Source organism: Kitasatospora sp. NPDC056184 (assembly GCF_042268405.1).
Classification (GTDB): Bacteria; Actinomycetota; Actinomycetes; order Streptomycetales; family Streptomycetaceae; genus Kitasatospora.
The window spans coordinates 1-56,656 of sequence record NZ_JBHJUI010000022.1; the positions used below are offsets into that span (position 1 = coordinate 1).

The window sequence follows — 56,656 nt, forward strand, 5'->3', positions numbered from 1 at the left end:
CCGCGGAGACCACCACCGTGTGCGACACCCCGGGGGTGTTGTCCACGAAATTGGTGATCAGCCAGTTCAGGTTCTGTGCGGCCTGGCTCATCTGATTCAAGTCAACGCTCCTGATGATCTGCGGCGTTGCCGTCGGTCCGGCCCCCGAAACTATCGAACCCGGGCTGCTGGGCACCATGGTGGAAACCGGCCTGGTTGCCCTGTCCCTGGGTGCTCTGGCCCTGGTCGGCCTGTCCCTGGCCGCCCGGCGCCTGGCCGGCCGCCTGCTCGGCACCGGCCCGGCGGCCCTGCTGGATGCCGCGGCGCAGGTTGGTGAGGCGGCCGCGGACCTCCTCGGGCGCGCGGGAGACCTGCGGGCCGGTCAGCGGGGACGCCTCGGCGGTCCCGGAGACCAGGTTGGCCTGCGGGGTGCGCCGGGGGAGGCCCGACATGGTGACACCGCTGGTCGACGGCTCGCGGACCTGCTCGGCGCGGCGCCAGCGCTCGTCGTTGGCGGACGGGCGCCACGGGGCGTCGCCGGGCTGCGGCTGCGCGGCCTGCTGCTGCGGCTGGGACTGAGGCTGCTGGGCCTGCGGCGCCTGCTGCTGGGCCGACTGCTGCGGGGCCCGGGCGGCCTGCGGACGGTCGGCCTGCGGGGCGGGCCCCTCCGGCTCGTGACCCGGGGCGGTGGTGCCGGGGCGGCGCGGCTGGTACGGGCGCGGCCGGCTCTGCTGCTGGGCCGGGCGGCCCTCCTCGCGCTGCCGGCCCTGCCCGGCCGGCGCCCCGCCGTCGGACGGCCCGGTGGGCAGCGCCATCGGCTCCTGCCGGACGGGAGGCTGCTGCTGGACCGGCTGCTGCGGGGCCTGCGGCTGCTGCGGACGGGCGGCCTGCTCCGGACGGACCGGGTTGGGCATGGCCGGCAGCACCGGCTCCACCAGGCCGAGGCCCAGCGGGTCGCGCGGGTCGATGTCGCTGGCCTCGAACCGGGGGCGTGCGAACTGCTGGGTGCTCTCCACCGGGGCGGGCTCGGCCGCGGGCAGCGGCTGGGCCGGCTGGACCTTCGGCAGCGGCTGGGTCTGCTGGAGCGACTGCTGCCGGTCACCCGGCGCGGGGCGCTGCGGACGGCCGCCCTGGCCCTGCTGCGGGCCTTGGGGACCCTGCGGGCCCTGTGCGGCCTGCGGCGGACGGCCCTGGCCGGGCCGCTGACGCTGCGGCAGGCCCTCCTGCGGGCGCTCGCCGGGGCGGGCGCCCTGCGGCGCGCCCGGACGGCCCGACTGGTCGGCCCAGCCGTGCTGGGGCTGCTCGCCGCCGCGGGCGGCGGGGACGCCGTCGCCCTGCGGACGCTCCTGGCCGGGGCGGCGTCCGCCCGGGCCGCCCTGCTGCGGGGCGCTCTGCTGCGGGCTGCCCTGCTGCTGGCCGCGGCGGGGCAGACCGCCGGGGCCGCCCTGCTGCGGGCCCTGCCGACCCGGGGTGCGCTGCGGCAGACCGCCCTGCTGGTTCTGGCCCTGCTGGCCGGGCGCCGGCTGGGTGGGACCCTGCTGGCCGGGCCCACCCGGACGGCCGCCCTGCGGCGAGGGGTTCTCGCGCAGCGACTGGCCGGCCTGGCGGGTCGGCAGGCCGCCGCCCGCACCGGGACCGCCCTGGCCGCCGGACGGACCGGGGCCGCCCTTGCCGAGCTGCGGCCGGCCCTGCGGGGCACCGCCCGCCGGAGCCTGGCCGAGCGCCGCCGGGCCGCCGGTGCGGCCGCCCTGGCCACCCTGGCCGGCCGGGACCTGGCGCTGCTGGCGCGGCGTCGGGGCGACCCCGCGCTGCTGCTTGGGCTGGCCGCCGCTGGGGCTGCCGGGACGGCCGGGGCCGCGGCGGTCGGCGGAGTTGGTGACGTCCACCGGGAGCATGACCAGCGCGGTGGTGCCGCCGGAGTCGCTGGGACGCAGCTGGATGCGGATGCCGTGGCGCAGCGACAGGCGGCCGACCACGAAGAGGCCCATGCGGCGGGAGACGGAGACGTCCACCGTCGGCGGGTTGGCGAGGCGTTCGTTGATCTCGGCGAGGTCGTCGGGGCTCAGGCCGATGCCGGTGTCGTGGATCTCGACGAGCACCCGGCCGTCCGGCAGCGCGTGGCCGGTGACCCGGACGCGGGTCTGCGGGCTGGAGAACGAGGTGGCGTTCTCCAGCAGCTCGGCGAGCAGGTGGACGAGGTCGTTGACGACGCGGCCGGCGACCTCGGCCGAGGGCACGGCGGCGAGCTCGATGCGCTCGTACTGCTCCACCTCGGAGGCGGCGGCGCGGAGCACGTCGACCAGCGGGACGGGGCGGGTCCAGCGGCGGCCGGGGTCCTCGCCGGCGAGGACGAGGAGGTTCTCGCCGTTGCGGCGCATGCGGGTCGCGAGGTGGTCCAGCTTGAAGAGGTTGGCCAGCTGGTCCGGGTCGGCCTCGCGGCTCTCCAGCTCGGAGATGAGCGACAGCTGGCGCTGGATGAGGCCCTGGCTGCGGCGCGAGAGGTTGGTGAACATCGCGTTGATGTTGCCGCGCAGCAGGGCCTGCTCGGCGGCGAGGCGGACGGCCTCGCTGTGCACCATGTCGAAGGCGTGCGCCACGTGGCCGATCTCGTCCGCGGAGTCGACGCCGACCGGCTCGACGGCGACGTCCACGTCGTGCGGGTCGGTCTCGGAGAGCGTCTTGACCAGTTCCGGCAGCCGCCGCTCGGCGACGTCCTCGGCCGCGGACTGCAGACGGGTCAGCGAGCGCACCATCGAGCGGGCGATCAGACCGGCGCCACCGAGGGCGACGAGCAGCACGAGCGCGACGGCGGCACCGATGATCAGGGCCTCGGTGTCGGCCTGGGACTGCAGCTCCTGGGCCTTGCCGTCGAGGTCCTCGATGAGCTTGGACTCGATGCGGCGCTCGGCGGCGATCTTGGCGGTGGACTGCTCGTACCAGTCCTTGTAGCTGACGACCTCGCTCTGGTGGATGCCGCTCTGCTGGAGGATCGAGCGCGCGTAGCGGTCGGCCGCGGCGACCACCGAGTTGTAGCTCAGCTGGCCGCGCAGGTTGTCGAGGTCGCGCGAGGTGTAGATGTTGTTGAAGCCCTGGAGCGCGTTGTCGTAGGACGCGCGCAGGCGGATGCCGAAGGACTCGTCGCTCAGGCTGAGGTCGGGGCCGCCCGGGTTGGCGAGCGCGGCGCTGATCAGCGCGCGCTGCTGGGAGGTGGCGTTCTTGGCGAGCGAGAACTGCTGCAGGGCGCGGGTCGCGCGGACCAGCTCGCGGTTGTTGGACGCGAGCGCGATGTCCTGGGTGATCGACAGCAGGTCGCGGATGATCACGTCGTACGCGGTGATCGTCGCCTGGATGTTCTGGTTGTTCTGGTACGGGTTGCCGCGCGCGTCGGAAACCGAGTTCAGGTCCTTGCGGATCTGGAAGAGCAGCGCCTTGCCGCCGGAGAGCTCCAGGTTCTCGAACTTGTCCGAGGACGCGGTGAAGGTGCGGCTGAGGTCGTCGGTGACCTTGCGGGCGGCGACGATGTCGTCGTCCAGCGGCGCGTTCGGCACGTTGATCTTGGCGGTGATCGGGCCCGCGCTGATGTCCCGCTCGTTCTGCAGGGCGTTGGCGAGGTCGGTCGCCTTCTTGGCGAGGTCCGAGAGGTTGGCCATCTGGGCCAGCTGCTGCGAGGTTTCGAGCGAGGTCTGGATGCGCAGGCCGCCGAGGACCAGCGCGACCAGGACCGGGAGCGCGAGCAGGGCGATCAGCTTGCTGCGGATCCGCCAGTTGCGCATGGCGAGGCGGCTCATGCCCTTGGCGCGCCGGCGGGTCAGGGAGCTGCGGAGCTTGCCGCGGGTCGACTTCCGCTCGCCGCCGTCCTCCTCCGGCCCGCCGATCACATCGGGTGCCGGTTCGGCCGGGCTGCCGGGGGCCGCCGCCGGCTGGGGGGCTGCCGCGGGTTCACGCGACTCCGGGTCACCCGCGGCGCCGCTACCCCTTTTGAAACGTCCCTGCACTGGCGTCGCAACCTCTGGACCGGGCGTCCCACCGCGTTGCCGCGGCCTGGACGGTGTCGAGTTTCCATCCGCACCCCGGCCGGTCCGGGAGAGCGGGTCACCGGGGTGGACAGCTCCCTACCCACGGTCCGTGGCATTCCAGCACAGCCGGGGAATCCCAACAAGGGCGGACGGGGCACATCGGACGGCACTACTCACCGCGCGCAGGAACTCACCGACTGTGCGGCAAACGGACCCGAATACCACCTTTTTCGGACACTCGCCGGATACATGCCAAGCGGGGTCGAGATCAACGGGATGGGCGGAGCTTCGGGTATGACCGATATTTCCGATATGCCAGTAAAGGTCGATGCGGCGATATGTCGGATATCTGAGATATGTTCCGTTATTTGTGACGAAAATCACAGATGAATGTGTAGCTTTGGTCACGGTGACTGTGGAAAGAGATCCGTAACCTTGCTGTTTCCGGAGCACGGCCTCGATCAGCCTGCCCAGAATCTCCCCGAATCACTCAGGCCGGGAGCCGATCGCGGTCGGTCGCCCGGCCGCGACCTTGAGGTGCTGACGAGATGTCCCAGGCGAACACGGCCACCAGCTCCACGCCGACCAGCCGCTCCACCGCGAACCCGCGCCGGACGACGCTGGCCTCGGTCGAGGACTTCGGCCGGATCCCCGGCGCCCGCACGTCCGAGGACGTGGCGACCTACGCGACCGAGCTGCCGGCCGCCACCGCGAACCCGCGCCGCACCCAGCTGACGGTCGCCCCGGCGGTGAACGTCCCGCGGGACTGAGGCGTTCCGCATACGCCCCGACGGGCGCCGCCACTGCGGTGGCGGCGCCCGTTCGTCGTGGTGGGGGCTGTTGCGGAGCGGGCCGGGCCGGGACCCGCGCGATAGCCTGGCAGCGATCGAGCGGGGCCGGGTCCGCAGTGGACCCGGCACCCACCAGCGCCCGGGCGCGCCCCGGGCGGCCGTCGAAGCGAGGGGTAGCCCAGCCGTGCGCATTGCCAGGTTTTCCGTCCGGGAAGGGAGCCCTGCCGCGGGCAGCGTCTCCTTCGGTGTGGTCGAGGGGGACCCGGCCCGGCCGGAGTCGCTGGTGGTCCACGCCCTGGCCGGTCACCCGTTCGGCCAGCCCCAGCCGACCGGCGAGAGCTACCGCTTCCAGGACGTCCGGCTGCTCAGCCCGATGCTGCCCAACAAGATCGTCGCGGTCGGCCGCAACTACGCCGCGCACGCCGCCGAGCTGGGCAACGCCGTCCCGGACGTCCCGCTCACCTTCTTCAAGCCCTCCACCTCGGTGATCGGCCCGACCGAGAGCATCGCGTACCCGCCGTTCTCCTCGGACGTCCAGCACGAGGCCGAACTGGCCGTGGTGATCGGCCGGATGTGCCGCGAGGTGCCGCTGGAGCGGGTCCCCGAGGTGATCCTCGGCTACACCTGCGCCAACGACGTCACCGCGCGCGACGTCCAGCAGCGCGAGGGCCAGTGGGCCCGCGCCAAGGGCTTCGACACCGCCTGCCCGCTCGGCCCGTGGATCGAGACCGACCTCGACCCGTCCGACCTCGCCGTCACCTGCACGGTCAACGGCGAGCTCCGGCAGGCCGGCCGCACCTCGCAGATGGTCCGCTCGGTGGCCGAGCTGATCGTGCACATCTCCGAGGCCATGACGCTGCTGCCGGGCGACGTCGTGCTCACCGGCACGCCCGCCGGGGTGGGCCCGATCGACGTCGGCGACGAGGTCGCCGTCACCGTCGAGGGCATCGGCACCCTGGCCAACAAGGTGGTCAAGCGTGGCTGACGCGCCGGCCGTGCGGGTGCGCTTCTGCCCGTCCCCGACCGGCAACCCGCACGTGGGCCTGGTCCGCACCGCCCTGTTCAACTGGGCCTTCGCCCGCCACCACGGCGGCGCGCTGGTCTTCCGGATCGAGGACACCGACGCGGCCCGGGACTCCGAGGAGTCCTACGAGCAGCTGCTCGACGCGATGAAGTGGCTCGGCTTCGACTGGGACGAGGGCCCGGAGGTCGGCGGCCCGCACGCGCCGTACCGCCAGTCGCAGCGGATGGACGTCTACGCCGACGTCGCCCGCCGGCTGCACGAGGCCGGCCACGCCTACCACTGCTACTGCTCCACCGAGGAGCTGGACGCCCGCCGCGAGGCGGCCCGCGCCGCCGGGAAGCCGTCCGGGTACGACGGCCACTGCCGCGACCTGACGGACGACCAGCTCGCCGTCCATCGGCTGGAACGGCGCCAGCCGATCCTGCGCTTCCGGATGCCGGACACCACCATCGCCTTCGACGACCTGGTGCGCGGCAGGCTCTCCTTCGAGCCCGAGAACGTCCCCGACTACGGCATCGTCCGGGCCAACGGCGCGCCGCTCTACACCCTGGTCAACCCGGTGGACGACGCCCTGATGGGCATCACCCACGTGCTGCGCGGCGAGGACCTGCTCTCCTCGACCCCGCGCCAGATCGCGCTCTACGCCGCGCTCGCCGACATCGGCGTCGGGGACGGCGGAACCCCGCGCTTCGGCCACCTGCCCTACGTCATGGGCGAGGGCAACAAGAAGCTCTCCAAGCGCGACCCGCAGGCCTCGCTCAACCTGTACCGGGAGCGCGGCTTCATCCCCGAGGGACTGCTCAACTACCTGTCGCTGCTCGGCTGGTCGCTCGCCGAGGACCGCGACGTCTTCACCGTGGACGAGCTGGTCGCGGCCTTCGACATCGCCAAGGTCAACGCCAACCCGGCCCGCTTCGACCTGAAGAAGTGCGAGGCGATCAACGCCGAGCACCTGCGCCGGCTGGCCCCGGAGGACTTCGTCCGCCGCCTGGTGCCGTACCTGCAGGCCCCCGGCCTGCTGCCGGCCGAGCCGACCGCCGCGCAGCTGGAGCTGCTGGCGAAGGTGGCGCCGCTCACGCAGGAGCGGATGGTGGTGCTCGGCGAGATCGTCGGCATGGCCGGGTTCCTGTTCGTCGCGCCCGAGGACTTCGCCGTCGACCCGGACGACGCCGCCAAGGTGCTCACCGCGGACGCCCGGCCGGTGCTGGAGGCGAGCATCCGGGCGCTGGAGGCGCTCGGCGACTTCGGCCCGGAGCCGATCCAGGCCGCGCTGCGCGAGGCCCTGGTGGACGGCCTGGGCATCAAGCCCAAGTTCGCCTTCACCCCGCTGCGGGTCGCGGTGACCGGCCGGCGGGTCTCCCCGCCGCTGTTCGAGTCGATGGAGCTGCTCGGACGCGCCGAGACGCTGCGCCGACTGACCGCCGCTCTGGCGGCCCTCCCGGCGGCCTGACCTCGCCCGCGGGCCCGGTCGCGCGCCGGGCCCGCGGCCTTCCCGGACGTCACCGGACGGCCCCCTGCCCGCTGCCTGGGGTTATCGATTTTGGAGCCGGGGCGGACGTCGGGTAATGTTCTTTCTGCGCCGCCCGGGAGGGCAACGACGAGGGAGTGAAACCCTCGTCGGAGCCGGAGCGGGAGGCGCAAGCCCGAGCGGGGCCCCGACAGGGGTTCAACTCTGGTGGGGTATGGTGTAATTGGCAGCACGAGTGATTCTGGTTCATTTAGTCTAGGTTCGAGTCCTGGTACCCCAGCGCAGCACCGCGGTCCATCCGGACCGTACAATTCAAGAACAAGCCCCCGTTGTGTAGCGGCCTAGCACGCTGCCCTCTCACGGCAGTAGCGCCGGTTCGAATCCGGTCGGGGGTACTGGTTCCGCGAGGAACCGCCTGGAAAGCCCCCGTTGTGTAGCGGCCTAGCACGCTGCCCTCTCACGGCAGTAGCGCCGGTTCGAATCCGGTCGGGGGTACTGATCCCGCAAGGGATCGCCAGGAAGCCCCCGTTGTGTAGCGGCCTAGCACGCTGCCCTCTCACGGCAGTAGCGCCGGTTCGAATCCGGTCGGGGGTACCGAAGCACGAAGCCGATGGGTCTGCTCATCGGCTGATTGCTTTGTTGGGGTATGGTGTAATTGGCAGCACGAGTGATTCTGGTTCATTTAGTCTAGGTTCGAGTCCTGGTACCCCAGCCAGAAGAAGAGGAAGGCCCCGGTGTCCGGGGTCTTTTTTGTTTTCCCGGACCAGGGAATTCCCGCACCGACCCGAAGGGCCCCGCTCGGTATCGAGCGGGGCCCTTTCCGGTCGTCCGCGGGGGAGTGGGGGAACGGGTGGGCGGGGGTGGGGGGTCAGCTGCGGCGCAGGGCCTCGGTGAGGCGGTTGGCCGCCTCGATGATGGCCTGGGCGTGCAGCCGGCCCGGGTGACGGGTCAGGCGCTCGATCGGGCCGGAGACCGAGACGGCGGCCACGACGCGGTTGGAGGGGCCGCGGACCGGCGCCGAGACGGACGCCACGCCCGGCTCGCGCTCGCCGATCGACTGCGCCCAGCCGCGCCGCCGGACGCCGCTGAGCGCGGTGGCGGTGAAACGGGCGCCCTGGAGGCCGCGGTGGAGCCGCTCGGGCTCCTCCCAGGCCAGCAGGACCTGCGCGGCCGAGCCGGCCTTCATCGGCAGGGTGCTGCCGACCGGGACGGTGTCCCGCAGACCGGAGAGCCGCTCGGCGGCCGCGACGCAGATCCGCATCTCGCCCTGCCGGCGGTAGAGCTGTGCGCTCTCGCCGGTGACGTCGCGCAGGTGGGTCAGGACCGGGCCCGCGGTGGCGAGCAGCCGGTCCTCGCCCGCCGCGGCGGAGAGTTCGGACAGGCGGGGGCCGAGGATGAAACGTCCCTGCATGTCCCTGGTGACCAGGCGGTGGTGTTCGAGTGCGACGGCGAGTCTGTGGGCCGTGGGGCGCGCCAGACCGGTGGCGGCGACCAGCCCCGCCAACGTGGCGGGGCCCGACTCCAGTGCGCTCAGCACCAGAGCGGCCTTGTCGAGCACGCCGACGCCGCTAGAGTTGTCCATGCGCTAAGACTGCAGTCTCATTCCGCGAGACGCAAGTTCAATCTTCGGCGAAAAGCGCCACTCTGGATGCAGCAGCCCGGGAGACATCCAGGATGCGGCCCCGTCGAGGCGTCCGCATCGTGGACACCGATCCGGCGTGCAGGTCGCGTGAAGCGTGCCGCACAGGGCGGCGACAGCTTTGACCTCGACGACACGAGAAGGCCGGCAACGCGGCCGGCTGGAGGGAACCCGATGGGACGGACACTCGCAGAGAAGGTCTGGGACGACCACGTCGTGCGGCGCGCGGAGGGCGAGCCCGACCTGCTCTTCATCGACCTGCACCTGCTCCACGAGGTGACCAGCCCGCAGGCCTTCGACGGCCTCCGGCTGGCCGGGCGCACGGTCCGCCGCACCGATCTCACGATCGCCACCGAGGACCACAACACCCCGACCCTGGACATCGACAAGCCGATCGCCGACCCGGTCTCCAGGGTCCAGCTGGAGACCCTGCGCAGGAACGCGGCCGAGTTCGGCGTCCGGATCCACTCGCTGGGCGACGTCGAGCAGGGCGTCGTGCACGTGGTCGGCCCGCAGCTGGGCCTCACCCAGCCCGGCACCACCGTGGTCTGCGGCGACTCCCACACCTCCACCCACGGCGCCTTCGGCGCGCTGGCGTTCGGCATCGGCACCAGCCAGGTCGAGCACGTGCTGGCCACCCAGACCCTGCCGCTGGCCCCGTTCCGCACCATGGCGATCACCGTCGAGGGCGAGCTGCCCGAGGGCGTCACCGCCAAGGACCTCATCCTGGCGATCATCGCCCGGATCGGCACCGGCGGCGGCCAGGGCTACGTCCTGGAGTACCGCGGCTCGGCGATCCGCGGCCTCTCCATGGAGGCCCGGATGACCGTCTGCAACATGTCCATCGAGGCGGGCGCCCGGGCCGGCATGATCGCCCCCGACGAGACCACCTTCGCGTACCTCGAGGACCGCCCGCACGCCCCGCAGGGCGAGGACTGGGACGCCGCCGTCGCGTACTGGAAGACCCTGGCCACCGACGAGGACGCGGTCTTCGACCACGAGATCTTCATCGACGCCACCGAGCTGACCCCGTTCGTGACCTGGGGCACCAACCCCGGCCAGGGCGCCCCGCTCGGCTCCGCCGTCCCGGACCCGGCCTCCTTCGCCGACCCGCAGGAGCGGATCGCCGCCGAGAACGCCCTGGCCTACATGGGCCTGGAGGCCGGCACCCCGCTGCGCGAGGTGGCGGTCGACGCGGTCTTCGTCGGCTCCTGCACCAACGGCCGGATCGAGGACCTGCGCGCCGCCGCCGACCTGCTGCGCGGCCGCCGGATCGCCGACGGCGTGCGGATGCTGGTCGTCCCCGGCTCCGTCCGGGTCGCCCTGCAGGCCGTCGAGGAGGGCCTGGACAAGGTGTTCACCGCGGCCGGCGCCGAGTGGCGGCACGCGGGCTGCTCGATGTGCCTGGGCATGAACCCGGACCAGCTCGCCCCCGGCGAGCGCTGCGCCTCGACCTCGAACCGCAACTTCGAGGGCCGCCAGGGCAAGGGCGGACGCACCCACCTGGTCTCCCCGCAGGTCGCCGCCGCGACCGCCGTCCTGGGCCGCCTGGCGGCGCCCGCCGATCTGGTGGCCGACGCCGCCGTGGAGGTCTGAGCAGCATGGAGAAGTTCACCACCCACACCGGCCGGGCCGTGCCGCTGCGCCGCAGCAACGTCGACACCGACCAGATCATCCCCGCCCACTGGCTCAAGAAGGTCACCCGTTCCGGTTTCGAGGGCGGGCTGTTCGAGGCCTGGCGCAAGGACGAGTCGTTCGTCCTCAACCGGCCCGAGCGCCGGGGCGCCACCGTCCTGGTCGCCGGCCCCGAGTTCGGCACCGGCTCTTCCCGCGAGCACGCCGTCTGGGCCCTGCAGAACTATGGCTTCCACGCGGTCATCTCCTCGCGCTTCGCCGACATCTTCCGCGGAAACTCGCTGAAGAACGGCCTGCTGACCGTGGTCCTCCCGCAGGAGACCGTCGAGCGGCTCTGGGAGCTCACCGAGGCCGACCCGGCCGTCGAGATCACCGTCGACCTGGAGGCCCGCGAGGTGCGCGCCGAGGGCGTCACCGCGTCCTTCGAACTGGACGACAACGTGCGGTGGCGGCTGCTCAACGGCCTGGACGACATCAGCATCACCCTGTCGAACGAGGCCGACATCGCCGCGTTCGAAGCGCGTCGCCCCTCGTTCAAGCCGCGTACCCTGCCGGTGGCCTGAGATCCCGTTCTGAACAAGCATTCTGACGAACCGCCGGATGGCCCGCTCCCCCTCGGGGGGGCGGGCCATCCGGCGTTCCGGGGCGGGAGTTGTGCCCGCCCGCCGCCCCCGGATTGGGGATTCGGTTTTGCGACAGAGGGCCCCGCAGCATGCACAACTGCGCGTAGATGGCACAATCAGTGCATGCACCGGCACCATGAACCTCCGTACGCGGGCGGCCAACCCGCGTCACCGGAGTCCACGGGCCGGGGATCCGAACGCCGAATTGACGATCGGCCGTACGCGGCAACCTCACCTGCTGAGGGGCCGGACGACCCGGAAGTCGCAGCGCTCTTCGCGCTTGTGGCCGAGCGGTTGAAGCAAGCTCACGACCGCGTGCATGCGCTGAACGTGTCTGCCGATGCAAAGACCGCTCTCACCCGTCAACTGCTCATCGTCACCGAGACCGCCAAGCGCGATCTTCCGGAGGCGGCGCGGCGGTTGAGTCGCTTTGTGCAGGACCTCGACGAGGGGCGCCCGCCCGTCGACTGAGGTCGCCGACGCGCAAATCCATTGCGACACTAGGGTGATTCGCGCGTTTGGTAATTGAAAGTCCGCAGATACATACCTAACGTGCGAAATGAACGGATGGAATCATCCGGCGCCCGTTTCCGAAGGGGAAGACGTGAACAAGGCTCAGCTTGTCGAAGCGGTGGCCGAGCAGCTGGGCGGTCGCAAGGCTGCCGCAGAGGCCGTCGACGCAGTGCTCGACACCATGGTGCGCGCCGTCGTGGCCGGCGACCGCGTTTCGGTCACCGGTTTCGGCACCTTTGAGAAGGTGGAGCGCTCCGCGCGCTTCGCCCGCAACCCGCAGACCGGCGAGAAGGTCAAGGTCAAGAAGACCTCGGTGCCCCGCTTCCGCCCCGGCCAGGGCTTCAAGGACCTGGTCAGCGGCGCCAAGAAGCTGCCGAAGGAAGGCCCCTCGGTGAAGAAGGCCCCCAAGGGCTCCCTCACCCCGGGCAAGAGCGGCGTCGCCGCGACCCCGGCCGCCAAGCGGGCCGCCACCAAGCGCGCCGCCACGGCCGCCGCCGCCGCTGCCGCCGCGACCCCGGCCAAGAAGGCCGCCGCCAAGAAGGCGACCGCCACCAAGACGGCCGCCGCCCCGGCGAAGAAGACCACGGCCGCCGCGAAGAAGGCGACCGCCGTCAAGAAGACCACCACCGCCGCCGCGAAGAAGACCACCGCGACCGCGACCAAGAAGACCGCGGCCGCCGCCAAGAAGGCGACCGCCACCAAGACGGCCGCCACCAAGACGGCCGCCGCCCCGGCGAAGAAGACCGCGGCCGCCGCCAAGAAGGCGACCGCCACGGCCAAGAAGACGGCGCCGGCGAAGAAGACCGCCACCCGCAAGACCACCGCGCGCAAGACTTCCGCCAAGTAGTCGCCGCGCGTCCTCGCCGGACGGCCTTCGAGAGCCGCGGCGCCGCCCGCCCCTGGAATTCCGGGAAGGGCGGTGCCGCGGCTCTTCGCTTTTCGCGGGATTTCCCGGGGTCAGCCCGCGGCCGGGTCCGGGAAGGTCTGCAGCGTCACGAAGACCACCCGGCGCGCCTCGCCGGTGCCCTCGGTGCGGATCCGCACCCGCTGGCCCGGGCGCAGCAGCCGCAGGCCGCCGGCGTCGAAGGCGGCCGCGTCGAACGGCACCGGGGTCCCGTCGTCGAGCAGCACGGAGCCGGCCCGGGTGGCGGGGTCGAAGGTGAACGCGGTGGCCTGCATGGCAGCAGCATAGCGAGGGCCGCCGACAGTGCCGGGCGCCGTCTCAGCGCGGCCGCGGCAGATAGCCGAGCCGGACGGCCAGCGAGCGGGTGTGCGGGCCGACGCCGAGCGCCAGCGCCTCGGCCAGGTCCTCCCCGGTGTCGACGTCCCGGCGGACCGACTGCACGCCGGGCAGCAGCAGTTCGCGGGCGCCGCCGGCCGCGTGCCGGGCGCGCGAGCCGTCCCCGAACGCGGGAGCGAGTGCGCTGCCCGGGGTGCAGGCCAGCAGGGTGGTGCCCAGCCCCGGGGCGTCCGGCAGGAAGGCCCGGCCGGTCGCGGGCACCGCGCCGAGCACCCGGCCCAGCTCGGCCGGACGCAGCGCGGGCAGGTCCGCCGAGAGCGCGGCCAGCGGCGCGCGGGGCGCGAGGACCAGCGCGGCCGCCGCGCCGTGCGCCAGTGCCTCGTTGAGCCCGCCGCCGCCGGGCTCGTCGTCGACCACCAGGGCGCCGAGCGCGGCCAGCCGCGCGCCGGCCGCGGCGTCGCGGGTGACCACCAGCACCCGGCCGACCCCGGGCGCGGCCAGCGCGGCGGAGACGGTGTCCGAGGCGAAGGCGAGCGCCAGGTCCGGGCGGTGCGGGCCGGCGAACGGGGCCAGCCGGGACTTGGCCCGGGCCAGTTGCTTGAGCGGCAGCACCAGCGACCACCCGGCTGCGGGTGCTGCGGGCGCGGCGGGCTCGCTGGGGCGTACGGTGTCCTGGGTCATCGGCGTCATTGTGACGCTGGTCCCGGAGCCCTCGCCAGGCCGTCCGAACTGTGCGGACGTGCGTTTGATCACGCCCGTGCGACGGGCGGGCGAGGTTGCTCGACAGCCGGTGAGCGGTCGGGCGAGACTGTTCCGCGCCCGTGCCCCGAGAGGTCGCGGAAGCGCGATCGACCGCGGCACCCCAGCGTGCCGCACGGATGAGGAGGACCTGGGGTGGCCCGCCGCTCGTACGCCAGCTTCGGCAACGCCGACTACGGCTTCTGGTACCGCTTCGCGGCCGTGCTGGTGAAGCCGGTGACGACCGCCCTGGTCAAGCCGGACTGGCGGGGCTGGGAGCACCTCCCGAAGGAGGGCGGCTTCATCGCCGCGGTCAACCACAACTCGATCATCGACCCCGTGGTGTACGCGCACTGGCAGTACAACAGCGGGCGGCCGCCGCGGATCCTCGGCAAGTCCTCGCTGTTCTCCGTCCCGTTCATCGGCTTCATGCTCCGCAAGACCGGCCAGATCCCGGTGTTCCGCGAGTCGACCGACGCGGCGCAGGCGTTCAAGGCGGCCATCGACGCCGTCGACCGGGGCCAGTGCGTGCAGTTCTACCCGGAGGGCACGCTCACCCGGGACCCGGACCTGTGGCCGATGACCGGCAAGAGCGGTGTCGCCCGGGTGGCGCTGATGACCGGCGCGCCGGTCATCCCGGTCGCCCACTGGGGCGCCCACGAGATCATCCCGCCGTACGGCAGAGGCGGTTCGGGGAAGTCCAGGTTCAACCTCTTCCCGCGGCACCGGGTGGTCGTGGCGGCCGGCCCGCCCGTCGACCTGAGCAAGTACCGGGGCCAGGAGCTGACCTCCCAGGTGCTCAGGGACGCCACCGAGGACATCATGGAGGCGATCACCGCCGTGCTGGCCGGCATCCGCGGCGAGGAGCCGCCCGCCGAGCGGTACGACATGCGGGAGGCCGCCAGGAAGCGGGCCGCCGCCGCGGCGGCCCGCCGGCCGGACCGGGCCCGCGGCACCGACGAGAACGGGGAGGGCGCCAAGTGACCCGCTGCGCCGTGTTCGGCACCGGCTCCTGGGGCACCGCGTTCGCGATGATCCTGGCGGACGCCGGCTGCGAGGTGACCCTCTGGGGCCGCCGCCAGGAGTTGGCGGACGCCGTCAACGCCACCCACACCAACCCGGACTACCTGCCCGGCGTCCGGCTGTCCGACGCGATCCGGGCCACCACCGACCCCGCCGAGGCGCTGGCCGGGGCGGACTTCGCGGTGCTGGCGGTGCCCTCGCAGACGCTGCGCGAGAACCTGGCGGCCTGGGCGCCGCTGCTGGAGCCGCAGACCGTCCTGGTCAGCCTGATGAAGGGCATCGAACTCGGCACCGTCAAGCGGATGAGCGAGGTCGTCGCCGAGGTCGCCGGGGTCGGCCCGGAGCGGATCGCCGTGGTCAGCGGACCGAACCTGGCGCGGGAGATCGCCAACCGGCAGCCGGCCGCCAGTGTGGTCGCCTGCACCGACGAGGCGGTCGCCAAGCGGCTCCAGGCGGCCTGCCACACGCCGTACTTCCGGCCGTACACCAACACCGACGTGATCGGCTGCGAGCTCGGCGGAGCGGTGAAGAACGTGATCGGCCTGGCGGTCGGCATGGCCGACGGCATGGGGCTGGGCGACAACACCAAGGCGACGCTGATCACCCGCGGGCTCGCCGAGACCACCCGGCTGGGACTGGCGCTCGGTGCCGAGCCCTACACCTTCGCGGGGCTGGCGGGCATGGGCGACCTGGTGGCGACCTGCTCCTCGCCGCTCTCCCGCAACCACACCTTCGGCATCAACCTGGGCCGGGGCATGTCGCTGGCCGAGACCATCGCGGCCACCCGGCAGACCGCCGAGGGCGTCAAGTCCTGCGAGTCGGTGCTCGACCTGGCCCGGCGCAACGGCGTCGACATGCCGATCGTTGAGGCGGTGGTGGACGTCGTCCACAACGGCCGGCCCACCCAGGAGGCGCTGCAGGCGCTGATGTCCCGCTCGGCCAAGCCGGAACGGCGCTAGGCGGGCCCGGGTCGGTCGCCGCTCGGCGACGGGCCTCGGGGTACCCTTCGTCGCGATATGAGCATCGAACAGACCTCCCAGAACCCGTCCGCGAAGCCGCGGGTCGCCGTCGTGTTCGGCGGCCGCAGCTCCGAGCACGCCATCTCGGTCTCGACCGCGGGCAGCGTGCTGAAGGCGATCGACCGCGACAAGTACGAGGTGCTGCCGATCGGCATCACCCACGAGGGCCGCTGGGCGCTGGTCAGCGACGAGCCGGCCCGGATGGCCATCACCGACGGCCGCCTGCCGGACGTCGACCACGTCGCCGAGTCCACCGAGGGCCAGGTCGCGTTGCCGGTCGGCCCGGGCAGCCGCGAGGTGGTCTGGAGCGAGCCCGGTACCGCCCCCAAGGCGCTCGGCGAGGTGGACGTGGTCTTCCCGCTGCTGCACGGGCCGTGGGGCGAGGACGGCACCCTGCAGGGTCTGTTGGAGCTCTCCGGCGTGCCGTACGTCGGCAACGGCGTGCTCGCCAGCGCGGTGGGCATGGACAAGGAGTTCACCAAGCGCCTGCTGGCCTCGCACGGCCTGGGCGTCGGGCGCTACACCGTGGTCCGGCCGCGCGAGTGGGAGACCGAGGAGGGCCGCGCCGCCGTCCGCGAGCGCGCCTCGGGCCTCGGGCTGCCGCTGTTCGTGAAGCCCTGCCGGGCCGGCTCCAGCATGGGCATCACCAAGGTCAAGGACCTGTCCGACCTCGACGCCGCGATCGAGGAGGCCCGCCGGCACGACCCCAAGCTGATCATCGAGGCGGGCGTCTCCGGCCGCGAGATCGAGTGCGCGGTGCTGGAGGGCGAGGACGGCCCGCGGGCCAGCGTCCCGGCCGAGATCCTGGTCGGCGGCGGCTACGAGTTCTACGACTTCGAGGCCAAGTACATCGACTCCTCCGAGGTCCGGATCCCGGCCGAGCTCTCCGCCGGGGAGACCGCCGAGATCCGCCGGCAGGCGATCGCCGCGTTCGAGGCGCTCGGCTGCGAGGGCCTGGCCCGGGTCGACTTCTTCCTGCTGGAGGACGGCAGCTGGATGGTCAACGAGGTCAACACCATGCCCGGCTTCACCCCGATCTCGGCCTACCCGAAGATGTGGGAGGCCACCGGGCTGTCCTACCCGGAGCTGATCGACCGGCTGCTCCAGGCGGCGCTGCGCCGCTCGACCGGCCTGCGGTAGCCGCGCGAACGGACGGAGGGCGGTCCCGGAACCCCGGGACCGCCCTCCGCGTGCGCCGGGGCGCGGTCAGGGGATGGCGGCCTTGACCACGTCGGAGAGCGCGGCGGCGGCGTCCAGCGGGTTGCCGGTGGCCCCGCCGGGGACGGTCACCTCGACGAAGGCGGCGCGCTGGGTGGCGGTGAAGCGGTAGCCGCCGTCGCCGAGTTCCTCCGGCCACCAGGTGACGTCGTTGACCGTCGGCGCGATCTCCGCCTGCTTCTCGTCGACCAGTCCTTCGGGGTGCGGCACGCCGCAGCGCAGCACGATGCGCGGCGAGGAGTCCCAGGCGGCGACGTACGGGGAGGCCGGGGAGGGGTCCTTGCGGGCGTGGCCCAGCAGCTGCTGGGGCAGGGCGGCGGCGAGCGCCCGGCAGTACTCGGCCGCCTTGCCGCGCGGCTGGGGCGTCTCGACCTTCGCCTCGACCGGGTCGCTCCAGCTGCCGATCAGCACCACGACGGTGCAGGTGAGCGCGATCGGCACCGCCAGCCACCGGACGGGGGCCGGCAGTGCCGTGACGAAGCGGGGGGCTCGGGATTCTCGGGTCACCCGCCGATGGTATGCGCGCCTTACAGGTGGACGACCGGACAGGTGAGGGTGCGGGTGATGCCCTCGACCTGTTGGACCTTCGCGACCACCAGGCGGCCCAGGGCGTCCACGGTGTCCGCCTCGGCCCGGACGATCACGTCGTACGGGCCGGTGACGTCCTCGGCCTGGATGACTCCGGGGATCTTGGCGATGGACTCGGCGACGGCGCTGGCCTTGCCGACCTCGGTCTGAATCAGGATGTAGGCCTGTACCACGGGGACCTCCCGGCGGCTGGGTACGGGGATCACCGCCGTGACCGCCCGCTCGGGCGTCGGGTGGGAGAACGGGGCTCACGGCAGACTGATCACCACGCTACCTCCCGGCGGGCCGGGGAGGGGAGACCTCCGTGCCTTCGGAGGGCGTACGCTGCGCGCGGAGGCGGCATGGCCGCAGGACGTACGCGCCCCGCCGGGCGCAACCGAGAGGACGGCAGATGCAGGGGACCGTGGGCGAGCTCGGCGAGTTCGGACTCATCAGGGAGCTGACCGCCCGGGTACCGCTCACCGACGCGGTCGACCTCGGCCCGGGCGACGACGCGGCCGTGGTGAAGGCCCCGGACGGCCGGGTGGTGGCCACCACGGACGTGCTGATCGAGAACCGGCACTTCCGCCGGGACTGGTCCACCGCCTACGACGTGGGCCGCAAGGCGGCCGCGCAGAACCTCGCCGACGTGGCCGCGATGGGCGCGGTGCCGACCGCGCTCCTGCTCGGCCTGGTCGCGCCGGCGGACCTGCCGACCACCTGGGCCACCGAGCTGATGGACGGGCTGCGGGACGAGTGCCAGGTGGCCGGCGCGACGGTGGTCGGCGGTGACGTGGTGCGCGGCGACACCATCACGCTGGCCATCACGGCGCTCGGGGATCTCCAGGGGCGCGCGCCGGTGACGCGCGCCGGTGCCCAGGTGGGCGATGTGGTCGCGGTCACCGGCTGGCTCGGCTGGTCGGCGGCCGGCCTGACGGTGCTGCAGCGCGGCTTCCGCTCGCCGCGGGCCTTCGTCGAGGCGCACCGCCGCCCGGAGCCGCCGTACCACGCGGGGCCGGCCGGGGCGGAGCTCGGCGCCACCGCGATGATCGACGTGAGCGACGGGCTGGTCGCCGACCTCGGGCACGTGGCCGGGGCGAGCGGGGTGGACATCGACCTGCGGGCGGCCGACTTCGACGTGCCGGCGCAGATGGCGGACATCGGCCAGGCGGTCGGGGTCGACCCGCTGGTCTGGGTGCTGTCCGGCGGCGAGGACCACGCGATCGCCGCGACCTTCCCGCGCGGGGTCCAACTGCCCGCCCGCTGGCGGGTGGTGGGCGAGGTCGTCGGCCGGGCCCGGGCGGCCCGCGGCGGCCGGGTGACGGTGGACGGCGAGGCCTGGGACCGGGTCGGCGGCTGGGACCACTTCGCGGAGTGACAACCCTCGCGCGCGCCGCCCCCGTCGCGGCGCGCGGCGGGGACTCCGGGCGGGGGAGTGCGTAGGCTTGGCCCACAGCCCGGCCACCCGTCGTTCGCACGGGTGGTCTGGACCACTGTGGTCTGAACCACTTCGAGCGGGAGAGTCCACCACCATGCGAATCGGAGTCCTGACCAGCGGCGGCGACTGCCCCGGACTGAACGCGGTGATCCGTTCCGTGGTGCACCGGGGCACCGACGTGCACGGCGACGAGATCGTCGGCATCGAGGACGGCTTCCTCGGCCTCATCGAGGGCCGCACCCGCCCGGTCTCGCACGACGACGTCACCGGCCTGCTGACCCTCGGCGGCACCATCCTCGGCTCCGCCCGGGTGCAGCGCGACCGGATCCAGTGGGCGGTGGACAACGCCAAGACCCTCGCCCGGGACATCGGCATCGACGCGCTGATCGCCATCGGCGGCGAGGGCACCCTCACCGCCGCCCGGATGTTCAGCGAGGCCGGGCTGCCGGTGGTCGGCGTCCCCAAGACCATCGACAACGACATCGACGCCACCGACGTCACCTTCGGCTTCGACACCGCGGTGCACGTCGCCACCGAGGCGATCGACCGGCTCAAGACCACCGCCGAGTCCCACCAGCGCGTCATGGTCGTGGAGCTGATGGGCCGCCACACCGGCTGGATCACGCTCACCGCCGGCATGGCGGGCGGCGCGCACGGCATCCTGATCCCGGAGAAGCCGTTCGACATCGAGGCGGTGGCCCGGATGGTCGAGGACCGCTTCGCCCGCGGCAAGAAGTTCGCCATCATCGCCGTGGCCGAGGGGGCCTCCCCGACGCCCGGCACCATGCGCTTCGACCACGGCGAGGTCGACCGGTTCGGGCACCGGACCTTCGGCGGGATCGGCAACCGCCTCGCCCACGAGCTGGAGAACCTGCTCGGCAAGGAGGCCCGCCCGGTCATCCTCGGCCACGTCCAGCGCGGCGGCACCCCCACCGCCCGGGACCGGGTGCTCGCCACCCGGTTCGGCTGGCACGCCGTGGAGGCCGTCCACCAGGGCGCCTTCGGCCACTTCACCGCGCTGCGCCGCAACGACATCCGGCTGGTGCCGATCGCCGACGCGGTGACCCGGCTCAAGACCGTCCCCGAGGACCGCTGGGCGGAGTCCGAGGCCGTGCTGTGACCGCGTAGGTTTGGGCGCATGTCTTCCACCGCACCTCCCCGCGTTCTCACGGTCGCCGGCTCGGACTCCGGCGGCGGCGCCGGCATCCAGGCCGACCTCAAGGCGATGCTCGCCCTCGGCGTCCACGGCATGAGCGTGATCACCGCCGTCACCGCGCAGAACTCGCTCGGCGTCCAGGGCTACTGGGAGCTGCCCGCCGAGGCCGTCCGCGCCCAGTTCCGCAGCGTGGCCGACGACATCGGCGTCCAGGCCGTGAAGACCGGCATGCTCGCCTCGATCGAGCTGGTCGAGACGGTCTCCGAGCTGCTGGCCGGCGTCGACGCGCCGGTCGTGGTCGACCCGGTCGGCGTCTCCAAGCACGGCGACGCGCTGCTCGCCGCCGAGGCCGTCGCCACCGTCCGGGAGAGGCTGCTGCCGGTCGCCACCCTCGCCACGCCCAACCTGCACGAGGTGACGCAGCTCACCGGCCGGGTGGTCGAGGACGAGGCGCAGATGGTGGACGCCGCCAAGGCGCTGCTCGACCTCGGGCCGCGCTGGGTGCTGGTCAAGGGCGGGCACCTGCCCGGCGAGGCGGCCGACCTGCTGTACGGCGGGGCGGGCGAGGAGCACTGGTACCGGGCGCCGCGCTACGACAACCGGCACACCCACGGCACCGGCTGCACCCTGGCCAGCGCGATCGCCGCCGGCCTGGCCAAGGGCGAGGAGCTGCCCGCGGCGGTGGCCTCGGCGAAGGAGTACATCACCGGCGCGATCGCCGGCGGCTTCGCGCTGGGCGCCGGCATCGGACCGGTCGACCACGCCTGGCGCTGGCGCTGAGGGGCCGCGCGAAAACGCCTGTGGGCGGGCCCGAGGGCCCGCCCACAGCAAGGTCGATCGCATGCCGGAACAACAGAAAGCCGGTCCACCCGAGGATGAACCGACTTACTGGAGGACCGGCACACCGGTCTGCGCGTCAGCGCGAGACCTTACCGGCCTTGATGCACGAGGTGCAGACGTTGAGCCGCTTCGGCGTCCGCCCAACCACAGCGCGCACCGTCTGGATGTTGGGGTTCCAGCGACGGGGGGTACGGCGGTGCGAGTGGGAGATGCTGTTGCCGAAGCCCGGCCCCTTGCCGCAGACGTCGCAGTTGGCAGCCACAGGAGTCACTCCAAGACTTCAGATCATTTACGTGAGACAACCCCGGCAGACCAGTGGAGCACTCACGTGAACCGAACCGGACCAAGGGGTGAGCCTGAACCTGTTCCAGGCAACCGGAAGAGCATACAACGCTTGCTTCCGTTCAACGAAACTACCATGACCGGCCGGGTGATCGCTCCGACCGCCGTGTCCGCCGCCGCCTCCCGGCCCCCGATAACCTGCCGGTACCACCCCTCGCCGTTCACCCTCAGGCCATCACGGCGTCCCACTCCGGAGGAGACCTGGTGCTGCACACGCTCGACGCCCCGGCCGTGCGCAGCTGGTGCCAGCTGGCGCTGCGCGCGCTCGGCCAGGCCCGCGAGGAGATCGACGCACTCAACGTCTACCCCGTCCCGGACGGCGACACCGGCACCAACCTGTACCTGACCGTGGAGTCGGCCGCCGCCGAGGTGGAGAGCCGGTTCGCCGACCCGGGCCCCGGCCCGGCGCCCGGCCTGGCCGAGACCGCCCGGGCGATGGCCCGCGGCGCCCTGGTCGGTGCCCGCGGCAACTCCGGGGTGATCCTCGCCCAGTGGCTGCGCGGCGCCGCCGAGAAGCTCGCCGACGGCGGCGGCGCCGAGCAGCTGCGGGCCGCCCTCCAGCGGGCTTCCGACGCCGCCTACCAGGCGGTCGCCGAACCGGTCGAGGGCACCCTGCTGACCGTCGCCCGGACCGCCGCCCGGGAGGCGGGCCGGGCCGGCGACGGGCTCGGACAGGTCGCCGAGGCCGCCTACCGGGCCGCCCGCGAGGCGCTGCGGCACACTCCCGAGCAGCTCGCCGTGCTGGCCGAGAACGGGGTGGTGGACGCCGGCGGCCGCGGGCTGGTCGCCGTCCTCGGGGCGCTCGCCGACGCGGTGGCCGGCCACCAGCCGATGGGGCCGGTCGCGCTGCGCGAGGACGTCCGGCCCGCGGGCGGCTGCGAGCTGCACGTGCGGCCGCCCGGTCCGGGCCACCCGGCGTTCGAGGTGATCTACCTGCTGGACGCGCCCGACGAGGCGCTGCCCGCGCTGCGGACGCGGCTGGGCGCGCTCGGCGACTCGCTGGTGGTCGGCGGCGGCGACGGCCTGTGGAACGTGCACGTCCACGTCGACGACGCGGGCGCCGCCGTGGAGGCCGGGGTCGAGGCCGGGCGCCCGCACCAGATCCGGATCACCCACTTCGCCGAGGCCGCCGCCCGCTCCGGCGCCGCCGCCGACCGCGGCGAGCCCGAGCGGCCGGTCCGCGCGGTGCTGTCGGTGGTCTCCGGCGAGGGCCTAGCCGAACTCTGCGAGCAGGCCGGCGCGGTCGTCCTGCACGCCGAGCCCGGCCGCCCGCCGGCCAGCGCCGAACTCACCGCCGCCGTGCGCCGGGCCGCCGCCCGCGAGGTGGTGCTGCTGCTCAACGACCCGGAACTGCGGGCCGCCGCCGGCGCCGCCGCCGACCAGCTGCGCGAGGAGGGCGTGCGGATCGCCGTGCTGCCCACCCGCTCGCCGGTCCAGGGCCTGGCCGCGCTCGCCGTGCACGAGGCCGGGCGGCGCTTCGACGAGGACGTGGTCGCCATGACCTCGGCGGCCGGCGCCACCCGGTACGCCGAACTCGCCGTCGCCGAGGGCGAGTCCTGGACCATGGCCGGGGTCTGCCAGGCCGGCGACGTGCTCGGCCTGATCGACGGCGACGTCGCGGTGATCGGCGCGGGCCTGGCCGAGGTCGGCGGGAGCGTGCTGGACCGGATGCTCGGCGGGGGCGGCGAACTGGTCACCCTGATCCTCGGCGAGGGCGCCCCCGAGGGCCTCGCCGAGGGCCTCGTCGCGCACGCCCGGCACAGCCGGCCCGAGGTGGACGCGGTGGTCTTCCACGGCGGGCAGGAGTCGGCACCGCTGCTGATCGGCGTGGAGTGAGCGCCCGGATTGTCGGCCCGGTGGTGTAAACAGGGGCCTTGATGGGCGCTCTCGATGAACCACTGACCAAGCTCGTCGGCGACCGGACCGCCAAGGTGCTCGCCGACAGCCTCAAGCTGCGCACGGTCGGGGACCTGCTGCACCACTATCCGCGCCGCTACGTCGAACGCGGCCAGCTCACCAGCCTGGACGAGCTGGAGATCGACGAGCACGTCACCGTGCTGGCCCGGATCGAGAAGGTCACCCTGATCCCGTTCCGCGGCCGCAAGGGCGACCGGCTGGAGGTGGTGGTCACCGACGGCCGCAGCCGGCTCTCGCTGGTCTTCTTCAACCAGGGCTGGCGGCAGAAGGAGCTGCGGCCGGGGACGCAGGGCCTGTTCGCGGGCAAGGTCGGGATGTTCAACCGGACCCGCCAACTGGCCTCCCCCGACTACCAGCTGCTCGACGACGCGGACGGCGACAGCGCCGCCGCCCGGTTCGCCGGACGGCTGATCCCGGTCTACCCGGCCAGCGCCCAGATGCCCAGCTGGAAGCTGTCGCTCTGCGTGGAGACGGCGCTCACCAAGCACCTGTCCGACGTCGGCGAGCCGCTGCCCGCCGAACTGCGCGAGCGCCACGGGCTGATCCCGCTGCCCGAGGCGCTCGAACTGATCCACCGCCCGCGCGGCCAGGCCGACCGCGAGCGCGCCCAGGAGCGGCTGCGCTGGGACGAGGCGTTCGTCCTGCAGGTCGCCCTCGCCCAGCGCCGGGCCGCCGACTCCGCCCTGTCCGCCAAGCCGCGCGAGGCCCGCCCGGGCGGGCTGCTGGACGCCTTCGACGCCCGGCTCCCGTTCACCCTCACCGAGGGCCAGCGGAAGGTCTCCGCCGAGATCGCCGCCGACCTCGCGAGCGACCACCCGATGCACCGCCTGCTCCAGGGCGAGGTCGGCTCCGGCAAGACCATGGTCGCGCTGCGCGCCATGCTGGCCGTGGTCGACGCCGGCGGGCAGGCGGTGCTGCTGGCGCCTACCGAGGTGCTCGCCCAGCAGCACCACCGGTCGATCGTGGAGATGATGGGCGACCTCGCCGAGGGCGGCATGCTCGGCGGGGCCGACCTGGGGACGCGGGTGGTGCTGCTCACCGGCTCGATGGGCGTGCCGGCCCGGCGGCAGGCGCTGCTGGACATGGCTTGCGGGGACGCCGGGATCGCGATCGGCACCCACGCGCTGATCGAGGACAAGGTGCAGTTCCAGGACCTGGGCCTGGTGGTGGTCGACGAGCAGCACCGCTTCGGCGTCGAGCAGCGGGACGCGCTGCGCGCCAAGGGCGACCAGCCGCCGCACCTGCTGGTGATGACGGCCACCCCGATCCCGCGCACGGTCGCGATGACCGTCTTCGGGGACCTGGAGACCTCCGTCCTGGACCAGCTGCCGGCCGGCCGCTCGCCGATCTCCACCCATGTCGTGCCGGCCGTCGAGAAGCCCAACTTCCTGACCCGCGCCTGGGAGCGGGTGCGCGAGGAGGTGGAGAAGGGCCACCAGGCGTACGTGGTCTGCCCGCGGATCGGGGACGAGGATCCGGAGGAGCGGAAGGGCGCCAAGGGCGCGAAGCGGAAGCGCCGCGCCGAGGACCTGGAGGAACTGCTCGACGACGCGCCCGACGAGGGCGCGGCGGCCGAGGGCGACCGGCGGCCCCCGCTGTCGGTCGTGGAGACCGCCGGGAAGCTGACCGCCGGCCCGCTGTCCGGTCTGCGGGTGGAGATCCTGCACGGGCGCCTCGCGCCGGAGGCCAAGGACGAGGTGATGCGCCGGTTCGCGGCCGGCGAGGTGGACGTGCTGGTCGCCACCACGGTGATCGAGGTCGGCGTCAACGTGCCGAACTCCACCGCGATGGTGATCATGGACGCCGACCGGTTCGGCGTCTCCCAGCTGCACCAGCTGCGCGGCCGGGTCGGCCGCGGCTCCGCCCCCGGGCTCTGCCTGCTGGTCTCCGACATGCCGGCGGCCAGTGCCGCCCGCGCCCGGCTGGACGCGGTGGCGGGCACCCTGGACGGCTTCCAGCTGTCCCGGATCGACCTCGAACAGCGCCGCGAGGGCGACGTCCTCGGCCAGGCGCAGTCCGGGGTGAGGTCCTCGCTCAAGGTGCTCTCGGTGCTGGAGGACGAGGAGGTCATCGTCACCGCCCGGGCCGAGGCCACCCGGCTGGTCGCCGAGGACCCGGACCTCGCCGCCCACCCGGACCTGCGCACCGCCCTGGAGAGCCTGCTCGACGAGGACCGCGCGGCCTACATGGAGAAGGGCTGACGGGCCCCTCCGCGCACCCCGGATTGTCAGACCCCCGCGAGAGAATGAAGGTGTTCAGGGCGCACCCCCAAGGTGCGTCCCTGGCGCGACACTTGGGGGTTTAGCCATGGCATTCCGTCATCTCAACGAGCTCCCGCTCGGCGACAAGGTCTTCCGGATCGAACTCGCCAGCGACGACGACCGCGAGGTCACCCTCACCCTCACCGGCTGGCGCGAGGGGGCCGCGGCGGCCCCGCTCGCCTCCGGCAAGCTGCGGCTGCCGGTCGAGGACGTCGCCTCGCTGCGGATCGCGCTCAACCGCGCGCTCCGGGCCCTGGCGATCGTCGCCGACGTCTCCGAGCCCATCCCCGACCGCGACGTGCTGCGCGAGCTCTACCCCGGCCACGGCGCCCCCTGGGTGCCGCAGCACGAGGAGGAGCTGGTCCGGCGCTTCCACGACAGCGAGACCGTCGCCCGGATCGCCGCCCGCTTCGGCCGCACGCCCGACTCCGTCCGCACCAAGCTGCGCGAGCTCGGCCACGACCCGCGCCGCCCCGAGTACTGCCCGCCCGACGGCTGCCTCTCCTGGTCCCGCTACGCCTCGCCGTCGCTGCTCGGCGCGGCCGTCCCGGCCCAGCCGGCCGGTTCCGAGGCGAGCTGATCACCTGAGTGCGTGAGCGTGGCCCCCGCCGGGCGGACCGGCGGGGGCCACGGCCGTATAGCGTGGTCGGGCAGCGACGAAAGGACCTCCCACCACCATGACCCGCGTGATCGCCGGGGCGGCCGGCGGCCGCCGGCTGGCCGTACCGCCCGGCCGGGGCACCCGCCCGACCTCCGACAAGGCCCGCGAGGCGATGTTCTCCACGCTGGAGGCGCTGCGCGGCACCGCCCTGCACGGCGCCCGGATGCTGGACCTGTTCGGCGGATCGGGCGCGGTCGGCCTGGAGGCGCTCTCGCGCGGGGCCGCGCACGTGCTGCTGGTCGAGGCGGACGCCCAGGCGGCCCGGGTGATCCGGGAGAACGTCCGGACGATCGGCCTGCCGGGCGCGCTGGTGAAGGCCGCCCGGGCGGAGAAGGTGATCGCCGGACCCGCCCCGGAGGCCCCGTACGACCTGGTCTTCCTCGACCCGCCGTACGCGGTCACCGACGACGAGGTGCGCGAGATGCTGATCACACTCCTCGCTGGGGGCTGGCTCGCGGGGGATGCACTCGTCACCGTGGAGCGCAGCACCCGCGGTGGAGAGTTCGGCTGGCCGGAGGGCTTCGAGGTGCTGCGCTCCCGCCGCTACGGCGAGGGCACGCTCTGGTACGGTCGCGCCGCCGCCGAGACCCGCCACCACCCCTAGCGGGCCCGGGCCCGCAGGATTCCCGCCACCCACGAGGGAGCACACACGCCATGCGCCGCGCCGTCTGCCCCGGGTCCTTCGACCCGATCACCAACGGTCACCTCGACATCATCGAGCGGGCCTCGAAGCTGTACGACGTGCTGCACGTCGCGGTGCTGATCAACCGCAACAAGCAGGGCATGTTCAGCGTCGAGGAGCGGATCGCGCTGATCGAGGAGAGCACCGCCCGGTACGGCAACGTGGTGGTCGAGTCGCACCTCGGCCTGCTGGTGGACTTCTGCCGCGAGCGGGACATCCCGGCGATCATCAAGGGCCTGCGCGCGGTCAGCGACTTCGACTACGAGCTGCAGATGGCCCAGATGAACCACGGCCTGAGCGGCGTCGACACGCTCTTCGTGCCGACCTCGCCGACGTACAGCTTCCTCTCCTCGACGCTGGTGAAGGAGGTCGCCTCGTACGGCGGCGACGTCTCGCACCTGCTCCCGGAGACGGTGCACCGCCGGCTGGTCGAGCGGATCGCCGAGCGGCGCGCCCAGCAGTAGCCGCGGCCGGGGTGACCGGCCGTCCGTTTCTGCCGGTTCATCATGGTTTGTCCGAGAGGTGCGAAGACGGGCGTACGCGGGCGTTGTGACCTCGCCGGGCAGGGGCCGTACAGTCTGTATTCCTGCCCCGCGGTGACGTCCACCGCGCCGGGGCGCTGCCTCCGCCGGACCTCGGCGGCACACGGAAAGACGAACGCCCGTGGACGTGCAGAACAAGGTCGACGAGATCGTGGCGGCCGTCGAGAACGCCCGCTCGATGCCCATGTCGGCCTCCTGCGTGGTGAACCGTGCCGAGCTGATCGCACTGCTCCAGGGCCTCCGTGCGGCCCTGCCCGCCGAGCTGGCCCAGGCCCAGTCGGTGATGGCCGACCACGAGTCCGTGGTCGCGGACGCCCAGGCGGAGGCCGACCGGATCATCCAGGGCGCGCACAGCGAGCGCGGTTCGCTGATCTCCGACACCGAGGTGGTCCGCCGCGCCCAGGCGGAGGCGGACCGGATCCTCGCCGAGGCCCGGGCCGAGATCGAGACCAAGCGCGCCGAGGCCGACGACTACGTCGACAGCAAGCTCGCCAACTTCGAGGTCGTGCTCACCAAGACGCTCGGCGCCGTCGGCCGCGGCCGCACCAAGCTGCGCGGCGACGCGAGCGTCTTCGAGACCGAGTACGAGGGCGAGACCGACGGCGAGGAGTTCCAGCCGCAGCGGATCAGCCCCAGCCCCGAGGTCGACGAGTACGTCGATGTGAAGCTCGCCACCCTGGAGAACGTGCTCAGCGCGACCCTGGAGGCGGTCGGCAAGGGCCGCGACAAGCTGACCGGCAAGCGGCCGATCGACGATCTCGGCGCCTACCTGGCCGCCGCCGACGAGGCGCAGCAGGCCAAGGAGCGCGCCGAGGCGGTCGCGGCCGGTTTCGCCGCGGACGCGGACGGCGCCGAGCTGGCCTGGTACCGCGAGGAGGTGCCGCAGCAGCAGACCTGGCCGGAGCAGACCCCGGCCGCGGCCGGCTGGCAGGCCCCCGGCGCGGACCAGTACGCGGCCGCGCAGCAGGGCGGCGCCCAGTACGCCGAGGTGTACGGCGGCGGCTTCGACCCGGCCGCCGGCCAGACCGCGGACCCGTACGGGGGCCAGTGGGGGCACCAGGGGCCCGAGGCCGGGGGAGGCTACCCGCAGCAGGGGCAGCAGCCCGGGTACGGCGACGGCCGGCAGGGCGGCTACGGCTACCCGCCCCAGCCGCAGGGCTACCCGGAGCAGCAGCAGTACGGCGGCGGCTACGGCTACCCGCAGCAGCCCGCGGACCCGCCCGCGCCGGTGCCGCAGCAGACCCAGGCGGGGCTGGACGAGACCAGCTTCTTCGACACCAGCATGATCGACATGACCCGGCTGCGGGAGCTCGGCGGCCGGTAGCGCCCGGGCACGAAGTTGGGCCTGGCGGGAGACTCGGGTAGTCTGACCACTCCGGCCTCTCCGTGTCGGGCCGTCGGTCTGCCCGCGCATCCCCCGACGAGCAGCGCCGCGCACCGGTACCCCTCAGGAAGTCAGGACACCTTGAACCGCCTCGACCACCGCGACCCCCTCGTGTTCGACACGCACGAGCTGGGCCGTCGTCCGGGTGCGCTGCGCAAGGTGTCCCGGACCCTGGAGGCCCCCGAGGGCCTGGGGATCATCGACGTGATCGGCGTTCCGGAGAAGAGCGAGCTCGCGCTGGAGCTCCGCCTGGAGTCCGTGGTCGAGGGCGTGCTGGTCACCGGCACCGCCGAGACCCGGGTCGAGGGCGAGTGCGTCCGGTGCCTGGAGCCCGTCGAGTTCGACCTCGACGTGGACTTCCAGGAGCTGTACTACTACCCGGAGTCCGACGAGCGCCATCGCGCCCGGACCGCCGGGACCGAGGACCTCGACGAGGACTCCGAGGAAGAGACTTACCGCCTGGAGGGCGACTACTTCGACCTCCAGCCGGTGCTGCGTGACGCGGTGGTGCTCGCACTGCCGCTGCAGCCGGTGTGCCAGGAAGACTGCCTGGGCCTGTGCTCCGAGTGCGGAGCGCGCCTGAGTGACGACCCGGCGCACCACCACGATGCCGCCGACCCCCGGTGGGCGGCTCTGCAGGGACTCTCCGCCGCCCACGGCGACGAGGGTGACGGAATCGAGAACAGCGGTACCCGTGAGGGTCTCGCCGAGAACCAGGAGAAGTAGCCGTGGCTGTTCCGAAGCGGAAGATGTCGCGCAGCAACACGCGCCACCGCCGGTCCAACTGGAAGGCCGTTGCCCCGGCCCTCGTGGCGTGCGACCGCTGCCACGAGCCGAAGCTCTCGCACATCGCGTGCCCGAGCTGCGGCACGTACAACCGCCGCCAGGTCCTCTCGGTCTGATCGGCAGGGTGTACGGATCGATGTCGGACGGTAACTCCTCCCGCAAGGCGACCGCGGCTCCGAAGACTCCTTCGGGCGGTGGCAAGGCCGGCGGGCCGGCTTCGACCGAATACGACGTCCTGGAAGGGCGCCTCGGGTACACGCTCGAGCGCGCCCTTCTGGTACGTGCCCTGACCCACCGCTCGTACGCGTACGAGAACGGTGGTCTGCCCACCAACGAGCGCCTGGAGTTCCTCGGCGACTCGGTGCTGGGCCTGGTGGTGACCGACACCCTCTACCGCGTCCACCCGGACGTCCCGGAGGGCACGCTCGCCAAGCTGCGCGCCGCGGTGGTCAACTCGCGCGCGCTCGCCGACGTCGGCCGCGGCCTGGAGCTGGGCACGTTCATCCGGCTCGGCAAGGGCGAGGAGGGCACCGGCGGCCGCGACAAGTCGTCGATCCTCGCCGACACGGTCGAGGCGGTCATCGGGGCCGTCTACCTCGACCGCGGTCTGGACGCCGCCACCGAGTTCGTCCACCGGCTGTTCGACCCGCTGATCGAGGAATCCTCTCAGCTGGGCGCCGGCCTGGACTGGAAGACCAGCCTCCAGGAGCTCACCGCCTCGGTGGGCATCGGAGTGCCGGAGTACGTGGTCGAGGAGTCCGGCCCGGACCACGAGAAGACCTTCACCGCCGCGGCCCGGGTGGCCGGCGAGGACTTCGGCAGCGGCGTCGGCCGCTCGAAGAAGGAAGCCGAGCAGAAGGCCGCGGAGAGCGCCTGGCGGGCGATCAAGGAGAAGTACGCCGACCGCCTGCCGAGCGGCGCCTGACCACGCAGTAGCCTTCCTCCTGCAGAGCCGAGTCCGTTCCGCTGGAGGCGTGTTCCCGTGCCCGAACTTCCCGAGGTCGAGGTCGTCCGCCGCGGTCTGGCGAACTGGGTCGCCGGGCGGACCGTCGCCGGCGTCGAGGTGCTGCACCCGCGCGCGGTGCGCCGCCAGCCGGCCGGCGCGGCGGACTTCGCGGCCCGGCTCACCGGCACCACCCTCGGCGCGGCGCAGCGCCGCGGCAAGTACCTCTGGGTGCCGCTGACGGGGCCGGGCGAGGGCTTCTCGCTGATCGGCCACCTCGGGATGAGCGGCCAACTGCTCGTCCAGGACCCGGCGGTGCCGGACGAGACCCACCTGCGGGTGCGGCTGCGGTTCACCGACGGCGGGCGCGAGCTGCGCTTCGTCGACCAGCGGACCTTCGGCGGGCTGGCGGTCGAGGAGGCCGAGGACGGCGATCCGGAGGGCACCCCGGTCTCCATCGCGCACATCGCCCGCGACCCGCTCGACCCCCGGTTCGACGACGCCGCCTTCGCGACGGCGCTGCGCGCCCGGCGCACCACGGTCAAGCGGGCGCTGCTGGACCAGACGCTGATCAGCGGGGTCGGCAACATCTACGCCGACGAGGCGCTGTGGCGCTCGCGGCTGCACTACGACCGGCCGACCGCGACGCTGACCCGTCCGCAGGCGCTGCTGCTGCTGGCCGCCGCCCGGGACGTGATGACGGCGGCGCTGGCCGTCGGCGGCACCAGCTTCGACAGCCTGTACGTCAACGTGAACGGCGAGAGCGGCTACTTCTCCCGCGACCTGGACGCCTACGGCCGGGAGCACGAGCCCTGCCGGCGCTGCGGCACCGCGCTGCGGCGGGCCGCCTGGATGAACCGGTCCAGCTACTTCTGCCCCCGCTGCCAGCGCGTCCCGCGCGTGAGCAGCGGAGGCTGACCCCCCCGGGAACCGTCAGCTCTTGGCGAGTTCCGGTTCGGCCGGCGCGGCCTCCGGCAGCCCGCCGTGGGTGTCCTGGCCGAAGTAGGCGACGCCGACCGCCGCGACCACGGCGATCAGGAAGCCGACCACGCCGAGCCAGCCCAGCCCGGCCTTGGAGGAGTCGCCGAGCCAGAGGACGCCGGCCGCGCCCGGCAGCACCGTCTCGCCGACCACCAGGGCGGCGGTGGCGCCGTTGACCGAGCCGATCTGCAGGGCCACGGTGTGCACGTACATGCCGCCGATGCCGCCGACCAGGATCGCGTACAGGGCCGGGTCGGCGAGCAGCCGGGCGAGGTCGAACGGCTCGATGCCGTTGAGGATGCGGACGCCGACGCCGAGCGCGCCGAAGCCGAGGCCGGAGAGCAGACCGGCGACGATCGCGCCGTTGGCGCCCATCCGCCGCACCAGCAGGCCGCCGCCGACCAGGAGCACGGTGGTGATCGCCAGCAGCCACCAGTGGAAGGCCATCGCGGCGTGGTGGCCGCCCTCCGGTCCGGCGGAGACCGCGAGCAGCACCAGCGCCGAGCAGAGCACGCCGATCGAGGCCCACTCCAGCTGCTTGAGCCGGATGCCGAGCAGCTTGATCGAGAGCACCGCGGTGATCACCAGGTTGGCGCTGATGATCGTCTGGGAGAGGAACAGCGGCAGCATCCGGGCGGCCAGCGCGCCGAGCCCGAAGCCGATGAAGTCCAGCACCGTGCCGAGGATGAACTCCCAGGTCACGGCGGCCTTGGCGGTGGAGGCGAGGCTGGGCCCGCCGTGTGCGGTGGTGCCGGAGGCACGGCCCCTGGCGGCCTCCTCGCGGGCGGAGCGCCGGGAGCCGACGGCCTGCAGGACCGAACCGGTGCCGTAGCAGGCGGAGGCCGCCACAGCGGTGACGAGGCCGATCAACAACGCGGAGCTCCGATCAGGAGGGGTGGGGCGGGAGGTGCTCACGGGGCGGCGGTACCGCCACCACTATGCCCGGTCGGGGAGGACCGGCGGGACGCCCGGTCCCGGCGGCCGGTCCGGTCCGATGTCTGCCGGGAGGTACGCGCGGGCCGCCGGCCGGGTTCCCGTCCGGGGGCGCCTCGGGGGCGGCCGGGCGGAAGATCATCCCGCAGAAGGGGGAGCCACCCCGGCGGACGGTGGGGGTGCCCGGCCGGACGGCACCCGGTCGGCATGCCCGGCGAGGGGGCCGCTCGGGGTAGCGTCGAGACATGAGAACCCCTGCACGACGACGTTCCCGGGGCGCCGGGCCGCTGGCGCTGGTGTCGGTGCTGCTCGGGCTGCTGCTCCTGCTGGCGCCGACGGCCTCGGCGGCCGGCGGTCTCGACGACGCGGCCGCCGCGCTCAAGCAGGGCCGGGTGTACGTCGACCCGGCGATGGCGGGCCGGTTCGACCAGAGCCAGGCCGACGCCCTGACCGAGAAGATCCGCAAGGCGGACAAGCCGATCTTCGTGGCGGTCGTCCCGGCCGCGGACCCGTACGGGGCCAGGACCGTCTTCGAGGACCTGCGCACCAAGGTCGGCGTCACCGGCACCTACGCGATCTGGCGCGGCGACCAGTTCCAGGCCCGCTCCGACAAGGCGGCGCTGTCCAGCGCGAGCGCCGAGCGGATCGCCGGCGCCTCCTTCCGCTCCCACCCCGGCGACATCGGCGGCACGCTGAACGACTTCGTCGACACCGCCGCCCCGCAGGTCAAGGGGCACGGGGTGAACAGCGACAAGGGCGGCGTCTCCACCGCCGCGGTGGTCGTCCCGCTGGCCCTGCTGGCGCTCGCCGGCACCGGTGTCTTCCTGCTGTTCCGCCGGGCCAAGCGGCGCAAGGAGGAGCAGCGCCGGGCCGAGCTGGCGCAGCTGCGCCAGGTGGTCGACGAGGACATCACCGCCTACGGCGAGGAACTGGACCGGCTCGACTTCGTCCCGTCCGCGCCGGACGCCGACGACGTGCAGCGCGGCGACTACACGCACGCGCTGGACTCGTACGAGAAGGCCAAGCGGCTGATGGACGGGGCCGAGGGGCCGGAGGACGTGAAGCCGGTCACCGAGGCGCTGGAGGACGGCCGGTTCGCGCTGGCCACCCTGGCGGCCCGGCGGGACGCGCGCCCGCTGCCGGAGCGCCGGCCGCCGTGCTTCTTCGACCCGCGGCACGGCCCGTCCGTGCTGGACGCCGAGTGGACCCCGGCGGGCGGCGCCGTCCGCGCCGTCCCGGTCTGCCGGGCCGACGCGGACCGGCTGGCGGCCGGCCAGGACCCGGACATCCGGACCGTTCCGACCGCGCACGGCCCGCAGCCGTACTGGAACGCGGGCCCGGCCTACGGTCCCTGGGCGGGCGGCTACTTCGGCGGCGGCGGCCTGCTGCCTGGGTTGTTGGTCGGCACCATGCTCGGCTCGATGATGGCCACCCCGGCGTACGCGGCCGGCCCCGTCGACGCGGGCGCCGGATACGACGGCGGCGACGTCTCCGGCGCCGACTTCAACTCCTCCGACTTCGGTGGCGGCTTCGACGGCGGTGACTTCGGCGGCGGTGGGGACTTCGGCGGTGGCGGCGACTTCGGTGGCGGCTTCTGACCCTGGCCCGCACCTTCGGCTGATGCGATGATCGGCCCACGGCCCCCGCCGGGCGACCGGCGGGGGCCGCGGTGTGTCGGTAGCGGGGGCGTTGCCGGAGGGGGTGGGGGAGTGGCACCGGACAGTGGCCCGGCCGGGCCGTGGCTGCGGGCGGGCGAGGAACTGCTCGGACTGGCGGAGGTCCGGCTGAGCGTGCTGGCCCGCCGGCCGCCGAAGCGGTACCGGCGGCGCGGGCGCGACACGGACACCGGCGTGGAGTTCGCGGTCGAGCACGGGCTCGACGTCCTGGACCCCGAGGGCCTGCTGACCCTGGTCGGGCTGGGCGCGCTGCTGGTCGGCGGGCGCCTGGTCGCGCCCCCGCTGCGGGGCGGCTGGGAGAGCACCGCGGGCCGGTTCGCCGCCGCCGCCCGGGAGGCCGAGCTCGCCCGCGCCTCGCCGACCTTCGGCTACGTGCTGCTGGCCGTCACCGACCGCCGGGTGCTGCTGCTGAAGCGCCGCGGGGCGCTGGCGACCGAGCACCTGGCCGAGCTCGGCCCGTTCCGCCTGCACAGGACCCCGGACGTCCGCCGCCGCTCGCGCGCCCGCCGGGTGGAGCTGCGGTTCGCGGACGGCTCGACCGTCGCCGTACGGGTGGCGCCCCAGCGGCTCAAGGCGCTGGCCGGGCTGGCCTCCCTGAGCGGACCGGTTTGAGAACCCAACCCGGTGTGGCAGGCTGTCGGACGTGACCTCAGACCTCCCTGCCGCACCCTCCCTGCCCGGCCGGCCGTGCTCGATCGCCGCCGCGCTGCACGTGGTGGGGGAGAAGTGGGCGCTGCTCGCGGTGCGGGAGCTGTTCTACGGCAACCACCGCTTCGACCGGATCGCCCGCAACACCGGGGCGCCCCGCGACCGGCTCACCGCGCGGCTGCGGGCGCTGGAGGAGGCGGGCGTGGTCGAGCGGCGGCCCTACAGCGAGCGGCCGCCGCGGTACGAGTACCACCTGACCGAGGCCGGCCGCGACCTCGCGCCGCTCACCCAGGCGCTGCTCGCCTGGGGCGACCGCTGGGTGCTGCCCGAGGCGCCGGTGGTCTTCGAGCACACGCCCGAGGGGCACCCGCCGCACCCCTACGACCCGCGGTGGGTCTGCCGGACCTGCGGCGAACCCGGGCGCGGGGCGGAACTGCGGGCCGAGATCCGCAGCCCCGGCTGGACGGCCGAGGGCCCGTCCGGCCCGTGACGCGCGCCGCCACCGGGACGGATAGGGTCGGGGGCATGCACGGTCGCGACGCCCACAGTGACGAGCCGGTCCGGGTCACCGCCTGGGTGCGCGGCAAGGTCCAGCAGGTGGGCTTCCGCTGGTGGACCAGGGCGCGGGCGCTGGAGATCGGCCTGACCGGCTACGCGAGCAACCTCGGCGACGGCCGGGTGCAGGTGGTGGCCGAGGGCCTCGCCCCGGACTGCGAGCAACTGCTCGCCCTGCTCAGGGGCCCGGACACACCGGGCCGGGTGAGCGGGGTGACCGAGATCTGGACCGCCGTCGGGCCCGGCTACGAGAGCTTCGCGATCCGCTGACCGCCCCGCGGGCCCGGGCCCGGAGCGGGCCGCCGGAAAACGATCGGCAACCGGCGGTGTCGTACGGTTGCCATCCGGGCAGACTCGTGGTTGACTCCGCATCGAACGATGATCCACGAGCAGGTGGTGGACCCCCCTTCGCAGCCGCCCGGCGTGACGACACCGCCAGGCAGGTGACAGGGGCGCGGTAGCGTGCGGTGATCGTGTTGACCCGTACCGTCTTTGGTGAGACGCTGGAAGCCCGCGCACACGACCGCGTCATTCCGGTAGGCGCACGCCCCCGCGAGCCCAGCTCACGGTGGTTGTGCCGTAGTGCCCAGCCAGCACTGCCGGTGCGCGCCGCGCGTGCGTCCCCCTTCCCCCTAGACCTGTACCGTTCCGGTTCGGTCACTCAGCGTGGAGGACCATTCATCATGGCAAAGGCGCTTCTCGGGTACGTCGGCGGCCCCGACCCGCGAATGCTTTCCGAGATGCGACGGCTGCAGCAGCGCGTCCAGGATCTCGAAGCCGAGCTCCTTCGGATGCAGGCTGAGAACGACGCTCTCAGCGCTGTCGCCGGCGAGCACTCGTTGCTCAACAGCATCGATCTGGACCAGCGGGAGCCGGCTCTCACCTGAGTCCCGCCCGATCCCCTCGATCGACGCCGCTGTGCACTGAGCCGCCCCGAAAGGGACGCAGCTTGCAAGGGACGCCCCGTGTGGCGTCCCTTCGTCGTGTCCGGGCACCGGCCGCCGGGGGATACAGTCGCCGCTGGAGCCCCTGGCGAGCGAGGTGAGGAGACCGGCGCGTGCACCTGAAGAGTCTGACGCTGCGCGGGTTCAAGTCCTTCGCCTCCGCCACCACCCTCAGGTTCGAGCCCGGCATCACCTGCGTGGTCGGACCCAACGGCTCCGGCAAGTCCAACGTCGTCGACGCGCTCTCCTGGGTGATGGGCGAACAGGGCGCCAAGTCGCTGCGCGGCGGCAAGATGGAGGACGTCATCTTCGCCGGGACCAGCGGGCGGGCCCCGCTCGGCCGCGCCGAGGTCAGCCTCACCATCGACAACACCGACGGCGCCCTGCCGATCGAGTACTCCGAGGTGACCATCACCCGGACGATGTTCCGCAACGGCGGCAGCGAGTACGCGCTCAACGGCGACACCTGCCGCCTGCTCGACATCCAGGAGCTGCTCTCCGACTCCGGGATCGGCCGCGAGATGCACGTCATCGTCGGCCAGGGACAGCTCGACTCCGTCCTGCACGCCGACCCGATGGGCCGGCGCGCCTTCATCGAGGAGGCGGCCGGCGTCCTCAAGCACCGCAAGCGCAAGGAGAAGGCGCTGCGCAAGCTGGACGCGATGCAGGTCAACCTCAACCGCGTCCAGGACCTGGTGGCCGAGCTGCGCCGCCAGCTCGGCCCGCTCGGCCGGCAGGCCCGGATCGCCCGGCGCGCCGCCGGGATCCAGGCCGACCTGCGCGACGCCCGGCTGCGGCTGCTCGCCGACGACCTGCTCGCGCTGCGCACCGCCGTCGAGGCGGAGATCGCCGACGAACTGGCCCTGCGGCTGCGCCGCTCCACCGTCGAGCAGGAACTCGGCCGGGCGATCGGTCGCGAGGCGGTGCTGGAGGCGCAGGTCCAGCAGCTCGGCCCCGGCCTGGAGGCCGCCCGGCAGACCTGGTATCGGCTCTCCGGGCTGGCCGAGCGCAGCCGCGGCACCATCGGGCTGGCCGAGGCGAGGGCCCGGCACGCCGCCGCCGGCGGGCAGGCCGAGGAGCGCCGCGGCCGGGACCCGGAGGAGCTGGAGCGCGAGGCCGAGCGCGTCCGGGAGGAGGAGGCCGCGCTGGCCGAGGCCCTGGAGCAGGCCCGGGAGGCGCTCGACGGGACGGTCGAGGCCAAGGCCGAGCTGGAACGCGCCCTCGCCGCCGAGGAGCGCCGGCTCAAGGACGCCGCCCGGGCCATCGCCGACCGCCGGGAGGGACTGGCCCGGCTCCAGGGCCAGGCCGCCGCCGCCCGCTCCAAGGCCGCCGCCGCCGAGGCCGAGATCGGCCGGCTCGCCGAGGCCCGCGACGAGGCACTGCAGCGCGCCGGGGCCGCCCGGCAGGAGTACGAGGAGCTGCGGGCCCGGGTCGACGCCGACACCGAGGACGGCGAGCGGACCGACAGCGCGCACGACGGCGCCCGGGAACGGCTCGCCGCCGTCGAACAGGAGCTCACCGCCGCGCGCGAGGCCGCCGGCACCGCCGAGCGCGAGCGGGCCGCGCTGACCGCCCGGCACGAGGCGCTGGCGCTCGGCCTGCGCCGCAAGGACGGCAGCGGCGCGCTGCTCGCCGCCGGGGAGCGGCTGGCCGGGCTGCTCGGACCGGCCGCCGCGCTGCTGCGGATCGCCCCCGGCCACGAGACCGCCGTGGCCGCCGCGCTCGGCACCGCCGCCGACGCGGTGGCCGTCGACTCGCCCCGCACCGCCGCCGAGGCGCTGCGGCTGCTGCGCAAGGAGGACGCCGGCCGGGCCGCCCTGCTGATCGCCGGCGCCCCCGAACCGGCCGGCCCGCCGGGGGAGCTGCCGTCCGGCGCCCGCTGGGCCGCCGAGCTGGTCGACGGACCGGCCGACCTGCGGGCCGCCGTCGCCCGGCTGCTGGCCGGCGTCGCGGTGGTGGACACCCTCGACCAGGCCCTCGGGCTGGTCGCCGCGCACCCCGCGCTGAGCGCCGTCACCGCCGAGGGCGACCGGCTCGGCGCCGGCTTCGCCCACGGCGGTTCCGGTGCCGCCCCCAGCCTGCTGGAGACCCAGGTCGCGGTGGACGAGGCCGCCCGGGCGATCGCCGAACTCGACGTCCGCTGCGCCGAGTCGGCCGGACGGCTGGCCGAACTCACCGAACGGCGCCGGGAGTCGGCCGCCGAACTGGAGCAACTCGCCGTCCGGCGGCGGAAGCTGGAACGCGAGCGGGCCGAGGTGGCGGGCACCGTGGGCCGGCTCGGCGGACAGTCCCGGGCCGCGGCCGGCGAGGCCGAACGGCTGACCGCCGCCGCCGGCCGCGCCGAGGACGGCCTGGCCCAGCTGCTCGCCACCGCCGAGGAACTGGCCGAACGGCTGGCCGTCGCCGAGGAGACGGCCGCCGACGGCGAGGACGAGCCGGACGCCGCCGAACAGCAGCGGCTGGCCGCGGCCGCCACCGCCGCCCGGCAGACCGAACTGGAGGCCCGGCTCGCGGTGCGCACCCACGAGGAGCGGGTCCGCGCGCTGGCCGGCCGGGCCGAGCAACTGGACCGGGCCGCCCGCGCCGAGCGCGAGGCGCGCGCCCGGGCCGCCGAGCGCCGCCGGCGCGCCGAGCACGACGCCGCCGTCGCGGGCGCCGTCGCCTCCGGCGCCCGGCAGCTGCTCGCCTGCCTGGAGGTGTCGCTGGCCCGCGCGGACGCCGAACGGGCCGCCGTCGAGCAGGCCCGGGCGGCGCGCGAGGCGGAGCTGAAGGAGCACCGCGAGCACGGGCGCGAACTCAAGGACGAGCTGGACAAGCTGGTCGACGCCGGCCACCGCGACGAGGTGCTGCGGGCGGAGAAGCGGCTGCGAATCGAACAGCTGGAGGGCCGGGCGCTGGAGGAGTTCGGCATCGAGGGCTCCGAACTGCTGGCCTCGTACGGGCCGGACCGGCCCGTCCCGCCGTCCGCGCCGGAGGAGGGCCAGGAGCCGGGCGAGCCGCGCCCCTACGTCCGGGCCGAGCAGGAGAAGCGGCTGCGCACGGCCGAGCGGGCGTACCAGCAGCTGGGCAGGGTCAATCCGCTGGCGCTGGAGGAGTTCGCCGCGCTGGAGGAGCGCCACACCTTCCTCGGCGAGCAGCTGGACGACCTCAAGCGCAGCCGGCGCGATCTGCTCGACATCGTCAAGGACGTCGACCAGCGGGTCGAACAGCTGTTCACCGCCGCCTACCACGACACCGCCGCGCAGTTCGAGGGCGTGTTCTCCCGGCTGTTCCCGGGCGGCGAGGGCCGGCTGGTGCTCACCGACCCGGAGTCGATGCTGACCACCGGCGTCGAGGTGGAGGCCCGTCCGCCGGGCAAGAAGGTCAAGCGGCTGTCGCTGCTCTCCGGCGGAGAGCGCTCGCTGACCGCGGTGGCGCTGCTGGTCTCGATCTTCAAGGCCCGGCCCAGCCCGTTCTACGTCATGGACGAGGTCGAGGCGGCGCTGGACGAGACCAACCTGCGCCGGCTGGTCGCGATCATGGAGGAGCTGCGGGAGAGCTCCCAGCTGATCGTGATCACCCACCAGAAGCTGACCATGGAGTCCGCCGACGCCCTGTACGGGGTGACCATGAAGGGCGACGGCATCTCGCAGGTGATCAGCCAGCGGCTGCGGGAGGACCGGAAGGAGCGCCGTCCCTGACCGGGCGGTGATCCACTTCCGGTCCCGGCCGGTCCGCCGGTGATCCACTCGGCCGCCTGCGGTCCGCGAGGACCGGTGTCGCGGATACTTAGGGCGTTATGGAATACGTGATTCTTGCCGTAGTCATCGCGGTGGTCGCCGTCGGCGCGATCGCCGGACTCGTCGTTTCCGGCAGACGACGCCAGCAGCTGCCCCCGAAGTCGCAGGCGCCGGTCATCACGGCGCCCCCGACCCCGCGCGAGCCCGCCGTCGGCGAAGAGGCCGCGCCACCGACCGAGGAACCGCGCCGCACCGTCGAGGAGGTCCAGCTCCCCGAGGCCGAGATCGAGGCCGAGGCCGAGGTCGAGGCCGCCCTCGGGACGGTCGAGGAAGCCCCCGTCCTTGAGGTCCCCGAGCCCACCGCCGGCCGTCTGGTCCGGCTGCGCTCGCGGCTCTCCCGATCGCAGAACTCGCTCGGGAAGGGCCTGCTCTCGCTGCTCTCCCGCGAGCACCTCGACGAGGACACCTGGGAGGAGATCGAGGAGACCCTGCTGACCGCCGACGTCGGCGTGGCCCCCACCCAGGAGCTGGTCGAGCGGCTGCGCACCCGGGTCAAGGTGCTCGGCACCCGCACCCCGGAGGAGCTGCGCGGCCTGCTGCGCGAGGAGCTCGTCGAGCTGATCGGCACGGACGCCGACCGCACCGTGCACTCCACCAAGCACGAGGAGGGCCCCGCGGTCGTCCTGGTCGTCGGCGTCAACGGCGTCGGCAAGACCACCACCACCGGCAAGCTGGCCCGGGTGCTGGTCGCCGACGGCCGCAAGGTGGTGCTCGGCGCGGCCGACACCTTCCGCGCCGCCGCCGCCGACCAGCTGCAGACCTGGGGCGAGCGGGTCGGCGCGCGCACCGTGCGCGGGCCCGAGGGCGGCGACCCGGCGTCGATCGCCTTCGACGCGGTCAAGGAGGGCATCGCCGAGGGTGCGGACACCGTGCTGGTGGACACCGCCGGGCGCCTGCACACCAAGACCGGCCTGATGGACGAGCTGGGCAAGGTCAAGCGGGTCGTCGAGAAGCACGGCCCGGTCGACGAGGTGCTGCTGGTGCTGGACGCCACCACCGGCCAGAACGGGCTGATCCAGGCCCGGGTCTTCGCCGAGGTGGTCGACATCACCGGCATCGTGCTGACCAAGCTGGACGGCACCGCCAAGGGCGGCATCGTGGTGGCCGTTCAGCGCGAGCTGGGCGTGCCGGTCAAGCTGATCGGGCTCGGCGAGGGTGCCGACGACCTGGCGCCGTTCGAGCCGGGCGCGTTCGTGGACGCGCTGATCGGGGACTGAGCACCGCCCGGTGCCACCGGTGAAGGGTCCGCCCCCGCGAGGGGCGGGCCCTTCGGCGTTTCCTCCGGGGTCCGCTCCGGTGTTCCCTTCGGCGCTCCCCGCGGCGTTCCGGTCGGCCGGTCACGCGATCCAGGCGGGCTCGCGGGTGCGCTCGCGCCCGCGGTGGCAGGCGTAGGCGAGGGTGCCGAGCAGCAGCCGGGCCTCGGGCGGGCAGCCGGCGTTGTCCCGGGTGGGGCGGCGCAGCCAGCGCACCGGGCCGAGGCCGGCGAGCACGGTGGGCGGCGCGGCGACGAAGCTGCCCTCGCCGTGGCAGGTGAGGTCGAGCGCGGCGTCGTCCCAGCCCATCCGGTAGAGGAGGTCCGGCAGCCGGCGGGCGGTGCCGGGCGCGACCAGGAACTGCAGCCGTCCGGTGGGCGCGGCGAGCACCGGTCCGACCTGGGTGCCCATCCGCTCCAGCCGGACCAGGGCCTGCAGGCCGGCCTGCTCGGGGACGTCGAGGACGTCGAACGCGCGGCCGGTGGGGAACAGCACCGAGACGTCGGTGCCGGGGCGGGCGGCCGGTCCGGCACCGGGGGCGGGGTGCAGGCCGGGGGCGGCACAGCGCGGCGCACCGCAGTGGCAGCGGTGCGGGGTGGAAGCCGTGCGGGCCGGCTCGCCGACGACGACGGCCCAGCCCCACCGGCCGGTGTACTCCGCGGCCGCCTGGCTCGCGGTCGCGCGGGTGCGGTGACGCGCGCCCCGCGGCGCCAGCCGCAGGTGCCCCAGTCGAAGTACGCCGAACAGGTTGTCCATGCCTCCCCCAACAGGTTCTCGTTGCCGATGGTTACGGGACGGTGACTTTGTGTTGCTTTTTCTGTGCGTGGTGCGTGGTGCGGTGGCGGCGCGCAGCGCGCGGTGTGCGCCAGTTGCCCTGGTGTGCCTCGTGCGCCGCCTTGTGGCCGGCGGTGGTGATGCCGGATCGTCGGTGGGCGGGAGGACCGTCGGTCGGTGCGGGTGCCAAATCCGCCCGTGGCGGCGGCGGTTCGCCTGAAGAGCCGGGTGCCGTCGGGGACTTGGCAGCCCGCATATGCCGGGCCGCCGGGACTTCCTAGTGAACCGTCTGCCGACGCGGTTCGGTTCACTCCTGGGGGTGGCGAAAGGTGGCGTTTCGCCAGGGCCGCTCCCCGGGGCGGTGTGCGGGGCGTTACGTTCAGCACACGGGCCTCGTCAGGGCGTCCGCTCCGGGCCACCGGCGTCCGGTAGTTGGGGAACTGACGGTCCGTCCGCGGCGGCGGCGCCGCGGTCCGGCACGACACGTCTGGTAAGAGCCCGCAACCGTCGGGCGGTCACGATCGGGGCCCCGGGGGCCCGGGCGGGATGGGGACGGACCCATGGCAGAGAAGCAACCCAACGAGAAGCTGACCACGTGGTTCGCCCGCAGCGGCTGGTCCAAGGGCGAGTTGGCCCGCCAGGTCAACCGCCGGGCCCGGCAGATCGGGGCGCACCACGTCTCCACGGACACCTCGCGGGTGCGGCGCTGGCTCGACGGCGAGCAGCCGCGCGAGCCGATCCCGAAGATCATGTCCGAGCTCTTCTCCGAGCGGTTCGGCTCGGTGGTCTCCATCGAGGACCTCGGCCTGCGCGCCGCCGTACCGGTCTCCACCGTCGGCGGCGGCGTCGACCTGCCGTGGAGCGCGCCGCAGACCGTCCAGCTGATCAGCGACTACTCGCGCAGCGACCTCATGCTCAACCGGCGCGGCTTCCTGGGCACCTCGCTCGCCCTGACCGCCGGTGCCGCGCTGATCGAGCCGATGCAGCGCTGGCTGGCGCCCGGCCCGTCCGGCGCCCCCACCCCGATCCTGACCGCGGCCAACGGCGGAGAGCCGTTCACCGGCCGGCTCTCCGAGCCCGAGCTGGAACTGCTGGAGCAGACCACCGTCATGTTCCGGCAGTGGGACGCGCAGAACGGCGGCGGGCTGCGCCGCAAGGCCGTGGTCGGCCAGCTCCACGAGGTCACCGACCTGCTCCAGGAGACCTACCCCGAGCAGACCACCCGGCGGCTGTTCCGGCTCACCGCCGAGCTGGCCCACCTGGCCGGCTGGATGTCCTACGACGTCGGCATGCACCCCAGCGCCCAGAAGTACTACGTGCTGGCGCTGCACGCCGCCAAGGAGGCCGGGGACCGGCCGTTCGGCGCGCTGATCCTCACCGACATGAGCCGGCAGATGATCCACCTCAACCGCGGCGAGGACGCGCTGGAGCTGATCCACCTCGCCCAGTACGGCAGCCGCGACACCGCCACCCCGCGCCAGCAGTCCCTGCTGTACGCGATGGAGGCGCGCGCGTACGCCACGATCGGCGAGGTGAACCGGTGCGCCCGGGCGATCCGGCTGGCCGAGGACACCTTCACCGACATCCGCGAGGGCGACGGCGACCCGGACTGGCTGAAGTTCTTCTCACCGGCCGAGCTGAACGCGGAGAACGCGCACTCCTTCCGCGACCTCGCCTACCACTCGGACAACTCCGAGCTGTACGCCTCGATGTCGGCGCCGGTGATGGAGCGCGCGGTCGACCTCTTCCGGCAGGACGGCGACCACGTCCGCTCGTACGCCTTCAACCTGGTCGGCATGGCCAGCGTGCACCTGCTGCAGAACGAGCCGGAGGAGGCGGCGGTCTTCGCCGAGCAGGCGGTGGACATCGCCACCAAGGTCCGCTCCGAGCGGCTCAACTCGCGGGTCCGCAAGACCACCGAGGCCGCCGCGTCCCGGTTCAAGGGCGTGGACGCGGTCAGCCGGCTCAAGGAGCGGGTGGTCCAGGACATCCCCGAGTATGTCTCGGTGGTCTGAGCCCCACCGCGACACCCCTCACCCACCGACCGTGCCGACCGCCGACGGCACGGTCGGTGCCGTGTTCACGCGGGCGTAACCCCGCGGTCGTCCTCGTCACGGAGGTGAAACACCCGGCCGCATCGGCCGAAACCGGCCTTCGGCACGCTCCTGGTCAACGCCGACGCCCCGGGTGCACGGGACAGGGATCCGGGTGCGGATCGGCTTCCAGTCAGGAGGAGAGCCGATGCCGGACGGCTTCAGCGCGGGCGACACCGCCTTCGTACTCATCAGTGCGGCCCTGGTCATGGTGATGACCCCGGGGCTGGCCTTCTTCTACGGGGGGATGGTCCGGGCCAAGAGCACCCTGAACATGCTGGCGATGAGCTTCCTGTCGCTGGGCATCGTCAGCGTGCTGTGGGTCCTCTACGGCTACTCGCTCAGCTTCGGCCCCGACGCGGGCGCCGGTCTGATCGGCAACCTGGACTTCCTCGGGATGCACGGCATCGGCCTCGCCGACCTCACCGGGACGATCCCGGTGACCGCGTTCTCCGCCTTCCAGCTGATGTTCGCGGTCATCACCCCGGCGCTGATCAGCGGGGCGGTCGCGGACCGCGCGAGATTCGCGGCCTGGGGCCTGTTCATCGGGCTCTGGGTCACCGTGGTGTACTTCCCGGTCGCCCACTGGGTGTTCTTCTTCGACGGCGGCGCCGGCGGCTGGCTCGGCGACCGCACCGGCGTGATCGACTTCGCCGGCGGGACGGCCGTCCACATCAACGCCGGGGTCGCCGGCCTGGCGCTCTGCCTGGTGCTCGGCCGGCGGATCGGCTTCCGCAAGGACCCGATGCGCCCGCACTCGCTGCCGCTGGTGATGCTCGGCTCCGGGCTGCTCTGGTTCGGCTGGTTCGGCTTCAACGCCGGCTCGGCGCTGGCCGCCAACGGCGTGGCGGCGATGGCCCTGCTCAACACCCAGGTCGCGACCGGCGCCGCGCTGGTCGGCTGGCTGGTCTTCGAGAAGCTGCGGCACGGCGCGTTCACCACGCTGGGCGCCGCCTCCGGCGCGGTGGCCGGCCTGGTGGCGATCACCCCGGCCTGCGGCTCGGTCTCCCCGCTCGGCGCGGTGGCGATCGGCCTGGTCGCCGGGGCCGCCTGTGCGGCCGCGATCGGCCTCAAGTACCGCTGGGGCTTCGACGACTCGCTCGACGTGGTCGGCGTGCACGCCGTCGGCGGGGCGATCGGCTCGCTGCTGGTCGGCCTGTTCGCCACCGGGACGGTCGGCCAGAGCGCCAAGGGGCTGTTCTACGGCGGCGGGCCGGAGCAGCTGGGCAAGCAGGCGATGGGCGTGGCGGTGGTCGGCGGCTACTCCTTCGTGCTCTCCTGGCTGCTGGCCAAGGCGGTCGACCGGGTGATCGGGTTCCGGGTCGCCGAGGACGTCGAGCTGGCCGGCGTCGACCAGGCCGAGCACGCCGAGTCCGCGTACGACTTCAGCGCGCTGGGCTCGGGCCTCGGCCGGACGGCCGCCCCGGCCGCGGCCCTGGTCGCCGCGGCCTCCGCACCCGCACCCGCGCCGGCCGCGGCGGCGCACGGCACCGAGAAGACCGAGGTGGACGCCCGATGAAGCTCATCACCGCCGTCATCAAGCCCTACCGCCTGGACGAGGTGAAGGCCGCCCTGCAGGCCTTCGGCGTGCACGGCCTGACCGTCTCCGAGGCGAGCGGCTACGGCCGCCAGCGCGGCCACACCGAGGTCTACCGGGGCGCGGAGTACACCGTGGACCTGGTCCCCAAGGTCAGGGTCGAGGTCCTGGTCGAGGACGAGGACGCCGAGCCGCTGATCGAGGTCCTGGTCAACGCGGCCCGGACCGGCAAGATCGGGGACGGCAAGGTGTGGGCGGTGCCGGTCGAGACGGCGGTCCGGGTCCGCACCGGCGAGCGCGGCCCCGACGCCCTCTGAGGGGGCCCGACCGCATGGGCACCGCCCCCGACGCCCGCCGGCCCGGCCCCGACGGCCCCGCCGCCGCCCGGGCCCGGCTGCTCGCCGCCCCCGGCCCCGGCGGCCGGGGGCGGCGCACCGCGCTGTCCGCGCTCACCGACGACTGGCTGGCCGGCCTGTTCGCCGCGGCCGGCGCCCCCGCCGGGGCCGCCGTGGTCGCGGTCGGCGGCTACGGGCGCGGCGAGCTCTCCCCGCGCAGCGACCTCGACGTGCTGCTGCTGCACGAGGGCCGGCTGGACCCGGCCCTTCCCGAGCGCCTCTGGTACCCGGTGTGGGACTCCGGAGCCTCGCTCGACCACGCCGTCCGCACCCCGGCCGAGGCCAGGTCGGTGGCGGCCGCCGACCTGAGGGCGCAGCTCGGCCTGCTGGACGCCCGGCACGTGGCCGGCGACCCGGCGCTCACCGCCGCGCTGCGCTCCGCCGTCCTCGCCGACTGGCGGGCGGACGCCCCGCGGCGGCTGCCCGAGCTGCGCGAGCTGGGCCGGGAGCGGGCCGAGCGGCACGGCGAGCTGTCGTTCCTGCTGGAGCCCGACCTGAAGGAGGCCCGCGGCGGTCTGCGGGACGTCGTCGCGCTCGGCGCGATCGCCGCGAGCTGGCTGGCCGACGCGCCCCGGGAGGGCCTGGCCGCCGCCGCGCTCCGGCTGGCGGACGTCCGCGACGCCCTGCACCTGGTGACCGGCCGGGCCACCGACCGGCTCGCCCTGCAGGACCAGGACCAGGTCGCCGAGCGGCTGGGTGTGCCGGACGCCGACGCCCTGCTGCGCGGGGTCTACGAGGCGGCCCGGACCGTCGCCTACGCCTCCGACGTCGCCTGGCGGTCGGTGGAGCGGGTGCTGGCCGCGCGCTCGGGCCGGGGCCGCCGCCCGCACCGGCGCTTCCCGTTCGCCGCCGGACGGGGCGCGGGCGCGGTGGGAAGGGGCGCGGTGGCCAGGGGCGCGGTGGAGCGCCGGCCGCTCGCCGAGGGCGTGGTCGAGCAGGACGGCGAGGCGGTGCTCGCGCAGGGCGCCCGCCCGGCCGCGGACCCGGTGCTGCCGCTGCGCGCCGCGGCGGCCGCCGCACAGAACGGCCTCGCCCTCGCGGACGCGACGGTGCGCCGGCTGGCGGCGGAGTGCCGTCCGCTGCCGGTGCCCTGGCCGGACGAGGCGCGCGAGCAGCTGGTCACCCTGCTCGGCGCGGGCGAGGCCTGCCTGCCGGTCTGGGAGGCGCTGGAGGCGCGGGGGCTGATCTCCCGGCTGCTGCCGGACTGGGAGCGGGTGCGCTGCCGCCCGCAGCGCAACGCGGTGCACCGCTGGACGGTGGACCGGCACCTGGTGGAGACCGCGGTGCGGGCCGCCGCGATGACCCGCCGGGTGGCCCGGCCGGACCTGCTGCTGGTCGCCGCGCTGCTGCACGACATCGGCAAGGGCGGGCCGGGCGACCACAGCGAGGCGGGGGAGGCGGCCGTCCGCGGCCTGGCCGCCCGGATGGGCTTCGACCCGGAGTCGGTGGAGACCCTGGCGGTGCTGGTCCGCCACCACCTGACCCTGGTGGACACCGCGACCCGGCGGGACCCGGACGACCCGGCGACCGTGGAGGCCGTCACCAAGGCGGTCGGCTCGGTACCGCGGCTGGAGCTGCTGCGGGCGCTGACCGAGGCGGACGCGCTGGCCACCGGCCCGGCCGCGTGGAGTGCCTGGCGGGCCTCGCTGGTGGACGGCCTGGCCGACCGCGCGGCCGCCCGGCTGTCCGGGGCGCCCGGCGGGTGCCCCGGCGCCGCCGAGAGCGAGCCGACCGCGGAGCAGGAGCGGCTGGCGGTGGAGGCGGCCCGGACCGGCGGGCCGGCGCTGGCGCTGCCGTCGTCGTCCCTGCCGTCGTCGTCGCGGTCGTCGTCGTCGCGGTCGTCGCCGTCGCTGTCGGCCGGGGGCGGGGCGGATCCGGCCGGCGCCGGGTCGACGGGCGTGCGGCTGCTGCTGGCCGTCCCGGACCGGCCGGGCCTGCTGGGCACCGTCGCCGGGGTGCTGGCCCTGCACCGGCTGACGGTCCGCTCGGCGGGCCTGCGCGAGCTGGACCCGATCGGTGCCGGGCCGGTGCTGCTGCTCTCCTGGACGGTGGCCGCGGAGTTCGGCGGGCTGCCGGAGGCCGCCCGGCTCCGGGCCGACCTGCGCCGGGCGCTGGACGGCTCGCTGGACGTCTCCCGCCGGCTGGCCGAGCGCGACGCGGCGGCCCCGCGCCGGCGCGGCGTCCCCGTTCCGCCGCCGGTGGTCTCGGTGGCGCCACCGGTGGCCTCGGCGAGCGCGACCGTGCTGGAGGTGCGCGCGCACGACGCCCCCGGGCTGCTGCACCGGATCGGCCGGGCGCTGGACGGCGCCGGGGTGCGGGTGCGGACCGCGCACGTGTCGACGCTCGGCGCGGAGGCCGTCGACGCCTTCTACCTGACCGACGCGGCGGGCCGTCCGCTCGGCGCGCGGAGGGCCGGGGAGGTGGCGGCCGCGGTCCGGGCGGCGCTGGGCTGAGGCCGTTCGCGGGGCCGTTCCCGGGGCCGCGGTCGTCCGGTCGAACCCGGGTGGAGACCGTCCCCGGGGCGGCCGGATACCCTTGGGGGCGACGACCGTACTCAGACCGATGCCGCAGAGGACCCGCGACGACGTGTTCGACACCCTTTCCGATCGCCTCGCAGCGACGTTCAAGAACCTCCGGGGCAAGGGCCGCCTGAGCGAGGCGGACATCGACGCCACGGCCCGCGAGATCCGCATCGCGCTGCTGGAGGCGGATGTCGCGCTGCCGGTCGTCCGGGCCTTCATCAAGCAGGTCAAGGAGCGCGCGCTCGGCGTCGAGGTCTCCGGTGCCCTGAACCCCGCGCAGCAGATCATCAAGATCGTCAACGAGGAGCTCATCGCCATCCTCGGCGGCGAGACCCGACGGGTGCGGTTCGCCAAGAACGGCCCGACGGTGATCATGCTCGCCGGTCTGCAGGGTGCCGGTAAGACCACCCTCGCCGGCAAGCTCGGCCACTGGCTGAAGCAGCAGAAGCACACCCCGCTGCTGGTCGCCTGCGACCTCCAGCGCCCCAACGCCGTCAACCAGCTGCAGGTCGTCGCCGAGCGCGCGGGCGTCGCGTTCTACGGCCCCCAGCCGGGCAACGGCGTCGGCGACCCGGTCCAGGTGGCCCGGGACTCGATCGAGTACGCCAAGCAGAAGCAGTACGACGTCGTCGTCGTCGACACCGCCGGCCGCCTCGGCATCGACGCCGAGCTGATGCAGCAGGCCGCCGACATCCGGGCCGCCGTCAACCCGGACGAGGTCCTGTTCGTCGTCGACGCGATGATCGGCCAGGATGCGGTCACCACCGCGCAGGCCTTCCTCGAAGGCGTCGACTTCACCGGTGTGGTGCTCTCCAAGCTCGACGGCGACGCCCGCGGCGGTGCCGCGCTCTCGGTCGCGCACGTCACCGGCCGGCAGATCATGTTCGCCTCCAACGGCGAGAAGGTCGACGACTTCGACGCCTTCCACCCGGACCGGATGGCCTCGCGCATCCTGGGCATGGGTGACGTCCTCTCGCTGATCGAGAAGGCCGAGCAGACCTTCTCGCAGGCCGAGGCCGAGAAGATCGCCGCCAAGCTGCGCGGCGGTCCGAAGCAGTTCACCCTGGACGACTTCCTGTCCCAGCTGGAGCAGGTCCAGAAGATGGGCTCCATCTCCAAGCTGCTGGGCATGCTGCCGGGGATGGGCCAGATCCGCGACCAGATCAACAACATCGACGACAAGGACGTCAACCGCGTCGGCGCGATCATCAAGTCGATGACCCCGACCGAGCGCGCCGAGCCGGAGCTGATCAACGGCTCCCGCCGGGCCCGCATCGCCAAGGGTTCGGGCGTCCAGGTCGGCGAGGTGAAGAACCTGGTCGAGCGGTTCTTCGAAGCCCGCAAGATGATGTCGGCGATGGCCTCCGGCAAGGGCGTCCCGGGGATGCCGGGCATCCCGGGCATGGGCGGCGGCGGCAAGAAGTCCGCCAAGAAGGCCCCGGCCGCCAAGGGCAAGCGCAAGAGCGGCAACCCGCTGAAGCGGGCGCAGGAGGAGGCCGCGGCCGCCGAGCGCCGCGCGCTCGGCGCCGGTGGCGGCCAGGCGCCCGCCGAGGGCGGCGCGTTCGGCCTCGGCGCGGGCAAGGGCCCGGCCGACTTCGAGCTGCCCAAGGAGTTCAAGGACCTGCTGTAGCCCTCGCGGACTCCGTGCGGCCCTCCGGGGCGCGCGCGGGGACGCAGCGAGACGCGCGCTGAACGGCCCGCCGCCCGGTTGCCTCCGGGTGGCGGGCCGTTCGCATGCCCGATGGTCATCCGAGATGATGGTCCGATGCGAGTGACGATCAGAGCCCCGCGGGCCGGGGACGAGGCGGGGTACGCCGAGGCGGTCCGGCGGTCCGCCGACCACATCGGCCGGTGGAACCCGGTGGAGCCGGACGCGCTGCCGGACCTGATGGAGCGCCAGGGGCCGGCCCTGCAGACCTTCCTGATCGTGGACCGGGAGACCGGCGGGCTGGTCGGCAAGGTCAACGTGGCCAACATCGTGATGGGCCGGTTCTGCAACGGCGCGCTCGGCTACGACTCGTTCCTGCCGTTCGCCGGCACCGGGCGGATGACCGAGGGCCTGCGGCTGGTGCTGGACCGCTGCTTCGCCGCGCAGACGGAGGGCGGGCTCGGGCTGCACCGGCTGGAGATCAACGTCCAGCCGGACAACGACCGGTCGATCGCCCTGGCCAAGCGGCTGGGCTTCCGGCACGAGGGGTTCACCCCGCGGATGCTGTTCCTCCAGGGGTCCTGGCGGGACCACGAGCGGTTCGCGCTGACCGCCGAGGAGTGGCCGGGGTCGGCCGCCGCGGAGGAGCGGGGCTGACCTGGCGGGACGGGTGCTCGGGCGGGTGTCCCGTCCGGTGTCCCGTCCGGTGGCGCGGCCGTCGTCCGGGCCGTCGTCCGGGCCGCTGTTCCGTCCGCTGTCGGGGCCCGCGTCCGGGCGTGGCGGGCGGCGCGGCGTTGCGGTTGGAGGAGCCGAGCGGATGTCCGTATTGTCCGATGGGTGACTGATCCCGTGCCGCCGCGCCAGACCCCCGACCAGCCGTGGCGATCCGAGGGTGCCCCGCCCCCGCCGCCCCCGCGGCGCAAGATGCCCGGCGGCTGGCTGGGCCTCGTCCTCACCGCCCTCGTGGTGTTCCTGATCAGCGACGTGCTGCTGTCCTTCTTCGGCCCCGGCGGCGCCACCACGATCTCCTACACCGAGTTCAACAACCAGCTGAACAAGGGCAACGTCACCAAGATCTACTCCAAGGGCGACTCGATCGAGGGCACCCTCAAGAACGCCGAGCCGAAGCCGGACGGCGGCAAGGGGACGTACACCGACTTCGAGACCCAGCGGCCGGTCTTCGCCGGGGACAACCTCTGGACCACCCTCCAGCAGCAGGGCGTCGAGGTCACCGCCGAGCCGGTCGTCCAGCAGCGCAGCTTCCTCGCCAACCTGCTGATCTCGCTGGCCCCGATGCTGCTGCTGATCCTGGTCTGGGTGCTGCTCGCCCGGCGGATGGCCGGCGGGATGGGCGGCGGGGCGCTCGGCCGCAAGGCCCCGCCCAAGCCGGTCGCCGCGGAGGGCGGCCGGCGCACCACCTTCGCGGACGTGGCCGGCATCGACGAGGTCGAGGCCGAGCTCACCGAGGTGGTCGACTTCCTGAAGAACCCGCAGCGGTACCGCCGGCTCGGTGCCAAGATGCCGCGCGGCGTCCTGCTCAGCGGCCCGCCCGGCACCGGCAAGACCCTGCTGGCCCGGGCCGTCGCCGGCGAGGCGGACGTGCCGTTCTTCTCCGCCTCCGCCTCCGAGTTCATCGAGATGATCGTCGGCGTCGGCGCCAGCCGGGTGCGCGAGCTGTTCGCCGAGGCCCGCAAGGTCGCCCCGGCGATCATCTTCATCGACGAGATCGACACCATCGGCCGCCAGCGCGGCAGCGGCGGCGGCATGGGCGGTCACGACGAGCGCGAGCAGACGCTCAACCAGATCCTCACCGAGATGGACGGCTTCACCGGCTCCGAGGGCGTCATCGTCATCGCCGCCACCAACCGGGCCGACGTGCTCGACCCGGCGCTGCTGCGCCCCGGCCGCTTCGACCGGCGGATCACCGTCAGCCCGCCGGACCGCGACGGCCGTGCGGCCATCCTGCGCATCCACTCCCGGGACGTCCCGCTGTCCGGCGACACCGACCTGAACCGGCTCGCCAAGGTCACCCCCGGGATGACCGGCGCCGAACTGGCCAACCTGGTCAACGAGGCCGCCCTGCTCGCGGTCAAGCGCCGCCAGGACGCGGTGAACGAGCGGGACCTCTCGGACGCGCTGGAGAAGGTCCAGCTCGGCGCCGTCCGGCCGCTGGTGATGCCGCAGGCCGAACGGGAGCGGACGGCGTACCACGAGAGCGGCCACGCCCTGCTCGGCATGCTGCAGCCCGGCGCCGACCCGGTCCGCAAGGTCACCATCGTGCCGCGCGGCCGCGCCCTCGGCGTCACCCTCTCCACCCCGGAGGCCGACCGGTACTCCTACACCGAGCCCTACCTGCGCGGCCGGATCATCGGCGCGCTCGGCGGGATGGCCGCCGAGCAGGTCGTCTACGGGGTCATCACCACCGGCGCCGAGAGCGACCTGGAGCAGGTCACCAACATCGCCCGCGGCATGGCCGGGCGGTGGGGCATGAGCGAGCGGGTCGGCCGGCTCACCGCGGTCCCGTCCGATCCGCAGGGCGCGTACGGGCTCTCCGCGGCGCCGACCACGCTGGACGCGGTGGACGAGGAGGCCCGGCGGATCGTGGCGGAGTGCTACGAGGAGGCGGTGCGGCTGCTGACCGAGCAGCGGGAGCGGCTGGACGCGCTGGCCGCGGCGCTGCTGGAGGCGGAGACGCTGGACGAGGAGGAGGCCTACCGGGCGGCGGGGGTGCCCCGGAAGTCGCTCGACCAGGCCTGAGGGCCGGCGGGCCGGTGGGTCGGCGGGCCGGTGGGGCCCGCCGGCCCGCTGTGAGGGGCGCGTGCCGTGGTGGCGCACGCCCCTTCGCTGTCCCGTGCTGCGGCCGGTTCCGGGTCGGCAAGGAGGTTCAGCGGGGTTCGGCGGGGCTCAGCGGGGCCGTTCGGCGATCAGGTAGCGGAAGACGTTCGTCATCCGCACCGTGCCGTCCGGCCGCAGATACGGCTGCAGCGCCTCCTCCAGCTCCTTCGTCACCAGCGCCGGCCCGGAGAACTCCGCCGCCGCGTCGTACAGCCTGGTGGAGAGCAGCCCGCGCACCGCGCTCTCCAGGTCCGGGTAGGCGAACGGGCAGCCGACCCGGCCGCCGCCGGCCGGGCGCAGGCCGGTCCCGGCGAGCAGGTCCTCCAGCGCCCCGGGCGGGCTCAGTTCGAACGGGTCGCGCGCCCCGCTGCGCCGGGCCATCCGCCGGGCGACGTCCAGCACGGCCGCGCTCTCGCAGCGTTCCCGCGGCCCCCAGGCGGCCAGCACCACGTGCCCGCCGGGCAGCACCAGCCGGGCCGCCCCGGCCACCGTCCGGCGCGGTTCGGTGCCCGGTGGCGGCTGCTCGAAAACGGTGACCAGCGAATAGGCCGAGCGGGCGACGTCCGCCGTCGGCGGGTGCTCCGCGCCGACCCGCAGCCGGCGTTCCCGGGCCAGCCCGCGCAGCTCGTCGTCGGGCTCCAGCCCGGCCACCTGAGCGCCCCGGCCGGCGGCCAGCAGCAGGGCGAGGCCCGAGCGGCAGCCCAGGCCCAGCACGCTCGTCGCCGGACCGACCTCCAGGCGGTCGTGGACGGCCTCGTAGAGCGGTACCAGCATCCGCTCCTGGATCTCCGCCCAGTCCCGGGCCCGGGCGGTGGTCCGCCCGGAGCCGGGGGGTGCTGCGGTCGTGCCGGTCACCCGCGCTGAAGCCATCGCGGCCTCCCATCCGGTCCTTCGGTGTGCTGCTCCGACCCCCCTCGACGTCCCGCCCCCACTCCAGCGAACAGCGGCTCGGGCGCGGCGTCCAGAGGGGTGCGGGGTGGTGCGCGCGTGTCGGGGGCGTGCGCCCCGGGCGGTCCGGCGTCCGCAATGGATTCGAAGTCGGAGGCCCGCGCCCCGTACGATTCGCCCATGGCTAAGGCACCCGTTCTCACCCCCCAGGCGGAAGACTTCCCGCGCTGGTACCAGGACCTCATCAACAAGGCCGAGCTGGCCGACAACGGTCCGGTGCGCGGCACCATGGTCATCCGACCGTACGGCTACGGTCTGTGGGAGCGGATGCAGCAGGAGATGGACGCCCGGATCAAGAAGGCCGGCGCCCAGAACGCCTACTTCCCGATGTTCATCCCGCAGTCCTACCTGACCAAGGAGGCGGAGCACGTCGAGGGCTTCGCCCCCGAGCTCGCGGTGGTCACCCACGGCGGCGGCAAGCAGCTGGACGAGCCGGTCGTCGTCCGGCCGACCTCCGAGACGATCATCAACGAGTACTTCTCGAAGTGGGTGCAGAGCCACCGCGACCTGCCCCTGCTGATCAACCAGTGGGCCAACGTGGTCCGCTGGGAGCTGCGTCCGCGCGTCTTCCTGCGCACCACCGAGTTCCTCTGGCAGGAGGGCCACACCGCCCACGCCACCTACGAGGACGCCCGTGACTACGCCTCGATGATCCACACCCAGGTCTACGGCGACTTCATGACCAACGTGCTCGGCATCGACGTGGTGCTCGGCCGCAAGACCGCCAAGGAGCGCTTCGCCGGCGCCATCAACACCCTCACCCTTGAGGGCATGATGGGCGACGGCAAGGCCCTGCAGATGGGCACCAGCCACGAGCTGGGCCAGAACTTCGCCAAGGCGTTCAACACCACCTACCAGCTGCAGGGTGCCGAGCGCGAGTACGTCTGGCAGACCTCCTGGGGCGTCTCGACCCGCATGGTGGGCGGCCTGATCATGTCCCACGGCGACGACAACGGCCTGCGCGTCCCGCCGCGGCTGGCCGCCGTCCAGGCCGTCGTCCTCGCCATCAAGGGCGACGACGCGGTGATCGCCAAGGTCCGCGAGATCGGCGCCGCGCTGGAGGCCGCCGGCATCCGCGTGGTCGTCGACGACCGCACCGACACCCCGTTCGGCCGCCGGGCCGTCGACTGGGAGCTCAAGGGCGTTCCGCTGCGGATCGAGGTCGGCCCGCGCGACCTGGAGAACGGCACCGCGATGCTGGCCCGCCGGATCCCGGGCGGCAAGGAGCCGGTCTCGATCGACGCCCTGGCCGCGACCCTTCCCGGCATCCTGGACGAGGACCAGGCTCTGCTGCTGCGTCAGTCGCGCGAGCGCCGGGAGTCCCGCACGGTCGACGTGAAGACCATCGACGAGGCGGCCGAGGCCGCCGCCACCGGCTGGGGCCGGATCTCCTGGGCCGAGCTGGGCCCGGAGGGCGAGGCCAAGCTGGCCGAGCAGGGCGTGTCGGTGCGCTGCATCGTGGCCGCCGACGGCTCGGTGCCGCAGACGGACGACCAGGAGGGCAACGTCGCGATCGTCGCGCGCGCCTACTGACCGTCCGGCAGACCGTCCGGTGGGTTCCGCGGGCAGCGGACGATCACGAAGGATGTTGCCGTAAAGCGAGATCCGGTGACGCGTTCTGACGGTTGTCGACCTGTCCGACGGGAAATTCGGACGCCCGATGACCGGCCTTGTTCCGGGCATGTCTCACATGTCGACATCCCTACTGGTCGGTCAACTGCCGGTATTAACGGAATAGCGGTACGGTGTACGGCCCGTGGCCCTGTCAACTCGACAGGACCACGGGCCGTACGTCCTGGGGGCGACAGCCCGCTCCTGGACGGAAATGACGAGGCGCCCGCCGAGGCGGCGGGCCCGAACCTGCAGGGGGTTGGTCTTGCGTCAGATCCGGAACGCGCATTTCGCGCGCGGCCGCACATTCCTGAGAGTTTCCTGGGAATTCCCGGGGAACCGGAACACGCGGAACATCAGCTCCTACTCCATCGTTGGTCTAGCGTGAGCACGACACAGCCCCTCGTTCTCGCGGCCGAACTGGCCGCCGCCTGGAGTGACATCCAGGCCTACCACCAGGACCTCCCCGACCTCGCCTCGCCCGAGGCGCTGATCGGCGAGTCCTCCTCGGCCTGTGGCACCCGGCTCGGTTTCGAGCGGCTCCTCCACGAGGCTGCCCATGGTCTGGCCGCGGCCCGGGACATCCGGGACACCTCGCGGGCCGGCCGCTACCACAACCGGCGCTTCCTGCTCCTGGCTTCCGAGCTGGGCCTGGCGCACCCGGTCGAGCCGCACGCCAGCAGCGGCTTCTCCCAGGTGACCATGCTCAAGGAGACCCGCGAGCGGTACGCCGAGACCATCGAGCGCCTGGACCGCGCCCTCGGCGCGCACCAGGAAGCGGTGGCCGGCGAGGGGGCCTCGCGCGCCTTCCGCGGTCCGGCGGCCCGGCACGGCTCCTCCGGGGGCGGCGTCCGGGTCAAGGCGGTCTGCGGTTGCGGGCGCAACGTCCGGGTCGTGCCGTCGGTGCTCGCGCAGGCGTCCATCGTCTGCGGCGCGTGCCAGCAGCCGTTCAAGATCGCGTAGTTCGGTTCGCGTCTCGTCGCACAACTCGGGGAGCCTCACGGCTCGGGGAACCGAGGGAGCGCCGGCGGGTGGCCGTGCGGGCGGTGGCCGGCCGGAGCGATGCACCACCGAACCAC

Annotated in this window: 49 protein-coding genes, 5 tRNA genes and 1 pseudogene; 44 read left to right on the plus strand and 11 right to left on the minus strand. The window is 73.8% G+C overall.

Annotated elements, in window-relative coordinates; all coding sequences use genetic code 11:
* Both ACFC0B_RS31710 and ACFC0B_RS31715 read right to left on the minus strand, forming a co-directional pair.
* A pseudogene (locus ACFC0B_RS31710) lies at positions 1-91 on the minus strand (roadblock/LC7 domain-containing protein); the annotation flags it as partial.
* 10 nt (positions 92-101) lie between these two features.
* Positions 102-3,857 carry a nitrate- and nitrite sensing domain-containing protein gene (locus ACFC0B_RS31715; RefSeq protein WP_376093639.1) on the minus strand — a complete coding sequence of 1,252 codons (3,756 nt, stop codon included), beginning with the start codon at positions 3,855-3,857 and terminating at the stop codon, positions 102-104.
* A gap of 686 nt (positions 3,858-4,543) precedes the next feature.
* Here ACFC0B_RS31715 and ACFC0B_RS31720 point away from each other — a divergent pair.
* The 8 genes from ACFC0B_RS31720 to ACFC0B_RS31755 all read left to right on the plus strand — a co-directional run bounded on the left by ACFC0B_RS31720 (position 4,544) and on the right by ACFC0B_RS31755 (position 7,993).
* A complete protein-coding gene (locus ACFC0B_RS31720) occupies positions 4,544-4,765 on the plus strand; it encodes a hypothetical protein (RefSeq protein ID WP_376093642.1) in 222 nt (73 codons plus the stop codon).
* Between the two features lie 205 nt (positions 4,766-4,970).
* Positions 4,971-5,771, plus strand: a complete 801-nt coding sequence (locus ACFC0B_RS31725) for a fumarylacetoacetate hydrolase family protein (RefSeq protein ID WP_376093645.1) — start codon at positions 4,971-4,973, stop codon at positions 5,769-5,771.
* Positions 5,764-7,260 (plus strand): glutamate--tRNA ligase, encoded by a 1,497-nt coding sequence (gene gltX, locus ACFC0B_RS31730; RefSeq protein WP_376093648.1) that lies wholly within the window; start codon positions 5,764-5,766, stop codon positions 7,258-7,260. Before ACFC0B_RS31725 ends, gltX begins: the two co-directional genes overlap by 8 nt.
* A gap of 226 nt (positions 7,261-7,486) precedes the next feature.
* Positions 7,487-7,558, plus strand: a tRNA-Gln gene (locus ACFC0B_RS31735).
* A gap of 42 nt (positions 7,559-7,600) precedes the next feature.
* Positions 7,601-7,673 (plus strand) — tRNA-Glu (locus ACFC0B_RS31740).
* Between the two features lie 27 nt (positions 7,674-7,700).
* Positions 7,701-7,773, plus strand: a tRNA-Glu gene (locus ACFC0B_RS31745).
* 26 nt (positions 7,774-7,799) lie between these two features.
* Positions 7,800-7,872 (plus strand) — tRNA-Glu (locus ACFC0B_RS31750).
* Between the two features lie 46 nt (positions 7,873-7,918).
* Positions 7,919-7,993: transfer RNA gene (locus tag ACFC0B_RS31755), tRNA-Gln, on the plus strand.
* A 153-nt stretch (positions 7,994-8,146) separates the two neighbouring features.
* On the opposite strand, the gene ACFC0B_RS31760 is transcribed toward ACFC0B_RS31755, so the two are convergent.
* A complete protein-coding gene (locus ACFC0B_RS31760) occupies positions 8,147-8,860 on the minus strand; it encodes an IclR family transcriptional regulator (protein ID WP_030306825.1) in 714 nt (237 codons plus the stop codon).
* Positions 8,861-9,091: 231 nt separating this feature from the next.
* Here ACFC0B_RS31760 and leuC point away from each other — a divergent pair, with 231 nt between their 5' ends.
* The 4 genes from leuC (at position 9,092) to ACFC0B_RS31780 (ending at position 12,535) form a co-directional block, all read left to right on the plus strand.
* On the plus strand, positions 9,092-10,513 hold the full coding sequence (leuC, locus tag ACFC0B_RS31765; RefSeq protein ID WP_376093651.1) for a 3-isopropylmalate dehydratase large subunit: 1,422 nt from the start codon (positions 9,092-9,094) through the stop codon (positions 10,511-10,513).
* 5 nt (positions 10,514-10,518) lie between these two features.
* Entirely contained in the window at positions 10,519-11,115 is a 597-nt protein-coding gene (gene leuD / locus ACFC0B_RS31770; protein WP_376093654.1) for a 3-isopropylmalate dehydratase small subunit, read from the plus strand.
* A gap of 183 nt (positions 11,116-11,298) precedes the next feature.
* Positions 11,299-11,646, plus strand: a complete 348-nt coding sequence (locus tag ACFC0B_RS31775; protein WP_376093657.1) for a hypothetical protein — start codon at positions 11,299-11,301, stop codon at positions 11,644-11,646.
* 133 nt (positions 11,647-11,779) lie between these two features.
* A complete protein-coding gene (locus tag ACFC0B_RS31780) occupies positions 11,780-12,535 on the plus strand; it encodes an HU family DNA-binding protein (protein WP_376093660.1) in 756 nt (251 codons plus the stop codon).
* A gap of 110 nt (positions 12,536-12,645) precedes the next feature.
* Here ACFC0B_RS31780 and ACFC0B_RS31785 read toward each other — a convergent pair whose 3' ends face one another.
* Positions 12,646-12,867, minus strand: coding sequence for a hypothetical protein (locus tag ACFC0B_RS31785; RefSeq protein WP_371517044.1), 222 nt, complete (start codon positions 12,865-12,867; stop codon positions 12,646-12,648).
* A gap of 43 nt (positions 12,868-12,910) precedes the next feature.
* The gene (cofC, locus tag ACFC0B_RS31790; protein ID WP_376093664.1) at positions 12,911-13,609 is read right to left on the minus strand and encodes a 2-phospho-L-lactate guanylyltransferase; all 699 of its coding nucleotides are present in this window, start codon (positions 13,607-13,609) and stop codon (positions 12,911-12,913) included.
* 213 nt (positions 13,610-13,822) lie between these two features.
* Here cofC and ACFC0B_RS31795 point away from each other — a divergent pair, with 213 nt between their 5' ends.
* The 3 genes from ACFC0B_RS31795 to ACFC0B_RS31805 are packed head-to-tail and all read left to right on the plus strand — an operon-like array spanning position 13,823 to position 16,848.
* Positions 13,823-14,650, plus strand: a complete 828-nt coding sequence (locus ACFC0B_RS31795; protein ID WP_376093667.1) for a lysophospholipid acyltransferase family protein — start codon at positions 13,823-13,825, stop codon at positions 14,648-14,650.
* A complete protein-coding gene (locus tag ACFC0B_RS31800; RefSeq protein WP_376093670.1) occupies positions 14,647-15,648 on the plus strand; it encodes an NAD(P)H-dependent glycerol-3-phosphate dehydrogenase in 1,002 nt (333 codons plus the stop codon). The genes ACFC0B_RS31795 and ACFC0B_RS31800 overlap by 4 nt, the downstream gene beginning before the upstream one ends.
* Positions 15,649-15,705: 57 nt before the next feature.
* Positions 15,706-16,848 (plus strand): D-alanine--D-alanine ligase family protein, encoded by a 1,143-nt coding sequence (locus tag ACFC0B_RS31805; protein WP_376093673.1) that lies wholly within the window; start codon positions 15,706-15,708, stop codon positions 16,846-16,848.
* Positions 16,849-16,914: 66 nt separating this feature from the next.
* Here ACFC0B_RS31805 and ACFC0B_RS31810 read toward each other — a convergent pair whose 3' ends face one another.
* Both ACFC0B_RS31810 and ACFC0B_RS31815 read right to left on the minus strand, forming a co-directional pair.
* Positions 16,915-17,433, minus strand: a complete 519-nt coding sequence (locus ACFC0B_RS31810; RefSeq protein ID WP_376093676.1) for a DUF3515 domain-containing protein — start codon at positions 17,431-17,433, stop codon at positions 16,915-16,917.
* 20 nt (positions 17,434-17,453) lie between these two features.
* Positions 17,454-17,687: an Lrp/AsnC family transcriptional regulator gene (locus ACFC0B_RS31815; RefSeq protein WP_376093679.1), complete on the minus strand. Its 234-nt coding sequence runs from the start codon at positions 17,685-17,687 to the stop codon at positions 17,454-17,456.
* A 218-nt stretch (positions 17,688-17,905) separates the two neighbouring features.
* On the opposite strand from ACFC0B_RS31815, the gene ACFC0B_RS31820 reads away from it, so the two are divergent.
* From ACFC0B_RS31820 to thiD, 3 genes are all read left to right on the plus strand, one after another.
* Entirely contained in the window at positions 17,906-18,871 is a 966-nt protein-coding gene (locus tag ACFC0B_RS31820) for a thiamine-phosphate kinase (RefSeq protein WP_376093682.1), read from the plus strand.
* 154 nt (positions 18,872-19,025) lie between these two features.
* On the plus strand, positions 19,026-20,051 hold the full coding sequence (locus tag ACFC0B_RS31825; RefSeq protein WP_376093685.1) for a 6-phosphofructokinase: 1,026 nt from the start codon (positions 19,026-19,028) through the stop codon (positions 20,049-20,051).
* An 18-nt stretch (positions 20,052-20,069) separates the two neighbouring features.
* Positions 20,070-20,867 (plus strand): bifunctional hydroxymethylpyrimidine kinase/phosphomethylpyrimidine kinase, encoded by a 798-nt coding sequence (thiD, locus tag ACFC0B_RS31830; protein WP_376093688.1) that lies wholly within the window; start codon positions 20,070-20,072, stop codon positions 20,865-20,867.
* Between the two features lie 136 nt (positions 20,868-21,003).
* On the opposite strand, the gene rpmB is transcribed toward thiD, so the two are convergent.
* A complete protein-coding gene (gene rpmB, locus ACFC0B_RS31835; RefSeq protein ID WP_073813963.1) occupies positions 21,004-21,189 on the minus strand; it encodes a 50S ribosomal protein L28 in 186 nt (61 codons plus the stop codon).
* 284 nt (positions 21,190-21,473) lie between these two features.
* On the opposite strand from rpmB, the gene ACFC0B_RS31840 reads away from it, so the two are divergent.
* The 10 genes from ACFC0B_RS31840 to mutM all read left to right on the plus strand — a co-directional run bounded on the left by ACFC0B_RS31840 (position 21,474) and on the right by mutM (position 31,363).
* Positions 21,474-23,105, plus strand: coding sequence for a DAK2 domain-containing protein (locus ACFC0B_RS31840; protein WP_376093691.1), 1,632 nt, complete (start codon positions 21,474-21,476; stop codon positions 23,103-23,105).
* 41 nt (positions 23,106-23,146) lie between these two features.
* Positions 23,147-25,387, plus strand: coding sequence for an ATP-dependent DNA helicase RecG (recG, locus tag ACFC0B_RS31845; protein WP_376093694.1), 2,241 nt, complete (start codon positions 23,147-23,149; stop codon positions 25,385-25,387).
* A gap of 106 nt (positions 25,388-25,493) precedes the next feature.
* A complete protein-coding gene (locus tag ACFC0B_RS31850; protein WP_376093697.1) occupies positions 25,494-26,027 on the plus strand; it encodes a hypothetical protein in 534 nt (177 codons plus the stop codon).
* A gap of 97 nt (positions 26,028-26,124) precedes the next feature.
* Positions 26,125-26,712: a 16S rRNA (guanine(966)-N(2))-methyltransferase RsmD gene (gene rsmD, locus ACFC0B_RS31855; RefSeq protein WP_376093700.1), complete on the plus strand. Its 588-nt coding sequence runs from the start codon at positions 26,125-26,127 to the stop codon at positions 26,710-26,712.
* 50 nt (positions 26,713-26,762) lie between these two features.
* Positions 26,763-27,254, plus strand: coding sequence for a pantetheine-phosphate adenylyltransferase (gene coaD / locus ACFC0B_RS31860; protein ID WP_376093703.1), 492 nt, complete (start codon positions 26,763-26,765; stop codon positions 27,252-27,254).
* Positions 27,255-27,453: 199 nt separating this feature from the next.
* Positions 27,454-28,656 carry an ATP synthase F0 subunit B gene (locus ACFC0B_RS31865; RefSeq protein ID WP_376093706.1) on the plus strand — a complete coding sequence of 401 codons (1,203 nt, stop codon included), beginning with the start codon at positions 27,454-27,456 and terminating at the stop codon, positions 28,654-28,656.
* 141 nt (positions 28,657-28,797) lie between these two features.
* Entirely contained in the window at positions 28,798-29,442 is a 645-nt protein-coding gene (locus ACFC0B_RS31870) for a DUF177 domain-containing protein (protein WP_376093709.1), read from the plus strand.
* 2 nt (positions 29,443-29,444) lie between these two features.
* Positions 29,445-29,618 carry a 50S ribosomal protein L32 gene (gene rpmF / locus ACFC0B_RS31875; protein WP_097236113.1) on the plus strand — a complete coding sequence of 58 codons (174 nt, stop codon included), beginning with the start codon at positions 29,445-29,447 and terminating at the stop codon, positions 29,616-29,618.
* A gap of 20 nt (positions 29,619-29,638) precedes the next feature.
* Positions 29,639-30,427: a ribonuclease III gene (gene rnc, locus ACFC0B_RS31880; RefSeq protein ID WP_376093712.1), complete on the plus strand. Its 789-nt coding sequence runs from the start codon at positions 29,639-29,641 to the stop codon at positions 30,425-30,427.
* Between the two features lie 57 nt (positions 30,428-30,484).
* Positions 30,485-31,363, plus strand: coding sequence for a bifunctional DNA-formamidopyrimidine glycosylase/DNA-(apurinic or apyrimidinic site) lyase (mutM, locus tag ACFC0B_RS31885; protein ID WP_376093715.1), 879 nt, complete (start codon positions 30,485-30,487; stop codon positions 31,361-31,363).
* A gap of 15 nt (positions 31,364-31,378) precedes the next feature.
* Here the strand turns inward: mutM and ACFC0B_RS31890 are convergent, their stop codons facing one another.
* Complete coding sequence (locus ACFC0B_RS31890) at positions 31,379-32,299, minus strand: hypothetical protein (RefSeq protein ID WP_376093958.1); 921 nt, start codon at positions 32,297-32,299, stop codon at positions 31,379-31,381.
* Positions 32,300-32,604: 305 nt separating this feature from the next.
* Here ACFC0B_RS31890 and ACFC0B_RS31895 point away from each other — a divergent pair, with 305 nt between their 5' ends.
* The 7 genes from ACFC0B_RS31895 to ftsY all read left to right on the plus strand — a co-directional run bounded on the left by ACFC0B_RS31895 (position 32,605) and on the right by ftsY (position 41,178).
* Positions 32,605-33,957, plus strand: a complete 1,353-nt coding sequence (locus tag ACFC0B_RS31895; protein ID WP_376093718.1) for a hypothetical protein — start codon at positions 32,605-32,607, stop codon at positions 33,955-33,957.
* Between the two features lie 111 nt (positions 33,958-34,068).
* The gene (locus ACFC0B_RS31900; protein WP_376093721.1) at positions 34,069-34,647 is read left to right on the plus strand and encodes a hypothetical protein; all 579 of its coding nucleotides are present in this window, start codon (positions 34,069-34,071) and stop codon (positions 34,645-34,647) included.
* A gap of 31 nt (positions 34,648-34,678) precedes the next feature.
* Positions 34,679-35,173: a winged helix-turn-helix transcriptional regulator gene (locus ACFC0B_RS31905; protein ID WP_376093724.1), complete on the plus strand. Its 495-nt coding sequence runs from the start codon at positions 34,679-34,681 to the stop codon at positions 35,171-35,173.
* Positions 35,174-35,208: 35 nt separating this feature from the next.
* Positions 35,209-35,508, plus strand: a complete 300-nt coding sequence (locus ACFC0B_RS31910) for an acylphosphatase (RefSeq protein WP_376093727.1) — start codon at positions 35,209-35,211, stop codon at positions 35,506-35,508.
* Positions 35,509-35,921: 413 nt separating this feature from the next.
* Positions 35,922-36,125: a hypothetical protein gene (locus ACFC0B_RS31915; RefSeq protein ID WP_376093730.1), complete on the plus strand. Its 204-nt coding sequence runs from the start codon at positions 35,922-35,924 to the stop codon at positions 36,123-36,125.
* A gap of 170 nt (positions 36,126-36,295) precedes the next feature.
* A complete protein-coding gene (gene smc / locus ACFC0B_RS31920; protein WP_376093733.1) occupies positions 36,296-39,862 on the plus strand; it encodes a chromosome segregation protein SMC in 3,567 nt (1,188 codons plus the stop codon).
* Positions 39,863-39,960: 98 nt separating this feature from the next.
* Positions 39,961-41,178 (plus strand): signal recognition particle-docking protein FtsY, encoded by a 1,218-nt coding sequence (ftsY, locus tag ACFC0B_RS31925; RefSeq protein ID WP_376093736.1) that lies wholly within the window; start codon positions 39,961-39,963, stop codon positions 41,176-41,178.
* Between the two features lie 120 nt (positions 41,179-41,298).
* Here ftsY and ACFC0B_RS31930 read toward each other — a convergent pair whose 3' ends face one another.
* On the minus strand, positions 41,299-41,970 hold the full coding sequence (locus ACFC0B_RS31930; protein WP_376093739.1) for a bifunctional DNA primase/polymerase: 672 nt from the start codon (positions 41,968-41,970) through the stop codon (positions 41,299-41,301).
* 578 nt (positions 41,971-42,548) lie between these two features.
* On the opposite strand from ACFC0B_RS31930, the gene ACFC0B_RS31935 reads away from it, so the two are divergent.
* The 7 genes from ACFC0B_RS31935 to ftsH all read left to right on the plus strand — a co-directional run bounded on the left by ACFC0B_RS31935 (position 42,549) and on the right by ftsH (position 52,940).
* Positions 42,549-44,003 carry a hypothetical protein gene (locus ACFC0B_RS31935; RefSeq protein ID WP_376093742.1) on the plus strand — a complete coding sequence of 485 codons (1,455 nt, stop codon included), beginning with the start codon at positions 42,549-42,551 and terminating at the stop codon, positions 44,001-44,003.
* A 226-nt stretch (positions 44,004-44,229) separates the two neighbouring features.
* Positions 44,230-45,600: an ammonium transporter gene (locus ACFC0B_RS31940; RefSeq protein WP_376093745.1), complete on the plus strand. Its 1,371-nt coding sequence runs from the start codon at positions 44,230-44,232 to the stop codon at positions 45,598-45,600.
* Positions 45,597-45,935 carry a P-II family nitrogen regulator gene (locus ACFC0B_RS31945; RefSeq protein WP_376093748.1) on the plus strand — a complete coding sequence of 113 codons (339 nt, stop codon included), beginning with the start codon at positions 45,597-45,599 and terminating at the stop codon, positions 45,933-45,935. Before ACFC0B_RS31940 ends, ACFC0B_RS31945 begins: the two co-directional genes overlap by 4 nt.
* A 14-nt stretch (positions 45,936-45,949) precedes the next feature.
* A complete protein-coding gene (locus ACFC0B_RS31950) occupies positions 45,950-48,466 on the plus strand; it encodes a [protein-PII] uridylyltransferase (RefSeq protein WP_376093751.1) in 2,517 nt (838 codons plus the stop codon).
* A 133-nt stretch (positions 48,467-48,599) separates the two neighbouring features.
* Positions 48,600-50,165, plus strand: coding sequence for a signal recognition particle protein (gene ffh / locus ACFC0B_RS31955; protein ID WP_376093961.1), 1,566 nt, complete (start codon positions 48,600-48,602; stop codon positions 50,163-50,165).
* Positions 50,166-50,300: 135 nt separating this feature from the next.
* Positions 50,301-50,840 (plus strand): GNAT family N-acetyltransferase, encoded by a 540-nt coding sequence (locus ACFC0B_RS31960; RefSeq protein ID WP_376093754.1) that lies wholly within the window; start codon positions 50,301-50,303, stop codon positions 50,838-50,840.
* 180 nt (positions 50,841-51,020) lie between these two features.
* Complete coding sequence (ftsH, locus tag ACFC0B_RS31965; protein WP_376093757.1) at positions 51,021-52,940, plus strand: ATP-dependent zinc metalloprotease FtsH; 1,920 nt, start codon at positions 51,021-51,023, stop codon at positions 52,938-52,940.
* 147 nt (positions 52,941-53,087) lie between these two features.
* Here ftsH and ACFC0B_RS31970 read toward each other — a convergent pair whose 3' ends face one another.
* On the minus strand, positions 53,088-53,888 hold the full coding sequence (locus ACFC0B_RS31970; protein ID WP_376093760.1) for a class I SAM-dependent methyltransferase: 801 nt from the start codon (positions 53,886-53,888) through the stop codon (positions 53,088-53,090).
* Between the two features lie 198 nt (positions 53,889-54,086).
* On the opposite strand from ACFC0B_RS31970, the gene proS reads away from it, so the two are divergent.
* Together proS and ACFC0B_RS31980 are read left to right on the plus strand one after the other, a co-directional pair.
* Positions 54,087-55,499, plus strand: a complete 1,413-nt coding sequence (proS, locus tag ACFC0B_RS31975) for a proline--tRNA ligase (RefSeq protein ID WP_376093763.1) — start codon at positions 54,087-54,089, stop codon at positions 55,497-55,499.
* A 462-nt stretch (positions 55,500-55,961) separates the two neighbouring features.
* Positions 55,962-56,540, plus strand: a complete 579-nt coding sequence (locus ACFC0B_RS31980) for a hypothetical protein (protein ID WP_030306744.1) — start codon at positions 55,962-55,964, stop codon at positions 56,538-56,540.
* The last annotated feature ends 116 nt before the right edge of the window (positions 56,541-56,656 follow it).

Coding starts and splice junctions, on each gene's coding strand:
- ACFC0B_RS31720 (WP_376093642.1), top strand. CDS start 4,544: ATGTCCCAGGCGAACACGGCCACCAGCTCCACGCCGACCAGCCGCTCC.
- ACFC0B_RS31760 (WP_030306825.1), bottom strand. CDS start 8,860: ATGGACAACTCTAGCGGCGTCGGCGTGCTCGACAAGGCCGCTCTGGTG.
- leuC (WP_376093651.1), top strand. CDS start 9,092: ATGGGACGGACACTCGCAGAGAAGGTCTGGGACGACCACGTCGTGCGG.
- leuD (WP_376093654.1), top strand. CDS start 10,519: ATGGAGAAGTTCACCACCCACACCGGCCGGGCCGTGCCGCTGCGCCGC.
- ACFC0B_RS31775 (WP_376093657.1), top strand. CDS start 11,299: ATGCACCGGCACCATGAACCTCCGTACGCGGGCGGCCAACCCGCGTCA.
- ACFC0B_RS31785 (WP_371517044.1), bottom strand. CDS start 12,867: ATGCAGGCCACCGCGTTCACCTTCGACCCCGCCACCCGGGCCGGCTCC.
- cofC (WP_376093664.1), bottom strand. CDS start 13,609: ATGACCCAGGACACCGTACGCCCCAGCGAGCCCGCCGCGCCCGCAGCA.
- ACFC0B_RS31805 (WP_376093673.1), top strand. CDS start 15,706: ATGAGCATCGAACAGACCTCCCAGAACCCGTCCGCGAAGCCGCGGGTC.
- ACFC0B_RS31820 (WP_376093682.1), top strand. CDS start 17,906: ATGCAGGGGACCGTGGGCGAGCTCGGCGAGTTCGGACTCATCAGGGAG.
- ACFC0B_RS31825 (WP_376093685.1), top strand. CDS start 19,026: ATGCGAATCGGAGTCCTGACCAGCGGCGGCGACTGCCCCGGACTGAAC.
- thiD (WP_376093688.1), top strand. CDS start 20,070: ATGTCTTCCACCGCACCTCCCCGCGTTCTCACGGTCGCCGGCTCGGAC.
- recG (WP_376093694.1), top strand. CDS start 23,147: ATGGGCGCTCTCGATGAACCACTGACCAAGCTCGTCGGCGACCGGACC.
- ACFC0B_RS31850 (WP_376093697.1), top strand. CDS start 25,494: ATGGCATTCCGTCATCTCAACGAGCTCCCGCTCGGCGACAAGGTCTTC.
- rsmD (WP_376093700.1), top strand. CDS start 26,125: ATGACCCGCGTGATCGCCGGGGCGGCCGGCGGCCGCCGGCTGGCCGTA.
- coaD (WP_376093703.1), top strand. CDS start 26,763: ATGCGCCGCGCCGTCTGCCCCGGGTCCTTCGACCCGATCACCAACGGT.
- rnc (WP_376093712.1), top strand. CDS start 29,639: ATGTCGGACGGTAACTCCTCCCGCAAGGCGACCGCGGCTCCGAAGACT.
- ACFC0B_RS31895 (WP_376093718.1), top strand. CDS start 32,605: ATGAGAACCCCTGCACGACGACGTTCCCGGGGCGCCGGGCCGCTGGCG.
- ACFC0B_RS31910 (WP_376093727.1), top strand. CDS start 35,209: ATGCACGGTCGCGACGCCCACAGTGACGAGCCGGTCCGGGTCACCGCC.
- ACFC0B_RS31915 (WP_376093730.1), top strand. CDS start 35,922: ATGGCAAAGGCGCTTCTCGGGTACGTCGGCGGCCCCGACCCGCGAATG.
- ftsY (WP_376093736.1), top strand. CDS start 39,961: ATGGAATACGTGATTCTTGCCGTAGTCATCGCGGTGGTCGCCGTCGGC.
- ACFC0B_RS31930 (WP_376093739.1), bottom strand. CDS start 41,970: ATGGACAACCTGTTCGGCGTACTTCGACTGGGGCACCTGCGGCTGGCG.
- ACFC0B_RS31935 (WP_376093742.1), top strand. CDS start 42,549: ATGGCAGAGAAGCAACCCAACGAGAAGCTGACCACGTGGTTCGCCCGC.
- ACFC0B_RS31940 (WP_376093745.1), top strand. CDS start 44,230: ATGCCGGACGGCTTCAGCGCGGGCGACACCGCCTTCGTACTCATCAGT.
- ACFC0B_RS31945 (WP_376093748.1), top strand. CDS start 45,597: ATGAAGCTCATCACCGCCGTCATCAAGCCCTACCGCCTGGACGAGGTG.
- ACFC0B_RS31950 (WP_376093751.1), top strand. CDS start 45,950: ATGGGCACCGCCCCCGACGCCCGCCGGCCCGGCCCCGACGGCCCCGCC.
- ACFC0B_RS31960 (WP_376093754.1), top strand. CDS start 50,301: ATGCGAGTGACGATCAGAGCCCCGCGGGCCGGGGACGAGGCGGGGTAC.
- ACFC0B_RS31970 (WP_376093760.1), bottom strand. CDS start 53,888: ATGGCTTCAGCGCGGGTGACCGGCACGACCGCAGCACCCCCCGGCTCC.
- proS (WP_376093763.1), top strand. CDS start 54,087: ATGGCTAAGGCACCCGTTCTCACCCCCCAGGCGGAAGACTTCCCGCGC.